The 57,671-nt window shown below is 36.1% G+C and carries 45 protein-coding genes and 1 tRNA gene (1 of these 46 cut by a window edge); 15 read left to right on the forward strand and 31 right to left on the reverse strand.

The features are described 5' to 3' along the window. Nucleotides 1–80: 80 nt before the first annotated feature. The 14 genes from KCG49_RS07690 to KCG49_RS07755 form a co-directional block, all read right to left on the reverse strand. Nucleotides 81–1,214: a type II secretion system F family protein gene (locus tag KCG49_RS07690; protein WP_218545609.1), complete on the reverse strand. Its 1,134-nt coding sequence runs from the start codon at nucleotides 1,212–1,214 to the stop codon at nucleotides 81–83. Beyond that, nucleotides 1,214–1,678: a prepilin-type N-terminal cleavage/methylation domain-containing protein gene (locus KCG49_RS07695; RefSeq protein ID WP_218545611.1), complete on the reverse strand. Its 465-nt coding sequence runs from the start codon at nucleotides 1,676–1,678 to the stop codon at nucleotides 1,214–1,216. The genes KCG49_RS07690 and KCG49_RS07695 overlap by 1 nt, the downstream gene beginning before the upstream one ends. Continuing rightward, on the reverse strand, nucleotides 1,668–2,018 hold the full coding sequence (locus KCG49_RS07700; RefSeq protein ID WP_218545613.1) for a PulJ/GspJ family protein: 351 nt from the start codon (nucleotides 2,016–2,018) through the stop codon (nucleotides 1,668–1,670). The genes KCG49_RS07695 and KCG49_RS07700 overlap by 11 nt, the downstream gene beginning before the upstream one ends. Continuing rightward, entirely contained in the window at nucleotides 2,006–3,289 is a 1,284-nt protein-coding gene (locus KCG49_RS07705; protein ID WP_218545615.1) for a hypothetical protein, read from the reverse strand. The genes KCG49_RS07700 and KCG49_RS07705 overlap by 13 nt, the downstream gene beginning before the upstream one ends. Nucleotides 3,290–3,291: 2 nt before the next feature. Beyond that, nucleotides 3,292–3,756 carry a hypothetical protein gene (locus tag KCG49_RS07710; protein ID WP_218545617.1) on the reverse strand — a complete coding sequence of 155 codons (465 nt, stop codon included), beginning with the start codon at nucleotides 3,754–3,756 and terminating at the stop codon, nucleotides 3,292–3,294. Further along, nucleotides 3,746–4,405 carry a hypothetical protein gene (locus tag KCG49_RS07715; RefSeq protein WP_218545619.1) on the reverse strand — a complete coding sequence of 220 codons (660 nt, stop codon included), beginning with the start codon at nucleotides 4,403–4,405 and terminating at the stop codon, nucleotides 3,746–3,748. Before KCG49_RS07715 ends, KCG49_RS07710 begins: the two co-directional genes overlap by 11 nt. A gap of 2 nt (nucleotides 4,406–4,407) precedes the next feature. Beyond that, nucleotides 4,408–5,139 carry a hypothetical protein gene (locus KCG49_RS07720; RefSeq protein WP_218545620.1) on the reverse strand — a complete coding sequence of 244 codons (732 nt, stop codon included), beginning with the start codon at nucleotides 5,137–5,139 and terminating at the stop codon, nucleotides 4,408–4,410. 270 nt (nucleotides 5,140–5,409) lie between these two features. Further along, a complete protein-coding gene (locus KCG49_RS07725) occupies nucleotides 5,410–5,730 on the reverse strand; it encodes a hypothetical protein (RefSeq protein WP_218545621.1) in 321 nt (106 codons plus the stop codon). Nucleotides 5,731–5,743: 13 nt separating this feature from the next. Then, entirely contained in the window at nucleotides 5,744–11,425 is a 5,682-nt protein-coding gene (locus KCG49_RS07730) for an RHS repeat domain-containing protein (protein WP_218545622.1), read from the reverse strand. A gap of 12 nt (nucleotides 11,426–11,437) precedes the next feature. Then, nucleotides 11,438–15,319 carry a hypothetical protein gene (locus KCG49_RS07735; protein WP_218545623.1) on the reverse strand — a complete coding sequence of 1,294 codons (3,882 nt, stop codon included), beginning with the start codon at nucleotides 15,317–15,319 and terminating at the stop codon, nucleotides 11,438–11,440. Nucleotides 15,320–15,346: 27 nt separating this feature from the next. Continuing rightward, entirely contained in the window at nucleotides 15,347–17,761 is a 2,415-nt protein-coding gene (locus KCG49_RS07740; protein WP_218545624.1) for a hypothetical protein, read from the reverse strand. 238 nt (nucleotides 17,762–17,999) lie between these two features. After that, nucleotides 18,000–18,356, reverse strand: a complete 357-nt coding sequence (locus KCG49_RS07745; protein ID WP_218545625.1) for a hypothetical protein — start codon at nucleotides 18,354–18,356, stop codon at nucleotides 18,000–18,002. Between the two features lie 5 nt (nucleotides 18,357–18,361). Further along, on the reverse strand, nucleotides 18,362–19,063 hold the full coding sequence (locus KCG49_RS07750; protein ID WP_256259914.1) for a hypothetical protein: 702 nt from the start codon (nucleotides 19,061–19,063) through the stop codon (nucleotides 18,362–18,364). After that, on the reverse strand, nucleotides 19,041–19,574 hold the full coding sequence (locus KCG49_RS07755; RefSeq protein ID WP_218545627.1) for an OmpH/Skp family outer membrane protein: 534 nt from the start codon (nucleotides 19,572–19,574) through the stop codon (nucleotides 19,041–19,043). Before KCG49_RS07755 ends, KCG49_RS07750 begins: the two co-directional genes overlap by 23 nt. Nucleotides 19,575–19,796: 222 nt before the next feature. Between KCG49_RS07755 and KCG49_RS07760 the strand changes: the two genes are divergently transcribed. The 6 genes from KCG49_RS07760 (at nucleotide 19,797) to KCG49_RS07785 (ending at nucleotide 26,802) form a co-directional block, all read left to right on the forward strand. Continuing rightward, nucleotides 19,797–20,480 carry a response regulator gene (locus tag KCG49_RS07760; protein ID WP_218545629.1) on the forward strand — a complete coding sequence of 228 codons (684 nt, stop codon included), beginning with the start codon at nucleotides 19,797–19,799 and terminating at the stop codon, nucleotides 20,478–20,480. A gap of 86 nt (nucleotides 20,481–20,566) precedes the next feature. Then, nucleotides 20,567–20,959 carry a prepilin-type N-terminal cleavage/methylation domain-containing protein gene (locus KCG49_RS07765; protein WP_218545630.1) on the forward strand — a complete coding sequence of 131 codons (393 nt, stop codon included), beginning with the start codon at nucleotides 20,567–20,569 and terminating at the stop codon, nucleotides 20,957–20,959. Between the two features lie 480 nt (nucleotides 20,960–21,439). Further along, a complete protein-coding gene (locus tag KCG49_RS07770; protein ID WP_218545632.1) occupies nucleotides 21,440–22,846 on the forward strand; it encodes a GspE/PulE family protein in 1,407 nt (468 codons plus the stop codon). A 50-nt stretch (nucleotides 22,847–22,896) separates the two neighbouring features. Next, nucleotides 22,897–25,095 carry a type II secretion system protein GspD gene (locus tag KCG49_RS07775; protein ID WP_218545634.1) on the forward strand — a complete coding sequence of 733 codons (2,199 nt, stop codon included), beginning with the start codon at nucleotides 22,897–22,899 and terminating at the stop codon, nucleotides 25,093–25,095. Beyond that, complete coding sequence (locus KCG49_RS07780; RefSeq protein WP_218545635.1) at nucleotides 25,095–26,297, forward strand: PilN family protein; 1,203 nt, start codon at nucleotides 25,095–25,097, stop codon at nucleotides 26,295–26,297. The genes KCG49_RS07775 and KCG49_RS07780 overlap by 1 nt, the downstream gene beginning before the upstream one ends. Beyond that, on the forward strand, nucleotides 26,290–26,802 hold the full coding sequence (locus KCG49_RS07785) for a hypothetical protein (RefSeq protein ID WP_218545636.1): 513 nt from the start codon (nucleotides 26,290–26,292) through the stop codon (nucleotides 26,800–26,802). Before KCG49_RS07780 ends, KCG49_RS07785 begins: the two co-directional genes overlap by 8 nt. Nucleotides 26,803–26,866: 64 nt before the next feature. Here the strand turns inward: KCG49_RS07785 and KCG49_RS07790 are convergent. Both KCG49_RS07790 and mce read right to left on the reverse strand, forming a co-directional pair. Next, nucleotides 26,867–26,940, reverse strand: a tRNA-Ile gene (locus KCG49_RS07790). Nucleotides 26,941–27,026: 86 nt separating this feature from the next. Next, nucleotides 27,027–27,431 (reverse strand): methylmalonyl-CoA epimerase, encoded by a 405-nt coding sequence (gene mce, locus KCG49_RS07795; protein WP_218545637.1) that lies wholly within the window; start codon nucleotides 27,429–27,431, stop codon nucleotides 27,027–27,029. A gap of 211 nt (nucleotides 27,432–27,642) precedes the next feature. Here mce and rbfA point away from each other — a divergent pair, with 211 nt between their 5' ends. Both rbfA and KCG49_RS07805 read left to right on the forward strand, forming a co-directional pair. Further along, a complete protein-coding gene (gene rbfA / locus KCG49_RS07800) occupies nucleotides 27,643–28,035 on the forward strand; it encodes a 30S ribosome-binding factor RbfA (protein WP_218545638.1) in 393 nt (130 codons plus the stop codon). A 1-nt stretch (nucleotide 28,036) separates the two neighbouring features. Further along, entirely contained in the window at nucleotides 28,037–29,239 is a 1,203-nt protein-coding gene (locus tag KCG49_RS07805) for an ABC transporter permease (RefSeq protein WP_218545639.1), read from the forward strand. Between the two features lie 41 nt (nucleotides 29,240–29,280). On the opposite strand, the gene dusB is transcribed toward KCG49_RS07805, so the two are convergent. The 4 genes from dusB to KCG49_RS07825 form a co-directional block, all read right to left on the reverse strand. Beyond that, entirely contained in the window at nucleotides 29,281–30,273 is a 993-nt protein-coding gene (gene dusB / locus KCG49_RS07810; RefSeq protein WP_218545640.1) for a tRNA dihydrouridine synthase DusB, read from the reverse strand. 109 nt (nucleotides 30,274–30,382) lie between these two features. Next, nucleotides 30,383–30,778: a DUF4345 domain-containing protein gene (locus tag KCG49_RS07815; protein WP_218545641.1), complete on the reverse strand. Its 396-nt coding sequence runs from the start codon at nucleotides 30,776–30,778 to the stop codon at nucleotides 30,383–30,385. 31 nt (nucleotides 30,779–30,809) lie between these two features. Further along, complete coding sequence (locus KCG49_RS07820; RefSeq protein WP_218545643.1) at nucleotides 30,810–31,931, reverse strand: hypothetical protein; 1,122 nt, start codon at nucleotides 31,929–31,931, stop codon at nucleotides 30,810–30,812. Between the two features lie 72 nt (nucleotides 31,932–32,003). After that, complete coding sequence (locus KCG49_RS07825; RefSeq protein WP_218545645.1) at nucleotides 32,004–33,248, reverse strand: M28 family peptidase; 1,245 nt, start codon at nucleotides 33,246–33,248, stop codon at nucleotides 32,004–32,006. A gap of 60 nt (nucleotides 33,249–33,308) precedes the next feature. Here KCG49_RS07825 and KCG49_RS07830 point away from each other — a divergent pair, with 60 nt between their 5' ends. Continuing rightward, on the forward strand, nucleotides 33,309–34,427 hold the full coding sequence (locus tag KCG49_RS07830; protein WP_218545648.1) for a TolB family protein: 1,119 nt from the start codon (nucleotides 33,309–33,311) through the stop codon (nucleotides 34,425–34,427). Between the two features lie 7 nt (nucleotides 34,428–34,434). Here KCG49_RS07830 and KCG49_RS07835 read toward each other — a convergent pair whose 3' ends face one another. Next, nucleotides 34,435–36,807: a TonB-dependent receptor domain-containing protein gene (locus KCG49_RS07835; protein ID WP_256259915.1), complete on the reverse strand. Its 2,373-nt coding sequence runs from the start codon at nucleotides 36,805–36,807 to the stop codon at nucleotides 34,435–34,437. A gap of 179 nt (nucleotides 36,808–36,986) precedes the next feature. Here KCG49_RS07835 and lepA point away from each other — a divergent pair, with 179 nt between their 5' ends. Next, nucleotides 36,987–38,783, forward strand: coding sequence for a translation elongation factor 4 (lepA, locus tag KCG49_RS07840; protein WP_218545652.1), 1,797 nt, complete (start codon nucleotides 36,987–36,989; stop codon nucleotides 38,781–38,783). Between the two features lie 54 nt (nucleotides 38,784–38,837). Here the strand turns inward: lepA and KCG49_RS07845 are convergent, their stop codons facing one another. Then, nucleotides 38,838–40,670, reverse strand: coding sequence for a cation:proton antiporter (locus KCG49_RS07845; protein WP_218545654.1), 1,833 nt, complete (start codon nucleotides 40,668–40,670; stop codon nucleotides 38,838–38,840). Between the two features lie 124 nt (nucleotides 40,671–40,794). Between KCG49_RS07845 and KCG49_RS07850 the strand changes: the two genes are divergently transcribed. The 5 genes from KCG49_RS07850 (at nucleotide 40,795) to KCG49_RS07870 (ending at nucleotide 48,328) form a co-directional block, all read left to right on the forward strand. Next, nucleotides 40,795–41,643 carry a universal stress protein gene (locus KCG49_RS07850; protein ID WP_218545657.1) on the forward strand — a complete coding sequence of 283 codons (849 nt, stop codon included), beginning with the start codon at nucleotides 40,795–40,797 and terminating at the stop codon, nucleotides 41,641–41,643. Then, on the forward strand, nucleotides 41,640–43,832 hold the full coding sequence (locus tag KCG49_RS07855) for a SulP family inorganic anion transporter (RefSeq protein ID WP_218545659.1): 2,193 nt from the start codon (nucleotides 41,640–41,642) through the stop codon (nucleotides 43,830–43,832). The genes KCG49_RS07850 and KCG49_RS07855 overlap by 4 nt, the downstream gene beginning before the upstream one ends. Before the next feature lie 51 nt (nucleotides 43,833–43,883). Then, nucleotides 43,884–44,744 carry an MBL fold metallo-hydrolase gene (locus tag KCG49_RS07860; protein WP_218545660.1) on the forward strand — a complete coding sequence of 287 codons (861 nt, stop codon included), beginning with the start codon at nucleotides 43,884–43,886 and terminating at the stop codon, nucleotides 44,742–44,744. 17 nt (nucleotides 44,745–44,761) lie between these two features. Then, nucleotides 44,762–46,366, forward strand: a complete 1,605-nt coding sequence (locus KCG49_RS07865) for a S8 family peptidase (protein ID WP_218545661.1) — start codon at nucleotides 44,762–44,764, stop codon at nucleotides 46,364–46,366. A 165-nt stretch (nucleotides 46,367–46,531) separates the two neighbouring features. Then, nucleotides 46,532–48,328 (forward strand): M1 family metallopeptidase, encoded by a 1,797-nt coding sequence (locus tag KCG49_RS07870; RefSeq protein WP_218545662.1) that lies wholly within the window; start codon nucleotides 46,532–46,534, stop codon nucleotides 48,326–48,328. A gap of 53 nt (nucleotides 48,329–48,381) precedes the next feature. Here KCG49_RS07870 and KCG49_RS07875 read toward each other — a convergent pair whose 3' ends face one another. The 9 genes from KCG49_RS07875 to KCG49_RS07915 form a co-directional block, all read right to left on the reverse strand. Beyond that, complete coding sequence (locus KCG49_RS07875) at nucleotides 48,382–48,969, reverse strand: hypothetical protein (protein ID WP_218545663.1); 588 nt, start codon at nucleotides 48,967–48,969, stop codon at nucleotides 48,382–48,384. A gap of 122 nt (nucleotides 48,970–49,091) precedes the next feature. Beyond that, nucleotides 49,092–50,687, reverse strand: a complete 1,596-nt coding sequence (locus KCG49_RS07880; RefSeq protein ID WP_218545664.1) for a hypothetical protein — start codon at nucleotides 50,685–50,687, stop codon at nucleotides 49,092–49,094. A gap of 4 nt (nucleotides 50,688–50,691) precedes the next feature. Beyond that, nucleotides 50,692–51,105, reverse strand: a complete 414-nt coding sequence (locus KCG49_RS07885) for a hypothetical protein (protein ID WP_218545665.1) — start codon at nucleotides 51,103–51,105, stop codon at nucleotides 50,692–50,694. Beyond that, nucleotides 51,092–51,529, reverse strand: coding sequence for a phage holin family protein (locus KCG49_RS07890; RefSeq protein ID WP_256259917.1), 438 nt, complete (start codon nucleotides 51,527–51,529; stop codon nucleotides 51,092–51,094). Before KCG49_RS07890 ends, KCG49_RS07885 begins: the two co-directional genes overlap by 14 nt. Then, nucleotides 51,529–51,963: a TIGR02594 family protein gene (locus tag KCG49_RS07895; protein WP_218545667.1), complete on the reverse strand. Its 435-nt coding sequence runs from the start codon at nucleotides 51,961–51,963 to the stop codon at nucleotides 51,529–51,531. The genes KCG49_RS07890 and KCG49_RS07895 overlap by 1 nt, the downstream gene beginning before the upstream one ends. Nucleotides 51,964–52,505: 542 nt before the next feature. After that, nucleotides 52,506–53,006 (reverse strand): endonuclease V, encoded by a 501-nt coding sequence (locus KCG49_RS07900; RefSeq protein WP_218545668.1) that lies wholly within the window; start codon nucleotides 53,004–53,006, stop codon nucleotides 52,506–52,508. A 132-nt stretch (nucleotides 53,007–53,138) separates the two neighbouring features. Continuing rightward, nucleotides 53,139–53,501, reverse strand: coding sequence for a hypothetical protein (locus KCG49_RS07905; protein WP_218545670.1), 363 nt, complete (start codon nucleotides 53,499–53,501; stop codon nucleotides 53,139–53,141). After that, nucleotides 53,498–55,792, reverse strand: coding sequence for a hypothetical protein (locus KCG49_RS07910; RefSeq protein WP_218545671.1), 2,295 nt, complete (start codon nucleotides 55,790–55,792; stop codon nucleotides 53,498–53,500). The genes KCG49_RS07905 and KCG49_RS07910 overlap by 4 nt, the downstream gene beginning before the upstream one ends. 113 nt (nucleotides 55,793–55,905) lie before the next feature. Further along, nucleotides 55,906–57,671 carry the 3' end of a hypothetical protein gene (locus KCG49_RS07915; RefSeq protein WP_218545672.1) on the reverse strand. The gene runs 1,921 nt beyond the window's last position, so the window shows 1,766 of its 3,687 coding nt (coding positions 1,922–3,687); the start codon falls outside the window, past its right edge; its stop codon occupies nucleotides 55,906–55,908.

The raw sequence follows: 57,671 nt of genomic DNA on the forward strand, positions 1-57,671 counted from the left end.
TGCTGCAATATTTGTTTAAGATAAAAAATAGGTGTCCTCTTAAATGACTACCCAACCGACCCAATAAATATAAGCCCTAATTATCCTAAGACACTGCTCAACTTAAACATAGGCAAATACATAGCGATTAAAATCACACCAACCAATACACCAACAATCATAATAATAACAGGCTCCAACAAGGTTGAAAGTAGTTTGGATTTTTGTTGTACCTGCGTGTTGTATTGCATGTTCAGCCGCTGAAATATAAACTCATTTTGGTTGGTTTCTTCGGCTACTTTAACTAGCGCAACCATCTTGTCATCAAATAGTTGGTGCTGTTTTAAGCTATCACTTAAAGATTTTCCTTTTAAAATATCTTGTTCTACTCCTTCCAATGCTTTTTGTAAAGGATAAAAGCTAATCATCTGCTTTACAAGTTGAATACTGTTGACCACAGGAACTTTAGATGCCGTTAACAAACTAACCGCTTGTGTAAATTGCGATAGATATACGGTTTTTACAAATTCGCCAACAAAAGGCAATCTCATAACAAGTTTATCTTTTGTCTTTTTATACCATAGTTTTTTGTTAAAAAAAGCTCTTGAAAACAATAAAACGAAAAGTCCTATCAACGCTAACGAACCATAGCTCTTTATAAATTCTGAACAATTGATGATAAATTTTGTAATTGCTGGCAATTCTACTTTTTGCTGCTCAAAAATATCTTGAAACATGGGCACCACATACTGGAGCATGAAGATGACAACCAATACGGCAGTAGCTAATATAATCATGGGGTAAGTTAATGCACTAATTAAATTACGTCTTTGCTCATTCTTTCTGGCATAAAATTCACCCAATTGCCTTGTAACCTCCATCAATGTGCCGGTTTCTTCCCCTATTTTTAGCGAATAATATTCATACTCAGAAAATTCTTTGTGGTTTCTTAAGGCTTCGGATAAGCTTGAGCCAGAGACTATAGCCTTTGAAATATTTTGCAGTTTTTCTTTCTGAGGTTTCTTTTTTAAGGCACTTTCAATGAGTTCCAACCCATCTTTTAGTGTAATACCCGCTTTTAACAAGACGCTTAATTCAGTATAAAAATCTTCTTTTATTTTATTGGAAAAACTATTACCAAAGAGTGTGATTTCCTTTTGCAAAAAAGATGTTTTATCAGAACTTTTGTTTTGCTGTTTTTTAACACTTTTTATGTTGTCTAGTTGAAATCCCATTAGTTCATATATGCTGCCGCCGCATTTTTCTTAAAGATAAATAATTCTCGGTTTTGGTCGGTTTTGGTTGTTCTTAATTTTAGAGCATCTACTTTATTGGTTGTTGATATTGTCCCGTTAAAATAAAATGTCTTTATCTCTAAAGGGATCGAAAAAGTATCTTGCTCTTTAATGATAAGCTCTTTTGAAAAAGTGTACGATATCGAATCCATTTCATGTTTTAAAACCAATTGGCTTTTTAAGGTATTAAAACGAATGTCAGAATAACGGCTAAAGTCTAACCACAAACTGGTTTCCAACTTCTGCAATTCTAAATTCCTATTATAATTTACTTGAATTGCTTGCATTTGCTTTTGTACCAAACCCAATACCGAAAATGCCAGCCCCACCACAATACTAGTAAGAATAAGTACTACAATGATTTCGCTTAAGGTAAATGCTTGTATTTTTTTATCAGTTTTCACTTTGGGTTATAGTAATAGTTTTATCAGTTTTTGGATTTAAAGCTTCAAATTCAATGTAAAATTGATTGTTTTCTTTATAACGGTCTATGCTTATTTCCCAGTTCTGAAAGGTTTCCGAATAAGGTAATCGAAGTTGCTCATGCTGATGCAAGTACTGCAACTCGTTAAGATGATTGTCTATGGCTTGTGTACTATTTCTTATGGTATTAGAAAATAAGTTGTTTAATATCATGCTTGCCATTACAAATATTAAAACAATAAGTACGGTCGCTACAAGTGTTTCCATTAACGTAGAACCTTTTAATCTATACTTAAGATTTAATTTTTTCAATACAGCCATTTTAACACACACTTTTTCGGGTTGTTTATCAGTAGTCCTGCATACTGCTTTGGCAATTCATCTACAATTATAGTCCCATTATAAATATGGTTTTGGTATACCGATCCTGCTTGATTTGCAATAAAATTGTCCGTGTAAACTGACCCATAGACCATACCTTGCAACTCGGTATTTTGATTGTTATATAACTCCCCATAAATCACAGTATTTTCCTTGATTTGTAGTTGCGATTTGTAGTTGTTGGATTTTTCCTGGCCTAAGAACACAACCGAGCCTTTGATCACAGAATTTTCATTGATGGTAATTAAATGATGTTCTTCTTTAGAACTGATGGAGCTTTCATCCGTTTGCGTGTTTGGTTTTTCATTTACAACCAAAGCTGAAGGATAATTGATTTGCACATGGTCTCCCACTAAAATTTCCTTTGAGGCAATGGCTTGAAAATTCCCCACAACACGCGGCTTTATTTCTATTTTTGGCGCAACAAGGATAACGTCCTTTAATTTTGACGTTGAATGCACAACAATTTTAGATTTAGATTGCACCAAAATATGACCTGTGAGATGAATTGTTCTTAAGTCTATTGAACTGTTGGAAAATACCACCTCTAGGGGTTTTAAAAATGAATTACTGTAATGGCCTCCTTCTTCTACATTCAGAAACCTATTTTGAGGCAAATCTAAGGCGATATATTCTAGTGCCCTTATATTATCAATAACTTCTGAAGACAGTTTTGGTAAAACCGAAGACACCCTTGTTGGCCCAAATATTAGTTTTGAGCCATAATAAGATTGTCCTGATATATATCCTGGCTTTACTCCTTGTCGAGGCAAGTAGGTTAGGCCTTCGATTTTCGTATCACCAACAAGCACCAATGGTTTGTTGTTGTCTTGTATGTATAAAGCCGTACGGTTATTTATAGGCTGTTTAGAACCTATTAACGCAACTTTTTGAAAACGTTTATTTTTAATCTTCGATGTACTTAAGACTTTTTCAAATAGACCCCAAAAATCACGATGTACTTTTAGGGTTTTGTAATCTTCATCATTAAGATCTATACTCGTGGTATCATTAAGTGGGATCGTATTTTCTAAAGTGTAATCAACACCGTAATTGGATTGCTTGGTCAGCTGTATGATAAAATCTGATTGTATTTGAAACTGATTGTGCGTGTGCACCAAAAGTATGAAAGCGGTAAGCAACAACGCAATGACCACAATAATAAACATTGTGAGCTGCAATGCGCCCGCTTTTAACTTTAACCTTAACATGGTTAAATATTTATAGTTTGGTTTTTACCATTAAAGCGAATGACGATTGATTTTTTATTACCGCTGACAAGTTTTACATCATTAACGGTTTCACCTTGTTTCAATAAAAACTGTTTATTATTGATATTGACCACAAACACTTTGGTTTTAGAGTTTTGTTTTTGAATTAAGCCCCCGTAAGTAATGATTGGCATTACTACATTAGATGTTACGGTTTTAACGTTTTTTGTTTGTTTTGGGGTTTGTGCTTTTGTGGATAACGTACCTAAAAATGGATCTCTTTTAACTGTTGTTATAGAAAATGTATCTATAGCTGTTTGTTCTTTGGGATTAAAGGCCATATCAAAATCTTGCATTGTAGTTTGGGGTTGTTCTGGGTTTAAGCCATTTAAAATTTTGTAGGCTACAGTTCCCCAGATGCTCAATACAGCAAAAAGCAATAGATATGTTTTTGTTTTATTCTTCAACGGTAAAACTTTGTGTTGTGTAATTAGTTCCGGAAATAGCATTAGTAGCTTTTACACGCCATTCGTAAGATTGTGCCTCTAAGTTAGAAACCGGGAAATTAGTTGCCGTTGTGCTTTCGTCTTCAATAATTTCGACAGCATTTTCAAAATCTGGAGTTGCAATTTGTATGGTATAGTTATCGGCATTCAAAAGGGCTTCCCAAGAAAAGTTAATCGTATCGGTATCGCCAAAAACTAATCCATCTGCTGGGGCCAGCAATACTACAACCTCATCCGATATGTCCACTGCATCCGTTTCTGAAATTGTAAAACTTTGTGTTGTATATGCAGTTTCGTAATTAGAATTTTCTGCCCTGACACGCCACTGATAATCCCCAGCATCCAAAACTTTTGAAAAACTCGTTGCGGTCAACGTTGTATCTTCTACAATAGTGGTTGCCGTCTCAAAATTTGGCGTAGCGACTTGTAGCTTATATTGTTCTGCGTCCTCAACAGCATTCCATGAAAAATTAATGTTTGTCAACGTCAATGTAGAAGCGTCTGTTGGGGCCAAAACCGTTACCGTTCTGTTGGATATATCCTCAACCTCTATAATCTCTTCACAACCTGTAAGTAGTATAACAATAAGTATGAATTTTAAAAACCGCATAACTAAAATTTAAAATAATCAACGTTCTTTTTAGCACGTTTAGTGTTTCTATAGGTATTATTTGGGCATTTATCTGAGCTTTCTACAATATCTACAATGGTCAATTGGTATTTATCGTTTTCCTGCCAGCAAAAATTTGAAGCTTGATAGGCAAAAACAACACCATCACTAAAAACAAAGCTCGAAAGCACTTGGTTGTTTTTGTAAGCTTTAACAACATGCCGTTTGTTACCATCCTGTTCTAAAAATACGGCATCTGCCTCTAGTAAGGATTTCATTTCTGAATCACTTAACGCCATTGAAACGGCTGAAATGATGTGGGCGTCTTTTTTGTTGCCCAAGTAATTTGTCACACTTGCATTGTCCTTGCTATTCAAAGCCTCTAAAATGGCTACTCGATCTGCAATCTCCAGTTTTAGAAACTTAGGTTTGCTTTCTAGAGAATCTATATAGCTTATGCTTAAAGGTTGTGCTTTTTTATTATTGACCTCAGAAAATGCTTTAAAACTAGATGTGTTAAAGTCTTGTACACTTATACTGATCTTTACCGGCTGTGCAAAAACAGGAATCGCTGTATTGTTATAGTCTTCCTCAAGGACAAATATTTTATTCTCTCCAATAATGCCAAGTTCTACGGACTGAACTGTTTTTGTATGCGCCTCTCTGGCTACGGATATGGATTTGCAACTTTGAAAGCCAAGCAGTATAATTAAAAATAAAAAATAGAATCTCATCAATCTAAATAATTGTAAGTAAATATACTGATTTTTAACAATCCAATAGAGTAGATTTTTAAACTGTTTTAAAAAAGGGAGTCTTTTAAAAATAGCAAAGCCTTCATATGCGTTTTTGACTAAACATAAAGGAAAAACTGGCGCATGAAAAAACTACCTCCTAATGAACCCTTGCTTTTTGCCAAGCTTTGACGGCACTAGTTGCACTTCGACAGGCTCAGTGCAGGAAAACTAGCGGTAGCTGGGGCTTCCACATAAAAAAGCCACCCTTTACAGTAGCTTTAATTCACTTTCATCTAAATAAGTTATTGGTTTTAATTCTTCAAAATAATTTTGTTTTTCAAGTTCTTTGACGGTCTTTTTAATATTCTCTTTCGTAACTTCTTCAACGATAATTAAATTAGATTCTATTTGAAAATAACCATATTCGCTTATTTCTGCTTCAAAATCTTGCTTTAGGCGAACCATATCGTAAACATTCAATTTATAAAATAGATTACCAACTTTTACAATTATATCATTTCTATAACCTTTATGTAAAGATTCTAAATCCATTAATTCATCATCATACAAAGAATATATATTAACCATTTAAAAATCTTTTTTAGTGTGGTACTACTTTTATTTGATTCAATAAATTTTGAAAATCTTTTAGAGGCATTGGCTTTTCAGGAACTATCTCATAATGATTCATTCTCTGACCACGCTGTATAACCTTTAATCCTTTAGGCAGAGAATGTACCCTGTAAGCTCCTCCAAATTTGGATACAGTATTTGGGTCTAAATCCAAAGATACTCCGTGCGTTGTTTTAACATCTCCTGTAGCTTTATCTATTTTTACTTCGTTAGGCTTTACATTAAAACCATTTCCACCTCGATAAACAGGTTTACCACCTACTGTAAATGCTCCACTTGGCGCCAACCCACCACGATATGAATAACTTCTATTTACAACTTGATTAGTGCCCATTCCCGTAGCCCCACTTGCTGTTGTGGTTGCAGTAACCATCCAGTTTATAGTAGCCCAATTCAAATCATGTAGCCTTTGCCTTGCTTCTTGCTTTCTATCATGATAATCACCCATTGTATCCCCTGGGCTCATCCAAAAATGGGTTCGCCCAAAATACCCCTCCATAGTTACAATATGTTGGGTGCCAATACTAACATCATCCAATTGAACAGCACTTGGGTCAAACGCAGCCTGCAAAACATCCATATCGTCTGGACCATTCCATATGGCCTGTCCGTCAGGTATTTTATCAATCCTTAAGCCCTTACATCTATCGGGACAAGCTGAACAACTAGTGCAAGCCCCATCAGGGTCAACAGTTGATATTGGATTATTACCCATTCCAAGATACGGACTAAAGAACTCTCCTGCTGGGTCAACAGTGAGCCACCTACCGATACGTGCGTCCCATAATCTCGCTTCAAAACTATTCCGTCCATTGCCTAGCTCATGCTCTTTTTCGGCAAACTCTCCCTGGTAGCCGTAGCGATAATTCCCTTCCAAATTCCGATTCGGCATTGGCATACCAAAGGGATAATAATCCGTTTTACTGGTTAAAGATAGGGCATTGCTACCACTTTTCATAACCACCGCCCTAACATTGCCCAAATGGTCCGTTAATTGGTAGGCGTATACCCCTTTTTCCCTGTACTTTGGCTCATTGTACATTATGCCCAAACGGCTGGTGCCGTAGACCGGGTATTCCTTGGCATCTAACGGATCGGTCCCGTCTTTTTGGTAAATGGCCATGGGACTGCCCGAGGCGTCCCTTACATAAAATGTTGTACGGACATTCCCATCTGCCGTGTAGGCCTCCTTACGTATACGGTGGCCCCTGTCGTCGTAAAAGAACGCCAGCTTGTCCTCATTGGCTACCTGTAGGTGGATGTTGTCAACTTCTATCGTCTGGAAAATCTTACTGTAGCCCGTTGAAGGCGATAAGTTAGAGCCCCCACCATCATTCGCCACCGTAATCCGTAACTTAACCTTTTGCTTGGTGGGCACAAAGTCCATGTTCACTTCACCTCCGATACGGTTGCAGAACAGGGCGTTGCCCGCTATACTGGCAGTGGCCAATACGGTCTCTGCGCCAGAACTGGAGTATTCTATAACCTCAACAAAGGCATTTGTTATGTTTATGGCTTCGGTTTGGGTCTCCTGCAAAGCATCTGGCCCCGTAGTATTGACCATGCGCAGGGTCTGCTCCTGCAACAACAGTATGTCCAAGCTTAGCTTGTGGTAAGCCTGTGGCACTACGCCAAACCGTGTTGCCGTGCTATAGGTGTCGTTTGCTGAATGGCTATAAAAATTGATCTGGTGCCTGGTATTGTACTGTGAGTCGTTACCCGTATCAAAACCGGTACAGTATTCTGGCAGAGCCACAAGAGGCTGTGGAGCCTCTTCGTTAGACAGAATCCTAAACCTGGTGCACTCTTCATCATTATGGTCTTCTTTCGCATCGGCCTGGTCCGCAAACGAGAGGCGTGCGCTAAGGCCCGTACCACCATCTAAATGCCTAAACCATATCTTGGCAGAACTATAGCCGTTACTACAGGTCACCGTTTCGTAGTCTTCTTCTGCAAGGGTTAAATAACTGTTCGTATCCGTGCCCGAGAATGCCTTAATTTTAGTTACCAGACCCGAAGCATTATACTCGTAGCCTACACCTTCTTGGGCATTGAGCACCATCTGCCCAATGGTGTTATAGGTATAGTTCTCGTTGGTCACTTGGTATTGCACAGTGCCAAAAGGCCCTTCGACAGCCTCGAGCTCTGCTTGGCTCTTAAGGTCGCCATAACGGTTGGGGTCTTGGTTGTCATTTCTGTCCTCCACGGTGGTCAACTGGTTGCTCTGCTCTTTATAGTGATAGTTAAAGGCATCCATAGCGTTATTGCCACTGGCATCGGTATACCCATTTCTGTTCAAGGTTTTTATATTTCCGTTGGCATCGTAAGTGAGGTTGTCTACGTTATAATCTCCTGTTGAAGTCGATGGGCTATTAAACTTAGCCTCTTGTAGCCAATTGTTTTTATTATAGGCATAACTATAGGTACTTGCCCCACTATTTTGGTTTTGCCATTGAATGGCCTGTATGTTACCATTGAACTGATTGGGTGTGGTGGCGCCAATGTTTGTTATTGGGGTTGGTGTGGAAAGGCGCGCATAGTCCCCTTGGTAGTACTGTATACTCATACCAAAAACATCTGCCATAAAGCCATTGTTGCCATCATTGCCCGGATCATTGGACACCGAAAGTGAGGGATGGTTAATGGCCTTTAACTGCCCGTTTAAGTTATAGACATAATCTATGCCTTGGAGGTTTTCGGCCAGCTCGGTTCTTATGAGTAGGCCCGTTTCGTTGTAAATATATGTGGCTTGGTGGTCAAAGTTGTTTCCGTCCACAGAGGTCTCCACCGTGGTTAACTGACCGGCATCGTTGTAGGTGTAACGGTGTATAAACCGCTCCCATATATTGTGCCTTTGGTAATCAACCTCTATCACCTGGCCCGTTATTGGGTGGTATACATAGTCTATGGTCTTTAAACAGTCCATTCCGTGAGGCATTTGAACGAGCCATTTTACCCGGCCATATACATCGTAGCTGTACCATGTGGTATTGGTCTGTGGTTTTAAGGTATAGGTCTTGGAGACATTTCCAGATAAGAATGTCTGTTTGTAGGCCTTTTGCGGTAGGCCGCACTTGGCAAGCCTGTCTCTAAGTTCTAGATCCGGTATATCGTATTCCGTAAAATGCTGCTCATAACAATGGGTATCGTTAAGCCTATCGTTTTCATCGACGAGCCCTTCATTTGGGTTGGCCGGTGGCGGTGCAACGATTTCATCCAATAAAATATAGGGTGCGCCATTTCCCGAATGCTTAAAGAGTGCCTTTGCTACTAGGGTAGGAGAACTTGCTATTGAAGTGGTATAAAACGTGCTTCCGTTGAGTTTATATTGAATTTCGGTGTCTGTACGGTGTATGCTATATTCGCCGTGCGTGGAGAATGATCCAAAATCGCGAATTATTTCTGTGCTATTGCCCAAAAAGTCCGTAGAGCTGGTTGTCAGCAATTCACCGTCTTCCATAATATAGGTATGGTACGTTACCTCGCCAGATGTGGTATTAAACTTTGCAACAAGATTGATCCCATAGGCCATAGGAAAAACATCCTCCGCTACAAAATCGGGGCTTTTATGGCCCTCTACCAGACCCACAATAACATTATAAAAATCCTTGTGACCCAACGCATGAATAACGGATCCCCTGCCGTTGGTGACAGATCCATTTTCCTCCGAACTTAAGTTGGTACTGGTCTCCCCCTCATTGGTTACGGTATCTTCGGCACCGGCCAGTATTGTACCGCCGGTAATACTAGAACCGGGGTCATTGGGGTTATCCGTTATTTCGGGGACCATATTGTTATTATAGTTAGATTTAAATCTTAGGTAGCCTTTGTCCACCAAGGCTTCGTTGGAGGCCAAACTGCTTTGCCATAACGATAGTTCATCTGCATTGCTAACGTAACCTAGACCAGTAATATTTTGCTTATATACAGGTGTAATACTGCCCGATACCCCTTGTGCTATATCGTACGGTGTGGTACCATCAGCAGCCAAGATAATGCCCGATATATATATATCCCCACCACGGTATACACCACTCTCAGTAGGTCTCCCCAAGCGATCATAGTTTGTGTACGAAAATGCTTCGTTGCTCTGTTGCTTAGAATTTTGCGAAAAGCGTATTTGGCCATCTTTTCGGTAAGCAAAGCGTGCATCTCCCTCGTCTATATTTGTTGTGGTCAGCAATTGTCCCAAAGAGTTGTATTTAAACTCGCTTTTAAATTCTTTGCCATTGGGCTGAGTGGATTTTATAAGCCTCCCTGCTTTGTCATAGTAATTTAAACTGTAATCATAGTAATTTTGGCAGTGGTCTACTTTATAGTATTTGCTGTCTAGGTTAAAATAGCCCGGACGTTCGTTGACATCGAAAGAATAGTGTACAGATAATGCTCCAAGACTAACGTAGACCCCATATCGCAGTTCTATTCTATAAAACCCTTCTACGGGTAAGGTATGTGTGCCTGGCGGAACCTCCATAACAACGTCCTCTTCGATAAGGTCATAAATACGGTAATAGATGCCCTCTGGTAAATTGGGATTTGTAGATATATCCTTTGCATAAAGCAATGTTCCGACCTCTTTAGATTTTTGCTCATGGCTCTTTGACACGTTCGAAGGATTGGATTGGTAGTTTGCCACACGCTTTTGGTTAAAACAATCTTGAATGGCCGTATCTGCAAAATCAACGATTTGATCATTTAAAACAAGATCGTTACAATTAGGGTCTGCACCCCCTGAACCTGAGCCCCCAATAGTGCCGTCACCTGAACCTGCACCTCCTGTTGTTGAACTGAACAAACGGATGGATGTGGTACACCCTTTAGAAATATGGATATCTACCCAGCCCTGTTCACCAATGAGCACTTCATTATTTTTTACATCTGTAATCACTCCGGTATGTTCATTTCCGCTTCTCGCTGCCGCCAGAGTATTACCATCACTATCGGAAAATACAACCGTTTCAACACCATGTGCATCTCGGCCTACGGTTTTGGAAACACGCCAATTTCTATACGCAGCACTACCGAATGCAGAAGCAAGACTCAGCTCTTCGCCTGCTTTCATTATAAAACTATAACTTTGTAACCACTCTCCATTGACTTTATTGCCCCCTAATACTTTTTTGACCTTACCAGGGTTAAGTTTACTATAAACGGTACGCGAAAAGGGGTATTCGGTTACATCTTGATAAGGATTGTTGCTATTATTGTTACTGTAATAATACCCCAAGGTATTGCTACTTGTTGCCGATATAGTCCTTGGATTGTCTTCATCCGTTTCAAAATGTGATGAGTTGTAAGGTACATTCTGTCCAAAAAAATCAGTGGTCATTACAAAATTTGGGTTATACTCAAAATCATAGCCATGGGGTGCGCTCAGTGTTTGAAACACGGCCCTCCCTTGTGCGTCATAAAGTACTTGGGAGTTCCATACCTTATCGGTCAACAAATCCCATGATTGGCTTTGTGTGGCTTTGCCCAAAGTATTAAAAAACCCAACACTCTTACCAATGGTTTTGCCCGTAAAGTCATAGTTAATTGAACTGATCCAGTTTGTGTCACCATCAGGTATAGGTGGCTGCTCTTGGGCTTTTAAGATTTGAAAAAACAGCGCCCATAAAGTGATTAATACATGTATGCTTTTATTTTTCATAGTCCCTTATTTTTAGCGTTTGTTGATATTGTAGGTGTTTATTATTCTGCCACTGGCATCTTTCTCAACGACATTCCCCTGTTGTGCATATTTGTAATGCTCGCTTGTTGTTGTTATAATTTTAGAGGCATCACTAGCCGAAGCACAGTCTAAATAAATATCCAATGGGTTAGATTGGTAAAAATCTCCTTTCTCGTTATCCAAAACCCTATATTGAATGGTTTGATAAATACTGTAGCCCGACTTACAATAGTTATTGTTTATATAGAATACCTCTCCACAAAATGTGTTCTTACTTCCTGTAACGGGCATGTAAGATGACCATTGGTTGGTAACATGGTTGTATGTTCTATAGTAATAGCTGTAATTATTGTGAAGTGGCTTAATAACATAAGGCCTAATGCTATATTTGTTGTCCTCGCCACAACTACTGTAGTTGGCAGATATTTCAACATCTGCCCATTTGTCCGTGGAAACAATGAGCTTACAACCGGCATCAACAATTTTTTCTTTGATGCTTATAGGCTTACCATCAGCATTGGGCACAAGCACTTCAACAACCCAAACCTTGTCGTATAATCCGTTTTTAGACTCGCACGGCATTATTGTAAACGGCACCTGTTGCTCTACGCCTCCGTCTATAAAATCTGAGAACGTATTGGACTTGTAATCTGTTAACCAACGCCACTTAATAGGCTGTAACCCCATGGCCTGTAAGCTTTGAACCTCTTCCAAGCAAGGATGTTTCACTCTAAAGGTCTGCATAACCTCACTTTCGCCCACCTGTAACAGTTTAGCCGAAAGCATGGTTTTATAATCCAATGGACAAGGCTCTGTAACGGTTGTACCAGGGTTGCTGCCATTTGGTGGAAGATCCCTACCGTTGTCATTACAACATCTACAATCCTCCTGTTCTGGCCAGTTGGCTACAGCATCAGAACCATTTTTGTAATTGTAACGGTATTTATTAAGCAGCTTAAACCCTCCGTTGACTAAATCATTTTCCTTAGAATTTGGGTTCTCAATTTCTTGATACGTCTTGTATAGGCGACCAGCTTTGTCATAAACAAACTTTTTGGCCATATTGTTCCCGTCCAGAATATAATTGAGCTCGTCTGTTTTATGGTCGTAAACATAACTGTTCATAGAACTGTAAACAGGGTGAATCCTAAAATCATCTACATAGACCCAATTATTTGTAGATACATAGTTTGTGTTGATAACGCCATACTGTTGGGCCGTTGTATTGTCTGGTATATCAAAATAATGGTTTAACTGTACCCAATCGCATGCAAAAACGGTTTCGCCGTTAAAGGTCTCTAGTTTGTTGCCTTTTTTAAACTTAAGGTGATTGTAGTTAGCGATATTTGCCCATACAGAAAGCTTATACTTTCCGCTGCGCATTTGTCCGTGGTTTAGCATTACCTTAACGGCACCACTGTTGCCCAGTTTTGCAGAGTATGTCCCCGTGTGTGCCATATCACTGCTTTGGTGGGATGCTCCTTGAATTTCGGGATCTAGGTAATTACCGCCTTCGGTATACTCCATACCCGAATAGTACATTTCGCTTAAGGAAGCATTGCCACTGGCAATGACCTTGGAGTAGTTGTCACTCATTTTTGAGGATGCAAAATTTCCGTTGATGTCTTTGGTCTCCACAGGGCTAGACCAATGGGTGTATGCCGTGATCTCCGATACGTTTTGCCATTTTTCCAAGCCTACACCGGTAGGTTGGTTGGTGTTCCAATTGAAATGGTCATTGTTGGCGGTAACCGATGTTTTGTATGTGCCCGAATTGGGATTGACATCGTCTTTCCAAACATAACTTTTGTGCTTGCGCCAAATACCACTTTGAGTGGTCTTGCTTCCATCGATATTTGTATAATCCCAGGTGTCGTTCCATGTAGTAATACTGGCATTTAGAGTTTGACCGCCAATGGACGTCACGGTCATGGCCTCTTGGGTCAGCATATTTTTGTTATTTGGATGTAAGGCTTTAGGACCCATTTCTGGATACTTGCCATAGGCAGGTATTTTATGTTCGTAAACAATACTTCCGTCCTTAAGTGTCCGCTTAGATGACGTGTAAGTCCCTAACCATGGATCTGGGTTTGAGTATTCAACTACAGATTTTCCTATCTGTGTGATATTTTCCACTTTCTTTAATACGGATACTTTTTCGGATTTTGTTGATAAGGCTAAATAGTGGTTTTTTATTTGGTGCCCACTTTCGTCGCCATCATTATCCTCATTAAAATCTATGGTTGTTTTCATAGATGAAAAAGTTTCAGAGAGCTCACCTTGTCTTTGAGTGTATGAATTTATGGATTTTGACATTAATTGATCTAATCCGTTAAACTCTTCTATAGAAATTAACTGCCCTATTTTTGTTAGATTTTTTTCTATTTTAATGTCCTTTGCAGTTGCATTGGAGTAATTCATGGGAACCTCTTCAACTGAAGCTTTAAATATGACATCCCCATCTATATCTGACATCTCAATATTTGGATTAAAAATAGCAAAATAGGGGTTTAATGTATAGTAATGATAGCGTGTTTTACCGACTACTTTTTCTTGATTACCAATTTTTTCAATAGCTTGCATAGTTACCCATTCATACATGACACCAGGCCCTGGTAATTCATTTTGATAAGGAACAAAGACCTCACCTCTTACGGGATTAAAAGATGTTATACCAGAGGTTCTGTTTTTAAAAGGATCGTTATAGTTATACCTAGTAATATATTCTGAGCCCAAACCATCTTTTACTACAATATCCTTTACTCGTAAACCACCTCCACTTTTACCAGGGGCTACTCTATTTGATAAAAGCTTATATTTCATTGAGTGTCTGTCGGCCGGATTATTAATACCTCCTCTTGGTGTGTTAGCACAAATACCTCTGGCTTTTTCTTCATAGACATGAGACCCCTCACCCAATTTATCAAAATATCTATTTAAGACCCTATTGCGATCATCACCTGTTAAAGTTACGCCATTGACCTTTGGAACTAATACGGTTAAGCGATTTGAAGAAACATTTGATACAATACAATTATCCTCTGGTCGTACGTTAAGCTTTCCTGTATCCGACCAATCATAACCTCTTCTTTTACGACAAATCCACAAATCGATAAAAACTCTTTCATCTTTATAGAAATAATCTTGAAAATTTACAGGACTCGAGAAACCATTTTGATTTTCAATTTCCAATTTAATATGGCTCTCTGAATTTGTTGCTTTAATTCTTAGGTTATTTTCCCAATATCGTCGACTGAAGGCTTCAACATAGAAGTCGTCCTCTTCATAATCTACTTCAATCTCTGAGCCTTGTGGGGTAGTTATTGACTTTAAACTCCAAGCCACAACAGAATTTACAGATTCATTATTTTCTCCAAGTATTTCATTTCCATATTTATCTTTTGGATTACCTTCTCTAAAACCCCAATTGTCTTTATTTGCTCTAACATATTTATACTGTTTTGGAACATAGGGACTATTAGGGTATAAATTTTGAAAGACTTGGTTATAAAACTGACTTTGTGTGTTAACTGGTAATTCTTCAAGTGTATTTTCTTCATGTACTGCTTCTCTGTAATGGTAATCAAATACATATGGAGGCATGTAGTCGTATAGTTGAGATTCATTCGCACCAGGTATGCTACCTCTACCATATGTTTTTACACTTTCTAGAGTTAGTCTTCCGTATTCTGGGTTTGGACTGGAAGAATTTGGAAAGGATGGGTAATTACCATTCGTATCATTAATGTACCCCGAACTAGGGGTTTTTTTAGCTAAGCTATAAGAATGATTAAATTTAATAACTTTAGTAGCATTGTGATAATCAAAATTAACAACGTCATTGACGTCGATAACATTGTTGCTAAGGTGCATCTTGTGGCTTTTTGAATTATCTGGTAATTACTCATCAAAAAAACCATTAGGTTCGTATCTATTTGGATAGACCTCTGAATTAATACCTGATAATGTTCCATTTCCAGAGGTTTTATCTACAGATACTATGCTTTCAGGCTTATTTACAATGATAATTTTATCTAATTTGAGTTGATACTCTTTCTCATAACTTGCTTTTTCGGTATAGTCAGTTGTCGGACCACCGTCAATTTTATTTTTAAAAAGGTGGTTGGGTTCGTAATTATAATCTGCTGATGTACCAAAAGCATCATGACGAATATCTTTAACGAAGATAGCTGATTGATTTTTTGATACGATCTTGTCTAGATAGAACAAATCTTTTCGTCCTTGCAAGAAATGTCCTGGGTCTGATTTCTCTACCTCATTATCAATATAAGTTGAATAATTTTTCTTTGATTTATTTGTTAAACTTAATATTCCCCCATCTAAGTCATACTGTTTGTTGTCATATGGACTCCGCCATGCAAAAGCATTAGACCACTGTCCGTGATCTAATCTTAACCAATACCCAAAATCTCCTTCATCTGGGAAGTGGTTGCCATCATCGACGTAGTCAGGACCTGTTATTGCAGTTAATAACCAATGTGTTGCATAAGGTGTACCGTCGCGTTTTGAATTAGAATTATAAATACTGGTATTATTTGCGTCAAAATTTAAAAAACTATGTTGTATTTGCTCATACTGATATACTGGTTGCATAAAATGGTATGTCTTACCATCAGGGGTAGTGATTTTATAACCCCCAATACCTTCAGCCATATAACCTTGTGACAATCTTGATAATGAGGAATTATTGGTCTTTAAGCTTGATGGTAGCAAAACCCCTTTTTGCTGAACATTTGCATAAGTATTTATTTCTGCATTTGTATAAACTTCAATGTAGGATCCTGAACGTGGTCGATTGTTTATGGATGAACCTGTATTTATGAAATTATTTATATTTAAAGTGGTACCAGTATAATTATTAAATGAATTTCCAGAAACAATGGCGTCTTCATTAATTTGCCCATCAAAACTAAAGCTAAGTCTATTGGAATTTGTTTGAGCTGTACTTAATGATTTGCTTGGAATTAAATTACCTGTACCTTTAGCGTTATGATAAAACACTTTAGTCTTATCATAATTACCATCTACAGCCGAACCATCATAACCTTCTCCAATGAGAACAGTGTTTTGCCCAATTATAGGCACCAAGGCCCCACCAATTCCTGTAGCATTGATGTTGTACGAGTCGTAACCTGCGTAAGTAAAGTTTAGTTTCTCAGGACTTTTTCTATAGTCTGATATAAAATCCGATTCTTGTCTTGGTAGTTCTTGTTCGTATACATCACCAAATACATTTCTTCTTTGATAATCGTCAAAAGAGGTGTTTATACTGCCTGGTAGATAATCAGATCCAATTGACGTTTCGTATAGTGTATTTACATTGTGATATAAAGCTCCATAAGCATATTTTCTATAGGCATTTTTTAATGAAATTTTAGTTTTAGTATGACCAAAACCAAAACTAAATATCCCTATAGTGAGCGGTATGTAAAATCCTTTGGTATTATAGCTGTAGTCACCAGCAGAAAAACTATTCATGCTAATCCCTGCACCTCCACCTCTTGCATCACCACCTTTACTACCATTACTTCCACCTACTGAAAAAGAACTACCTATTCCTTGGCCAGAGATAGACACGCCCATTCCTGCGGAAACATGATCAGATGACCCGCCCACGCTGATGTTTGCTGCCAATCCACCTCTTTTTACATTTCCGCTGATACCTATGCTGCCACCAAATGGGCTTTTATCCTTATCTTCAGCTACATCACTTATTTTTCCAAATGCCCCTTTAAATGTCTTTAATGGGTTTATACCGACCCCATAATTACCATTGGTATCAATACTCGCACTTACCGGTCCCACCGAGGCAGAAACAGAACCTGATATGGATTTATTGGAGCCCCATGACAAACCAACTCCTACCTCAGCGGCCTTAGCAACACCAACACCGACATTGATACTATATGAATCAATTTCACCTTGAAGATATGTTAAGTTTAGTCGTCTTCCCAACCCCCAATCATCTGGGTTTGCTGAAACCCCTCTTGCTATTGTTCCTGTATTGATGTTCCAACCCAATCCAACCCAGGAAGCTTCCATGTCCATAGGTATCCCCGCATGGTACGATAGTGTTACTGGAAAACCATCTATTTCAAGTAGTGGTAAAACATAAGACATATCACCACTTGATAAGTTGACCATATCCGTAGCATTGACAGGTTCAAAAGCCGATGCCTCTGGAGCATTCGGGCCATTATTACTGGCCCATAATATGTTTACAGGTACAATTGATGTTAAAAAGTTTAGCGTTAAAAAAATAGCTATATACTTATGTCTAGGTCTTGTTTTCATTATTCTTATTTGGTGTTTAATATTTTATGTAAATCAAAATTTAAGGATATAATAGCTCCTAACCACTTACTATTTTTACTGCTGTCATTAGCTGTCTTGAAAAAAGGAGTTACACCATAATCGAATTTGGCTTGTACGTCGATGTAATTTAAAATTCGTCGACCTATACCTAATTGTAAACCAAGGTTAAATTCTTCGAACAAATCTTTAACATCAGCGTTATCATTTTTGGCTTTAGTTAAGAAAGAAAACCTTTATTGTATTCTACTCCAAAATTATATTTAAAACTTGGGCTAATTTCTACAAAGCCTAGTTTGGTAGTTGGTGGGTTATCAATTACGTCTTGTTTGATTTTTGGGGAACTGTAACTTAACTCTGCTTTTAACCCCATCTTTTTATAGAAATTATACTCTAAATAACCCCCGAAACTAACAGCGGGATTAGCATCAGAGCTAAATCTTGCTACCCCAGTACCATGATTATTATTGACCTCATAAAAAAGACCCCCAATAGTTGGCCCATAAGATATGTTTTGAGCTAAACTAAAATTTACAAAAACCGTAAGTGCAATAAATGCTAAAGGCAAGTTTTTCATAATCATTAAAATTTTAATTTTGGTTCATCAATTAATCTATCAACACCCACTTTAAACCTCACCTCTCCAGTGTACAGTCCCAAATCCTCTATGGTAAAGTTTAAAATGTCTTTGCTGTTTAGTTGTTCTTTTGTTCTAGGATATACAAACATTATCGTTGTGGCCCTTCCCATACCATATAATCTTGGGTATACAAAATCTGCCAACTCTAACGTGTCCTTACTTTGTGTAAACAGGTGAACTTTTTCTCCCATACCAAAAGCCAACTGGTTTACCATGGCACCAAATTCATTTCTATCCCTAGGCGCCGTACTCAATAATTCTTGATTGTTTTTGCTCATGCTTAGATTAAAGTAGATATTGTTCTTATACTTGTCCCTTAGTTTCCTTACCTCCTCTTTTGTTACCTCCTTATCACCAAGCTCTTGCTTTACCAAAAGATCGGTTGGCCTGTACATTAAACTAAAGTCTACACCGTTTACGGTTTTGCTATGCTTATAGCCATTGGTTTCTTCTAGTAAAAAGGTCATCAGTTCTTCTTCTGAATCAAATGTGTTGCCACCACATGAACAAACCATTAAACCAATGAGTAATATGGGTATTAATCTTGGCAGTCTGCCCCAATTTGTTCTCGATACAATTTTGATTGCATCAAAATCACTCGAACTGACAACACTAAATTTTTTATTGTCCTTTAAATTCTGCATTGAGCCCTTCTAATATTTTATCCGTTAAATCTGTGACGTCATCTGCGTACATGATATTTCCTCCACCACTGGCACCAAAAATGATTTTATAGCCTTGTTTCTTGCCATATGACTTTACATAGTCGTTAATATCATTAATGATGGTTTGTGTTGCTTTTTGATCCTCTTCTTGTATCTGCTTCTGTATGGCTTGTTGGTAGTTGTTAATCTGTTGCTGTTTGTTGCCCAAGAGCTCCTGTTTTAGCTCCAGCTCCTTTTTGGTCATCTTTGAACGCTCTTTCTCATAAAGTTTTAGTTCGTTCTGCCAATCCACCATTAAACTGTCCACGTTGGCATTTAAGGTTTTTGCTTTTGTGTCGAAATCTGCCCTAACAACTTTGGTACGCTCATAACCTTCCATAAGCTTATTGACATCGACATACACAAGCTCTGATGAAGATTGGAAATAGAAAAAGGTAAAAACGGATAGTAATAGCGCAAGCAACCCCAAAGGGAGAGATAGTTTGTTCATAAATGATAGATTTTGGGTAGGTTGGCTGGTTAAATCTAAACAATAAAAAATTAAATTTCCAAAAACCAACCTTACTTTTGGTAAGGTTGGACACTTTATCTGTATTATTTGCCTTACGTCGACACCGTGGAGCTTTTTTTAACAAATTTTTACAATAAAAAAGTTGGGTACAGTTTTTGATTATTGGTTAATAACGTTAACCCCATTGACAACCGCGAACCTATGAAGAGAGCCCTCAACATAATTTTGGTAGACAACGACCCATATACAACAAAAGCTTATCCCAATATTTTAAATCAATATGGAGTCATTAATTCAGAATACAACATAAACATCTTAACAGCTAAATGTTATGATTCCGCCATAAAAACCATTAATCAAAAGCGAGAAGAGACTTACAAAAGTACAGATGTAGCTTTTATTGAGATGAGACTGCCTAGCTCCGTAAACGGAAAATACTGTTCTGGGGAAGATTTATGTGTTTATCTAAAGCAGAACTTTCCAAAAGTAAAGATCATTGTTATTACCAGCCGTTATGAAACATTAATCTTAAGTGGTGTTATACAAAACGTAAATCCAGATGCCATGCTTCTCAAAGGTGATGTAAACCGAGCTGTTATATTTGATACTTTAACAAAAACACTTAATAACCAACCCTATTATAGTATTGGTGTGCTGACTATGCTACGTAAAAAATTATCGAGTAGGTTGATTTTGGAGCCCATTGACCGCCAAATACTCTATGAATTGTGGAAAGGCACCCAAACAAAGGATTTAGTGAATTATGTACCGCTATCTATGGGTGCGATAGAAAAAAGAAAGCGTAAACTAAGATTAGAAGTAGGTGCAAAGTGTAAGAACGATGCCTTACTTGTTGATTTGGTATTGCAGAAAGGTTTTCAGTAATTACCTTTAACCTTGTCAAAAGTAAGGTTGAATTTATATATTTATAATTTTCTATTGATATATTTACAAAAGATAAACCCAAAAACATGAAAGTAGGAGGTTACAATTTGCAAGAAGTTTTAGTTGTATTGGTTATTATAGGCATTTTATTATTATTGGCCTTGCCCAATCTAATGCCTTTAATCAGTAGAGCAAAAAGCACAGAGGCACAGTTGCAACTGAGCTATATCTATAACTCCCAAACCACATATCGCTATATGTACTCTAAATATTCTGCTGACTTGAGCGAAATAGATTTTGAAGCTCCAAAAACAGTTAATGATAACGGTAGAGCTAACTACGTATACGAAATTTTAAGCGCATCCAATAATAGCTTTAAGGCTAGGGCTACAGCCATAACCGATTTTGACGGTGACGGTATATTTAATGTTTGGGAAATTAACGAGAATGGTGCTCCAAAGCAAATTGTGAAAGATTAGTGGTTGTTGTAAAAATTATCTTGATTATGAGTTTGTTGTTGGTGTTTTATCAAGATATTAAAGAACGTTTGGTGCAATGGTTCTTATTTCCTTTAATAGGGTTTTGTTCTGGTTTTCTACTTTATAATAGCTTGTTTCCCCTTGTTTTTAAAACTACTGTGCTTATCAATTTTATTTTTGTAATATTTTTATTACTATTGGTAATTGGATATTCGAGATTTAAATTAAAGACCTCAATTAAACAAACTTTTGGCTTAGGTGATGCATTACTGTTTTTTGCTTTAGCTTTCACATTTTCCAGTGTCTCTTTTTTAGTGCTTTTTGTTTTTGGATTGATATTTTCTTTGGTTTTACATCTCTTTTTAAAAAACAAGTCTAAGCATACAACTGTTCCTTTAGCAGGATATTTAAGCCTATTTTTTGCTTTTGTTTATGTGGCACACTGGTTAGGAATTCTTAAAGCAGTTTATATAATTTAAGTTGAAAGACAACTATAACATATCGACCGATTTACTACAGCTGATATCAAGTGAACAAGCTTATCATTATAGGGTTATTCCTTTTGAATCACAAAACGGTACTTTGCATTTTAAAACAGATCAAGTTTCGGAAGCTTTACAACAAGAACTGCAAATCGTACTCAATAAGGATATTCAACTCATTGAAGATAGTACCGAGAATATTCAACAGTATCTAACGGTCAATTTTAGAAAACGTAACAAAAGCCAATCCGAAGATTTACAATATAGCACTGATTTTTTGGAAAAGCTCCTGCTAACGGCAAAAGACATAGGTAGTAGCGATATTCACTTTGAACCCTACGAACACAAATGCAGAGTGCGTTTTCGCATAGATGGTAAGCTTAAGGAACAATTCATCGTTTCTCTACAGGAGTATCCTATTATAGTGAATAAGTTAAAAATAAAGGCTGGATTGGATATTTCAGAAAAGCGACTGCCCCAAGACGGCCGAATTACCGTAAAAACAAATACTGACGAATTTGATATCCGTGTATCATCCTTGCCAACTTTACATGGCGAAAAAATAGTATTGCGTATTCTTAGTAAAGATGCCAACCACATCAATTTAGAAGATCTAGGTTTTACAGAAAATGAACTCAAAATCTATAAAGAAACAGTAAAAAAACCCAATGGCATTATTCTTATCTCTGGCCCAACGGGTTCTGGAAAAACAACCACACTATATGCCACACTAAAATTATTGAATGACGATAGTACCAATATCTTAACCATTGAAGATCCTATTGAGTATACATTAGAAGGTGTAAATCAAGTACAGCTCAAAGAAAACATAGGTTTAGATTTTGCAAGCACCTTACGCACATTCTTACGCCAAGACCCAGATATTATTATGGTTGGGGAAATACGCGATGCCAAAACTGCAAATATGGCCATTAGAGCAGCATTAACAGGTCATTTGGTTTTATCTACTATACACACAAACTCTGCTTGGGCAACAATTTCTAGACTGATAGACATGGGGATCCCCTCATTTTTAATAGCCAGTACTTTAAATGTTAGTGTTGCACAACGTCTAGTTAGAAAGCTTTGCAACAATTGTAAGGAAGAGATCCAGATTACTAAAGATATATTTCCTTCTAATTTTGAAATCCCAATAGACTTAAACACACATTACAAAGCAGTGGGCTGTAATAATTGTTACCACACAGGTTACCAGGGCAGAAAAGCGATATACGAAATTATACCTATCACCAAAACATTAATTGATTATATACGAAAAAATGATTTGGAAATAGATGATTATATTGACGAACATAAAATAGGCACTCTAAAAAGTAATGCTATAGAACTTATAAAGCAGGGAATTACCTCTGTTGATGAGGTTTTTGCACTATTGAGTGATTAGCTACTTAACACAAAATTAAAAGATATTTCGTTTTTTACGGAACATTAAAGATGAAAAAAATACTATACCTACTATTATTCAGCATTAGCATTTCCTTTGCGCAAAATGATGAAAAACAACGTATCAATCAACTTAAAAATCAGCTTGAAATATTGGCTACTGAAGTATCGGGTTTAAACGATGTATTTACTACCGAAATTAATGCAACCAACCTAACCTTATCTAATTTATTGTTAGCTGTTGCTGATGTCCACAAACTTAATATCAATCCTGCTCAAGAATTAAATTCGCAAAGTATCTCACCGAGCTTTCCTAATGTTATTGTCTCTGACCTTTTAATCTTTTTATGTAAAGAATATGATTTAACCATAGATTTTACAGGCACTATTATGTCCGTGAAACACTATACTAAAGAAATTGAAGAACCCGCAGAACGAATTATTCCTATTGTATATAACCCAAACAATAATACAATTTCCATAGATGCCAAAGGCGATCAGCTTTACGAAGTGTTTAAGCATATTATGGATGAATCTGGGAAAAACTTGGTGTTTTCACCAGGTCTGGAAAACAAGCCCATTACCGCCTACATACAACAAACACCATTCGATGCCGCGATGGATAATTTGGCCTTTGCCAATGATCTGTATGTAGAACAATCAAAAGATGGCTTTTACGTCTTTGAGGATGCAGGGACAACATCTATTGTAAATTCTAACAATCCTAATGCATCCCAACCCAGACAAAGACCAGCAAGAAGGCGTAATTCTAATTTTTTCTTCAAGGTTAAAAATGCCGAGAAACAATTATTAGAAGTCGATTTTGTTAATACCCCAATTGCAGATATTATAAATGATATAGGCAATGATCTTAATATTGATGTATTTACGGCTACACCTCTCGATGAAGCCGGAACAGCAACGTTTAAAGCAAAATCTATCAGCTTCGATGACTTATTAATTAAGTTGTTTGAGTCTCAATCTGCTTTAGACAATGTTCAAAACACCAACCTAAACCAAATTCAAAATCAACCAAACTCTTCAGCACCTAAGCGTTTTAGTTTTAAAAAAGAAGGTAATATTTATTTCTTTGGTACAGAAAATCAGTTGAGTGTTAGGGAGGTGGCTATAATTCATCTACAGCACCGCTCAGTAGAACTGTTAGCTGATCCACAAGGAGGTTATAGCAGTAGAAGTGCTGGCAGAAGTGTTGGTGGTGGCTTAGGCAATAATAGATTTGGAAATAACAGTACATTCAACAACAGAGGTTTAAATTCGACAGGTGACAATTTTAATTCCAACAGAAATAGAGATCAATTAAACACCAATCAAACAGGGAATTTCAATTCTTATTCGAGCCAGGTTGAAGCTTTGGTCAATATCCTTCCAGATGAAGTAAAACAAGGTTTAGATATAAAGGTGGATTACGAGCTCAATAGTTTTTACGTCAACGGCCCGAGTGCCAACATAGAACGTTTTAGAACCTTTATCAATAAAATAGATAAGCCCGTACCCGTTGTTCTTATAGAAGTTATGATTTTAGAGGTAAGCAGAACTTCTTCCTTAGAAACCGGGGTAAGTTGGGGCATAGGCGAAGAACCTACCACAACGCAAGGCGGTATATTCCCAGAAGCAGATATAACACTCGGCGCTAAAACCGTTAACAGAATTATAGGCGGTTTTGACGGTTTTGGATCACTAAACATAGGTCGTGTGGTTCCTAATTTCTTTGCCACAATAAAAGCGATGGAGACCAATGGGGATCTAAAAATTCGATCCACACCAAAATTATCAACTCTTAATGGCCATCGCGCAACGTTTTCTAATGGGCAGACATCATACTATACCATTACAGACCAAGCTGTAATTGGTTCGGACAATCCAGTTACACAAACAGCCATAAATTATGTGCCCATAGATGCCGAGCTGGGTTTAACCATAAAGCCTTTAGTCTCTGGCGATGGACAGGTGACCTTGGACATCTTTGTGGTTCAATCTAATTTTGGTAATCGTATTGCTGAAGATGCACCACCAGATATCAATTCAAGAGAGTTTAGTTCCATCATAAGAGTACGAGATCAAGATATTGTTGTACTGGGAGGGCTAGAAGAACAATCTCGTAATAACTCAGGTTCTGGCGTACCATTTTTAGCTAGAATTCCGCTTATTAAATGGCTATTTAGCAAACGTGTTAGAGAGGGCAGAAAAGCAAAACTTACCGTACTTATAAAGCCAACAGTAATTAATTAATGAGAGAACGGTTATTGACATATCTTAAATATGGTAATCGTTTTTGTGGTATAGAACATACCACAAAGAATAAAAGCGATATCATTTTTTCCACAAGCTTAAAACAATCCAAAAAAGAATTAGCTGTACATGGGTCTTGGGAAAGCAACTCCATTGAAGGTATTGCAAAAAAGCTTCCTAAGAATCAGCCTATTCTCTTGATTTTAAATAACGGCAACGTCCTTACAAAGACCATTGAAAGTGAACAGCAAGATAGTTTAAAACTGGTCTACAAAGCCTTTCCAAACATAAACTTAGAGGCATTTTATTATGAAGTGCTATCTCAAGGGAAAATGCATTTCATTGCCCTATGCCGTAAAGATTATGTTGATGGGATTATCCATAAATATTTAGCATTAAAGGTTTCTATTATAGATATTTCTCTTGGAAACTTATTGGTAAACAATATTTCGAGTTTTGTAAATCGAGAGCATATTTTCAGCTCAAATGCTGAGATTGATATAGAAAACAATCAAGTGGTACAAATCAGAAAAAAAGATGTATTACCTCAATCTTACGATATTAATGGATTAAATGTCAACAACCAACAACTGTTACCATTTTCAGGCGCTTTGCAAATAGTTTTAAAGACTGGTCAAACACAGACCAACATATCTGATAAAAAATCATTTCTAGAAAGTGATTTTAAGCAAAGCCGTTTTTTTAATTTGTTTTTAAAAGTCGGTGGTCTGTTTATTTTGAGTGTATTGTTGATTAATTTCTTCTTTTTTAACCATTATTTTAATAAGTCCTCTACATTGAGCCAGCTATCGGAAATAAATCAGTCTACAAAGAACCAGATTTTAAAAATGGATAAAATCGTTTCTAAAAAACAGAAAATGGTAAATGACCTTTTAGAAAGTAATGGCTCTAAAAGCTCGTTTTACAGTAATAGTATTATTCATAGTTTGCCTAATTCTATTTTACTTTCAGAACTCAACTTTCAACCGCTGTTAAAACGCATTAAAGCCGATAAAGACATTGAACTAAAAGAAAAATACATCACTATTTCTGGTAAATCTGGTGATAGCGAAGCTTTTTCAGACTGGATAAGCGTATTGGAAAGTAAAGATTGGATTGCGCATATAGATATTGTAGATTATGGATCTGTATCTTCCAAAACGTCCGATTTTATAATTGAAATTGGTTTGAGCAATGACTAAAAAGCAGAAAAATATAATACTCGTCATTGGATTTGTTTTTGCACTTTTGATTTGTTATCAATTTGCCATTAGTAATACACTAGAACAAAAACAACAATATGATACCTTGTCTAAAGAAGTATTATTATCTAAAAACGCACCAAAAAAACTATCCTTGCTCAAACAAAAAGAAGTATATTATGATTCACTTTTAACTAAGTACCAACTAGATGGCTCATCCATTCAGAATAACCTTTTAAGAGTCATTAATGCCTTTGCTGAATCCAATAACCTTAAGGTTGTTAGTTTTTTAGAACCACATATTACGGTTAAGAATGATCTTACTGTAAAAACATATAATTTTACGCTCGAAGGTCAATTCAACGACATTAACCAACTTGTCTATCAACTAGAACAGCAAACCAAGTTTGGCGAAATTGTTAATCTCCATTTTGAGAAAAAGAAAAACTTTAGAACTGGTAGATATTTTTTACAGGCTAAGATTTTGCTGAAGAGTTTTGGTTAAAGTTTAAGATCTATTTTAGCTCAATAAAAAAGCCCTACATCTCTGTAAGGCTTAATTTTAAAAGTGGTCCCACATGGACTCGAACCATGGACCACCTGATTATGAGTCAGGTGCTCTAACCAACTGAGCTATAGGACCTACTGACCAATGTCAATTTGCTTTATTTCTAAAGCGAGTGCAATATTACTATATATTTTAAAACTCTACAAGAAAAACAAATCGTTTTAATCCTTTATGTCTTGGCATAACTCTATTAAAACGCCATTTGTAGATTTAGGGTGCAAAAATGCAATGCGTTTATTATCTGCTCCTTTTTTTGGTTTTTCGTGTATCATTTTAAAGCCGTCTTCCGTAAGACGCTTTATTTCCTCTTCAATATTATCTACAGCAAATGCTATATGATGAATGCCTTCCCCCTTTTTTTCTATGAACTTCGCTATCGGACTATCGTCCTTCGTAGCCTGAAGCAATTCAATTTTATTAGGGCCACACTGAAAAAAAGAGGTTTTCACACCTTCACTTTCCACATCTTCTATTTTATAATGTGCCTTTCCGAATAAAGACTCAAAAAGACCGTTAGACGCTTCTATATCCTTAACGGCAATGCCTATATGCTCTATTTTTTTCATCTATTTAATTTTTGTAATAATCTCTTCTAATCATTTCAATTATGTCGGTCATTATTATCCATTACCTGCCAAACACCCATTATGGGTTTTCATGTCTGTTTTCCGACAAAATGGGAACCTTTGTTTTAGTTTCCGTAAAAAAAAGGAATCCGCTCAATAATTTCTACTGCCAAAAATAAGATAATCTTCAAATATCCTATACTTTTGCATCATGGAAAGTAATAGACAGAAAAAAATAGCAGGTATTCTACAACAAGACTTGGTAGATGTTTTGCAACGTGCTGCTTCTGAAGGCGGACTTAAAGGCGTAATAATTTCAGTCTCTAAGGTTAGTGTCACTGTGGATTTATCTATAGCTAAAGTTTACCTAAGTATTTTTCCGAATAAAGAAGCACAACATTTACTAGAGGGTATAAAGTCTAATAAACCGTTAATTAGACATGAGTTAGCGCAACGTACGCGCCATCAATTAAGGCGAATGCCTCAACTCGAATTTTTTATCGACGATTCTTTAGAATATATTGATGGCATTGAACGTTCTCTTAAAGAAGGTGATAATCCCTTAGAAAATCCTGATTTACTGGACGACAGAAAAAAATCTTAGATTGAACTTTCCTATCTATATAGCAAAACGTTACCTGTTTTCTAAAAGCAGTAATAATGCTATAAATATAATGACGGGTATTGCTTCTGGCGGGGTTATTATTGCATCAGCAGCTTTATTCATTGTGCTTTCTGTTTTTGCAGGATTAAAAGATTACAGCCTTCAGTTTTCTTCTTTTGTAGATCCTGATTTAAAATTGATTTCAATAGAAGGCAAATCATTTTTGTTTTCTGAAACCGATAAATCCAAATTGACTTCAATTAGTGGTATAGCTTATTATTCTGAAATTATTGAAGAGCGTATCATTATAAAATCTGAAAATAAAAATCTGCTCGCCACTTTAAAAGGTGTGGACTCCAATTACTTAAATGTTACCAATATCGACTCTATGGTAACTAAAGGTAACTGGTTATCGACCAATAGTAATGATGTGGTTTCTGGTTGGGGAATTTCTAACAACCTCTCATTTGGTATTCTTAATTACCGAAAACCACTAGCGCTCTATGTTCCAAAACCTGGAAAAGGGCAGTCGAGCTCACTAAAAAGTATTTATAATTCTGTCTATGTAAGTAACGTTGGACTTTTTGATATTAATGAAGAGCTTAATGAAGAGTATGTATTCTCGGATATAAGCTTGGCAAAAAAATTACTCAACTACGAAGACAATCGCATAAGTTCCCTAGAGCTAAAGCTAACATCTAATGCCAATGAAAATGACGTTAGAGAACAGCTTAAAAACACATTTAAAGATAGGTTTGTGATTAAGAACAGAGAACAGCTTAACGATGCTTTGTTTAAAATGCTAAATACCGAAAACCTAGCAATTTATCTCATTTTTACTTTGGTGATTATCATTGCACTCTTCAATGTTATCGGTGCTATTATAATGATGATATTAGACAAAAAGAAATCCTTAAACACGTTATTTAATTTAGGAACCCAACCCAAAGAGATAAAGTCCATTTTCTTTTGGCAAGGTAGTTTAATGACTATGGTAAGTGGCATTGTCGGTGTTACTATTGGATTATTGATTGTATTTTTACAACAGGCTTTTAATTTAGTAATGCTAACTCCCGATTTACCTTATCCTGTACGGTTAAACTTCTTAAATATACTTATTGTGTTGGCAACAATTTTTGCTTTAGGGATTATAGCTTCGCAAATAGCCTCACAACGCATTACAAAAAAGTTGATTCGATCTTAAATTGCGCAATAGTATTTATGCATTTATAGCTCTACGAAAACCTAAACAAATTGGTAATCGCTAAACTTTTCGAGTACCTCATCAAAAGTAGCAAAGACATCTTTTGAATCATCACTTGTTACCATTTTCATTCGGTATTCTTTAAAGTTTGGTATGCCTTTAAAATAATTCGTGTAATGTCGTCTGGTTTCAAAAACACCAAGTTTTTCACCTTTCCAATCAATGGACATTTGCAAATGGCGTTTTGCTGCTTCTACACGTTCTGGCATTGAGATAGGAGCTAAATGCTCTCCTGTTTTAAAATAATATTTTACTTGTTTAAAAAACCAAGGATTACCAATAGATGCCCTACCAATCATTGCGCCATCGAGACCATAACTGTCTCGCATTTCTACAGCTTTTTCGGGGGTATTAACATCCCCATTTCCAAATACAGGAATATGCATTCTCGGGTTATTTTTCACCTCGGCAATAGGTTTCCAATCTGCATTGCCTTTGTACATTTGGGCGCGAGTACGTCCGTGGATGGCTATTGATTTTATACCAACATCTTGTAAACGCTCGGCAACTTCAACAATTTTAATAGAGTTGTGATCCCAGCCTAAACGTGTTTTAACGGTTACAGGTAAATGAGTACGTTTTACCATTTCGGCAGTGAGCTTTTCCATCAGGCAAACATCCTTTAAGATTCCTGCTCCTGCTCCTTTCGATACTACTTTTTTAACGGGACATCCAAAATTAATGTCAATAATATCTGGCTTTGACTTTTCTACAATATCAATGGTCTGCAACATACTTTCCATATTGGCGCCAAAAATCTGAATGCCAACTGGTCGTTCTTTTTCATAAATATCTAGCTTCATAACGCTTTTGGCAGCATTACGAATTAAACCCTCACTAGATACAAACTCAGTATATACCACATCAGCTCCCTGTTCTTTGCATAAAGCACGAAATGGAGGATCGCTAACATCTTCCATTGGTGCTAAAAGCAATGGAAACTCACCTAATTCTATATTTCCTATTTTGACCAAGTTTAAAATTTTGAAGCAAAATTAGGGCTTTTTGCTAAAAACCTAAAAAGAGTAATTTGTTTTTGTTGGTTATAAAACTAAACCGTTGTCTAGTTATGTTATTATAAGTCTAGGTGTTTGTGGAGCCTTGGTGTTGGGTTATTAGTACCCAAAGCCCATAAAAACCTAAAATAAATTCTCCTAAAGTACCAATAATATAGGCTTGTGTTGGTGCACCATCTATTGCCCAACTTAAGGACCTTCCTAATGCTAAACCAAGCATAAAAACAACATTACTTACCAAGGCAAGTTTTAGATAATTAATTTTAAAAATCCCAAAAAGCCATACGACAGAAAAGCCTAGATACAATCCCATTATCGCTTTGAAGAAGTTCTGTTCGTCTAGCGTTTGTGAGTGGATATCGAATTGAGAGTCTGGATTAAACCCGTAAACAAATGCTACTGGAACTACAATTATTATAGAAATAATTAAGTGGATTTTAGATATAACATTTTTGTTAGTCATCTAATAATATCTAAAATCCACTCAACCATACTTAATAAGTTAAATCAACCATTCCTTGAGTTAAGCTTAAATCTGCACCAGCATTACTTTCTACTAAACCAAAAAATGTGGCTTGTAAAATATTACCGCTACTTACAGAAGTATCTGATGTAAAGTCATCAAACCCTTGGGTAGAAGGAAAATAATCCGTTCCGTTTAGTGTCAATACAAAATTTTGAATCACATCTGTACCTGTAGCTCCTTCTGCAACTTGAAAGTTTATAACATAATTTCCTCCTTGACTAACTCCGTTTACAGAAATAGTACCATTCTCAAACGTCACGGTTTGATCTACAAATTCAATATTTAACGTCCCTGTCGTAACAGATAAAGTTCCATTAGAGGATACTGATGCACAGTCTCCTAAATCATCTATAAGAGCTTGTAAGCTTCCGTCGGTATCCCCACATTCTGTAATTTGAGTTTCTAAGGCTTCTCGGTAAGCTACACACAAGTCTTCATTTTCAGTATCTACATTATATGCCGCAGCGGCAGCATTAGTTGCTGCTTCTGCTTCACAATCGTTAGACACTGCTCCTCTAGTCCAAACAGAAGTAGATACCTGAGTGCTTGTCACTATAGCTCCAGTTGTTGCATCAGTTTCAGTTGTGGTTTCGTTTTGGCTAAATGTTAATGTCTGTCCGTTATCAGAGATTTCAAAGGTTACTGTTTGTTCCCCATCAAGTTCTGAAAAGTCCATACCTTCAAAAGTAAATTCAAAAAATGAACCGTCTACAGTTATTTCATTTCCATTAACGGAATAACTTCCACTACCACTTACGTTATCTAATGTGTAAGGTTCAGCAGGAATTACAATTCCGTTCGCAGTAATTTCTGCTACATAGCTATAACTACCGTTGGTAGTGTAACTGTTTGCAGCAAAGTTTAAAGTATAATCTTCTGTTGTACTATAAACTTCAAGATCAGACGTTATTTCCACACCCTGGAAATCTGTTGATGTATTTAATGATACTTCAAAACCAGAGAGATTCCATTCACCTAGCAAGGCTGCATCGGTTCCACCAGTTTCAGGGTCAAAATCTAAAGGTTCATTTTCGCATGTAAATGCAAAAAATAACGTAAATAGGCACAAAAGGGCTAATAATTTTTTCATTTCTATATTATATGTTTGAGTCGCTTAAAATACAATTAAAAATAGATTTGCGAAAAAATGCTAGATAAAGTATTAAAAATTCACTTTAGTTTCTATGGTTTCTTCACCTCGTTTCACAGTGATATTAGCTTCGTCACCTTTATCAAAAACAGAAAGTGCTCTCATGTAACTCATCATATCGGTAACCGTACTATCGCCTAATTTCACAACAACATCACCCTTTTTTAAACCTGCATTAAACGCTGGTGTTTCCTGTCTTGTCCCATCAATACGCATTCCTTTTCCATCAAACAAATAATCCGGAACTACACCTAGACCAACCTTGAATCGCGGTGTTTCCTCACTTTCGTTTTTTGTTTTTCTAAAAGCCAATTTACCATTGTCATCTAAATCTGAAATAATACTGAAAATGTAATCTGAAATTAAATCCATCCCTTCATAATTCAGCTTTTCTGCATCGTCTCCAGGTTTGTGGTAATCTTCGTGCTGCCCTGTAAAAAAATGTAGTACAGGTATGTCGATTAAATAAAATGACGTATGGTCACTCGGCCCTACTCCGCTTTCATTTTCAATCAATTTAAACTTTTCGTTGTTAGATTTTATCGTTTGCTTGAATATTGGTGAAGTTCCTGTACCGTACACCGCCAAAGTACTATCTGCCTTCATACGGCCAACCATATCCATATTAATCATATAGTTAATGGATGCAGCATCAACGGTTGGGTTTTTGGAAAAGTAATTAGAGCCCAATAAGCCCATTTCCTCACCAGAAAATGCCATAAACAAATAGTTGTTTTTGTCTTTTATCTCAGCAGTATCATTTTTAATTTTTAAACGGCCTGCAAGGTTAAGCATCACAGCAACCCCACTGGCGTTATCATCTGCTCCATTGTGTACTGCTTTATTTTTTTCTCTGTACAAAGACCCTTCACCCCCAAAACCTAAATGGTCGTAATGCGCTCCGATTACCACAGTTGTTTTTGCATTATTATCTATAAAACCAATTACATTATTTCCTGTAATCGTACTATCTGCGTTAGTCGTAAACTCTACTTCTTTATGCGGATCTGTTTTGGGCTTAAACGAGAACGATTGCAGATAACCTTCGGTTCCCTTTGACTGCAACCCTATGTCTTTAAAACGTTTTATAATATATTCGGAAGCTTTCACTTCTCCTTCGGTACCTGTTTGTCGACCTTCTAATTTATCATCTGATAAAAAAGCAACATCCTCTTTTATTTTATTTTCGGTAACTGTTGGTTCGGTTTTACAAGATAAGAAACTAACCAAAAGCGTTAAAAGCATCAATTTTTTCATCTGTAAGTCTTATTTTTGCGCAAAATTAGGCATTAAAACCCACTTATATAAATCTTTAACATGAAGAAAACAGCCGTACTTCTTATTCTATTTATATCATTTTTATCTTGTAAAACCGAAAATTCCAAATCTACAAACACATCATCTGCTGAAACCGAAGTAGATTCAACAGAAGCGAAAAATCCATTAATCTTTCCTGAAGAAAAAAACTTTAAATCCTTAAGGCAAGTCACTTTTGGAGGCGACAATGCTGAAGCATATTGGAGTTTTGACGACAAACAATTGGTGTTTCAGTCTAACAATACAAAATGGAATGTGGGCTGCGACCAAATGTTTTTAATGAATGCTGATGAAACTTTTACGGATAGCATCGCTCCACCAATGATAAGTACCGGGAAAGGACGTACAACTTGTGCTTACTTTTTGCCAGATAATAAGCATATAATCTATGCTTCAACACACTTAAAGCAAGATGATTGCCCAGAAACTCCGTTACGTAAAAACGGGAAATACATTTGGCCAATCTATGATAGCTACGATATTTTTGTTGCGGATTTAGAAGGTAACATCGTAAAACAGCTTACAGATGAAGTTGGTTACGACGCTGAGCCAACCGTATCTCCGAAAGGTGATAAAATTGTATTTACCTCAACGCGTAGTGGTGATTTAGAACTCTACACCATGAATATTGACGGCACAGATGTGAAACAAATTACAAACGAATTGGGTTATGATGGCGGAGCATTCTTTTCGCCAGACGGAACAAAATTAATCTTCCGCTCGTCGCGTCCAAAAACAGAACAGGAAATTAAGGATTATAAAGATTTATTGGCTGAAGGTTTGGTTGAGCCAACTGAGATGGAGCTATACATTTGTAATGCTGATGGTACTGATTTAAGACAATTAACAGATTTGGGCAATGCTAATTGGAGTCCATTTTTTCATCCTTCTGGAGAAAAAATACTGTTCTCTTCTAATTTTGAAGCTGAGCGTGGTTTCCCCTTTAATCTGTACTTAATTGACATTGATGGGAAGAATTTAACACGAGTTACGCATGGGGAGACTTTTGATGCGTTTCCTGTATTTTCAAATGACGGTAAGTATTTGGCTTTTTCGTCTAACCGCAACAATGGTGGTGGCAGAGACACCAATTTGTTTATTGCTGAGTGGCAAGATTAGATTATTGCTATTGCAGATCTTTTAATCGATCACGTTCTTCTACATCGCTAGCACGCTCGTTTGTATTAAGTTTTGTGTTCCCAAACTTATAGCGGAACCCTAGCTTTACAAACCTGTTATCTAAATCTACAAAATTAGAGCTCGATTGGTTTAAGTAACTTACTGATTGATCAAAATCTTGCTTATTGAACAGATCTTCTACGCTCAATGAAATGACTCCCTTTTCATTGAATATGGATTTAGAAATGCTAATATTGGAGAACACTAAGTTTTGAACGGTTTGCAGACTCTGCAAATTTTTTGTCATCCACCAAAACGATGCATTTATATTTAAGCTGTTGTCTTTTAAAAATGACACGTTAGGGGACAGAATAAAAAGTTGGGACCATTGGTCCAACTTCACAGTTTCGTTGTCAAAATTAGCCTCTTCTGTAATATTAAAAACAGAAACTGCTGCATATAGACCAAAGTTACTGGAAGGGTAATAATTGAATAGAAGGTCGAAACCAAAATCCGTCTTATTGTCTAAATTAGTAGGAGTCCAAGCTAAAACATTTGTGGTGTTGTTCTGTCTGGGCAACTCTACGATATCACCGTCATAATTCATGTAATAGGCTTCGACAGAAAAATACTTTAAAAAGTCAATTCCTACTTTGTAATAATCAATATAAGTTGGCACAAGATTTGGGTTGCCCAAAAACACCGTGTTTTCATTAAAAAAAAAGGTAAAAGGATTGAGGTTGGTGTAGCTTGGCCTGTTGATACTGCGTTTATAATTTCCATTTATACTAATATCGTCAGTGACTTGGTGGGATACACTCAATGTCGGAAACCAGTTTAGATAGTCTTGTCTGTTAGTTTCGAGCAATGTTAAAGACCTACCCTCAATATTGGTTTGCTCAACTCTTAAACCAACATTTAAGTTCCATTTCTCCCAAGATTTACTATAATTTGTATAAGCGGCAAATACGTTTTCGTTGTATTGAAATGCATCTGTATTTTCGACATTGGGAACTTCTTGCCCATTAATGATATCCAATCTTGCAATATCACTATCTGTGTTTACGTTAGAATATTTTACACCTGCATCAAAAGCCGAACTTTCATCTATGGGTAAATTATAGTCTATCTTGCTTGTAAAAATTTTTGTGTATTGATTGGCTAGTGTGTTGAACTCCGAATCATTTTCATCCCCAGGTTCATCTTGAAACACATCCTGATCGCGCTCATAATCGTAAACAGTAAAATGTCCACTATACGTTAGGTTGGCGTCATTAGCAAAATCATGTCTAAAGATTAGATCTGTACCTATATTATATTTGTTGTCTCTAGATAAGTTGTTTGCCGTAAAATTAGATATGAAGTTTTGGTCAGCATTAAAAATATCGGTGCTGTTTTTTATTTCATATTTAAAATATGGAGTGTACAACCCTGTACTAGTTAGGCTTAATGTATTTCTGTCATTGATGTAATAATCAAAATTAAGGTTAAGGTTATGGGTTTCGGAATGCGTATTTCTATTGATATCAGATTCCCATATTTGATCTGTCTCATTTTCTCCGTTTAAAAAATCAACTCTGTCATCTTGGTCTCTATTGATTTTTTGACCTGTATAATTGTAGTTTATATTGATGTTGATCTTATTGTTTTTAAAATAATGACTTGTCCCAGTATTATATCTAGGAAATACACCTTGGGTGTAATTTGTATGAACACTTCCTCTGTAACCAGTTATCAAATTCTTATCCATTACAATATTGATAACCGAACCACTATCCGCATCGTAGCTTGCTGGCGGATTTGTAATAACCTCGATTGATTTTATACTATTGGCTGGTGCACTTTCTAAAAGCTGTATTAACTCATCTGATGTTAACTGTACTTTTCTATTATTAATATAAACCATAGCTGGCGCGTTTCTAACATTTATGCCTCCCTCGGTTATAATAATACCTGGTGTGCTTCTTAAAACTCCCAGTATAGATTTTTCAATAAGTGCCGTATTTTCAACATTAAATATTAAGCGATCTGGTTTTCGGATAATTGTTGGTTTTTGAGCTATAATAGTGACTTCTTCTAAGCTTTCTGGCAATTCTTTAAGTTGAACTGTTTTTAGGTTCAAGTTACCGTTTAATACAATTATTTGATTGAATTCATTATGGCCAATAAAACTAATTCTAACATAATACGCTGCTTCAGTCAAGTTTTCAATTTTAAAATAGCCCTTATCGTCCGTAGATGTTCCTTTAAAAAATTCTTCCTGGTTTTCTATAGAAATGATAACATTGGCAAATTCAATGGGATTTCCATTCATATCGACTACTTTGCCAGAAATAGAAAAATCTTGTGCAAAAGCACTAAAAGATAGCACAAAGATCATTGTGCTTATGCAAAATCGTAGGTGGGCAATCATTAGTCAGGTTTGTACTGCAATATAAAGATTGTTTTTTAATTTATATTGTGGTTTTTCCGTAGTTCATCGAGTTTTAAATGTGTTTTTAGGTGCCATAAAGCATAAGAAATCAATTATATTTGCAGTCTTAATATTGCTATAGATAGATGAAGAATATTCGCAATTTTTGCATTATTGCACATATAGACCACGGAAAAAGTACACTGGCAGATCGCTTGTTAGATTATACCGGCTCGGTTACTGCTCGCGAAAAACAAGACCAATTATTAGATAACATGGACTTGGAACGCGAACGCGGTATTACCATAAAATCTCATGCCATTCAGATGGAATATATTCTTGATGGACAAGAATATGTTCTCAATTTAATTGATACTCCGGGCCATGTTGACTTCTCGTATGAGGTGTCACGTTCTATCGCTGCATGTGAGGGAGCTTTGCTAATTGTAGACGCAGCCCAAAGTATTCAGGCACAAACTATTTCTAATCTTTATCTAGCTTTAGAAAATGATTTGGAGATTATTCCCGTTCTTAATAAAGTGGATTTGCCAAGTGCAAATCCTGAAGAGGTTACAGATGATATAGTTGATTTATTAGGTTGCGACCCTGAAGAAGTGATACATGCAAGTGGAAAAACAGGCTATGGTGTGGATAATGTTTTAAAAGCAATAATAGAGCGAGTTCCTGCACCAAAAGGTAATCCTGATGAGCCTTTACAAGCACTGATTTTTGATTCTGTTTATAACACATTTAGAGGAATTGAAACTTATTTTAGGGTTTTTAACGGTGAAATTAAAAAAGGTCAGAAAATTAAATTCGTTGCTACCGATAAGGAATATTTTGCCGATGAGGTAGGAACATTGAAGCTCAACCAAGTGCCTAAACAGAGCGTTAAAGCAGGTGATGTGGGCTATTTGATTACTGGTATTAAAACGGCCAAGGAAGTAAAGGTTGGAGATACTATTACCGATTTTGCTAACCCAACTACTAATATCGTTGAAGGTTTTGAGGATGTAAAACCTATGGTTTTTGCGGGTATATATCCTGTAGACACAGAAGATTACGAAGAATTACGTGCTTCTATGGAGAAGCTTCAGCTCAATGACGCATCTTTGGTGTTTCAGCCAGAAAGTTCTGCTGCCTTAGGGTTCGGTTTTCGTTGCGGGTTTTTAGGAATGTTACATCTAGAAATCATTCAAGAGCGTTTGGAGCGTGAGTTTAATATGACTGTCATTACAACGGTTCCTAACGTAAGTTATCATGCTTTTACCAACAAAAACCCTGATGATGTTGTTATCGTTAACAACCCTTCTGACTTGCCAGAGCCCTCAACATTAAACCGTGTTGAAGAGCCCTATATAAAAGCTACAATTATTACAAAATCTGATTTTATTGGACCTGTAATGAGCCTCTGTATTGAAAAAAGAGGGCAAATAACAAATCAGACTTATTTAACTACCGAGCGTGTTGAGCTCAGTTTCGACATGCCATTGGCTGAAATTGTTTTTGATTTTTACGATCGTTTAAAAACAGTTTCAAAAGGATATGCGTCTTTTGATTATTCACCAATAGGAATGAGATCTTCTAAACTGGTACGTGTAGATATTTTATTAAATGCACAAACGGTCGATGCACTATCTGCACTTGTGCACGCTGATAATGCTTACACCATAGGTAAGAAAATGACTGAAAAGTTAAAGGAGCTTATCCCAAGACAACAGTTTGATATTCCTGTACAGGCTGCTATTGGTGCCAAAATAATTGCTAGAGAAACCATAAAAGCACTCCGTAAGGATGTGACAGCTAAATGTTATGGTGGTGATATTTCCCGTAAGCGTAAACTCTTAGAAAAGCAGAAAAAAGGTAAAAAACGTATGCGCCAAGTGGGTAATGTGGAAATTCCTCAGCAGGCGTTTATGGCTGTTTTAAAGCTTAATGATTAGGAATTTTTGCTGCACGTTTCATTTTTCATTCGAATTTGCAAGTTTTGGGTTTTATTAAACTAAAGCCTTTCCCATATAAACTAATTTGCTTTTGGTATCTATTTCCTTTTCTACATTGTCATCTAAGGACGGAATAATATGAATTTCGCCTTTACTGGTTTTAAGGAAAAGTGGTATTTGGTCTTTATTAGACTTTATGTCTTCGAGCTTGTCATTGTATGACTCCAAGTCCTTTACCGTAACCTCTTGGATACTTGGGTAACTTTCAGAAACTTCAATAAGGTTATTAAAATCATCTGATAATGTGAAGACTCCATCCTCGGGTAAAATCGAACCATTTTCCAACTCTAACTTAGATGCTAATCTAAAAGAGCCATGCTCACCAAACTGGGCTCCAAATTTTTCAACGGCATAGCGGTTAATATCCGCATTACCAGTTAAAGCCAATAAATAGCCTATATCATTAAGCTCTACATTATCCTTCAAGGTGTCCGAATATATATTTTCTGTGTAGGCTTCGACTCCCATTTTCTCAGCTTCGTTTACATTGTTTTGGTTGCTGTCTACCAAAACCACGTGCCTTCCATTATCAATCAAATATTGGGCTATTAAACGAGACACTTTAGACGCTCCGATAATTAATATGCCCTCAGATTTCATTAGAAATACTCCTGAAATCCTTGCAAACAATCGTGCTGTTGTAGCGTTTAAAAGCACAGTGCCCAGAACAATCATAAACACTAAAGGGGTGATATATTCAGCACCCACAACATCCTCTGCTCTAAGTTTACTTCCAAAAAGTGAAGCGATCCCAGCTGCTACGATACCTCGAGGGCCAACCCAACTGATAAACATTTTCTCATTCATTTTTAGTTTAGAGCCTTGCGCGCTAATAAATACGGCCAAAGGTCTTATTACAAAGACTATGACTAAAAATAAAGCCAATGTCTCCCATCGATATAATAACATAAGGTCATTATAATTAATATTGGCCGATAGTAATATAAAAAGTATAGATATTAATAATACACTTAATGATTCTTTAAAATAGAGCAGTTCCTTTATGTTATCGAGTTTGCTGTTGCCTATTACCATTCCCATAACCACTACCGCAAGCAGACCAGATTCATGAGCAAAAACTTCGGATTCAATAAAAACTAAAAGCACAACAGATAATGACACTACATTCAGTAAATAATGCGGAATAAACTTTTTATTAATAGCAAATACCAGAGCGTGTGCAAAGGTAAAACCAAATGTGGTTCCGAAAAGAACTATTTTTCCAAACTCAATCAAAGCTGTTTTTGTAAATCCTACTTCACCACCAACAAAAATGAATTCAAAAACCAAAACAGCTACTAAAGCTCCTATAGGATCGATGAGGATCCCTTCCCATTTTAAAACTGTCGATACATCTCGTTTTAGAGGAATATTCCTTAGTATCGGTGTAATTACGGTTGGTCCCGTAACGATAATTAATCCTGAAAATAAAAAGCACAAGTCCCAACTTAAACCAAATAGATAGTGTGCCAACACCGCTCCACCGAAAAAAGTAACTGCTGCCCCAACAGTAATTAGTTTGGTAATAACCGGACCAACGTTTCTAATTTCACTTCGCTTTAGCGTAAGCCCTCCTTCAAAAAGAATAATACTAATTGCGAGTGACACAAAGTAGAATAAACCTTCCCCAGGAAAAAGCCCCTTTTTCTGTTCCTCGTTCCAGATAGGCTCTATCCATTTTGTACCATCTTCATTAATAAACTCAGCGGCGATAGGGCCCACCAATAAACCGATTAATATTAAGGGTAAAATTGCAGGAATCTTAAACTTCCAAGCAACCCACTGCGCTAATATTCCAAGAATTATAATACCCGCTAATTCAACCATGATTTAAGTTTTTTGTGAAAATACTAAATATTAAGGATTCTGAAGATGCTTTAATTTTATCATATCGCATTTTTTTAAAAAATACTATCTTTCCAAATTAACTAATAAATCAATACTACATAAGTTGTCAACTAAGCCTTTTAACGCTATTGGGATTGGCGTTACTTTTTCTCCCAATCTTAAAGCAAATATTTACGAAGCTGCTAGATTATCACTTATGTTTAATAGTCGATTAATCTTAATTCATGTTGGAGAAAAATCTTCAGATAAAGAAGCTAAATTTCAATCTATTTTAGAGTCTTTTACCTCTGATGATTTAGATGTTGAGCTTGTATTTAAATTAGGAAAAACCGTTGATGTTATACTATCCGCTTCTAAGGAAAAAAGTATAGACCTGCTGATTCTCGGGGCGCTTCAGCGCGAAAATTTCTTAAAATACTACGTTGGCTCTATTGCACGAAAAATTACTCGCAGAGCAGAATGTTCTGTGTTGCTTCTAGTTAAACCTTCTGAAGAACGTGTGCAATGCGAGCATGTTGTTGTCAACGGTTTAAAAGACCCTAAAACTGAGCAAACCATATCTTTGGCATTTTATGTGGCACATACTCTAGGCGCTGATAAAGTTACTGTTGTTGAGGAAATTACAGAAGAAGAATTAGCCATTAAGGTCGAAGATGATAAGTCTTTACGAATGGCAAACATTGCTAAGGAGCGCATTAGGTTAAGAGAAAACTCTAGAGTAAAACGTATTATCGAAAACATTCCTAGAACTTATACAAATGACATAGCCATTAAATCCCAGCCTATTTTTGGCCAAAAAGGCTATTCCATTGGGCATTATGCACAAATAGCTCGAGCCGATTTGTTGGTAATGAATGCGCCTAGTAAAATGACTTTTTGGGATCGACTCTTTCCGCACGACATAGAACATATACTTACCGAACTACCAACTGATGTTTTAATTATTCAATGAGCCAAAACAAATCTAGTATAAGCACATTCGTTAAAACATTACCAAAGAATATCTTTGCAGGTTTTGTAGTCAGTCTTATTGCTTTGCCTTTGGGTTTAGGGTTAGCTATGGCCAGTGAAGCTCCACCTATTGCTGGTATTATTGCTGCTGTAGTTGGGGGTGTTGTCGTTTCTATTTTTGGAGGAAGCCATGTTACAATTGCTGGGCCTGGAAATGGGCTTGTTGGAGTGCTTTTAGTTGCCATAACAACTTTGGGCCTAGAAAGTACTTACGCCGCTGTAATTTGCTCAGGTATTTTACTTGCTGTTTTAGGTTTTCTTCGAATGGGTAAATTAGCAGATTTTTTTCCATCTTCTGCTATACAAGGTATGCTAGCGGCAATTGGGCTTATTATTTTGGGCAAGCAATTTCATATTATGCTTGCTCATAAAATAAAGCGAGAAGACACCATTGATTACCTGCTTGAAATTCCCTATACAATAAATGACGCTGTTCATTATAATAATGAAGGGTTAATATTTGCCGCAATTGCTGGTGTATTAAGCTTGGCAATCATGATGTTTTACCCAAAGATTAGAAATAAGTATTTACAGCTTATTCCCGCTCCAATGTGGATTGTTATTCTATCAGTAGCCTTTAGTTATTATTTTGAACTTGTGGAGCATGAAGCAAACCCAATAGATCAACTATATATGATATCTGGCATTCCCGAGTTTAATGATATTATAGCACAATTACCTTCAGTAGATTTTAGCAAGATTGGTTCGTTTTCGTTTTGGTCTAGTGTTTTAGCGCTTACTTTAATTGCCAGTATAGAATCGTTGCTAAGTATAAAGGCTGTGGATAAATTAGATCCTGAAAAAAGACGTTCTAACGTTAATTTGGATTTAAAAGCTTTGGGATTGGCTACAATCGGAAGTGGGTTTTTGGGTGGACTTAATGTCGTCACGGTAATTGCGAGAAGTTCGGTAAATGTCAATAATAGCGCCACCAATAGATCTTCAAATTTCTTCCATGCTACTTTTTTGGTGATTTTTATTGTGCTGTTCAGTACACAACTTACGAGAATTCCGCTTCCCGCTTTAATGGCAATATTAGTGTTTACAGGTTATAAATTGGCTTCGCCGAAAACCATTAGAAATATTTTTTCTATAGGTAAAGAACAGCTCATTATTTTCTTTGTTACACTTTTTGTTACCTTAAAAGTTGGCCTTATTACGGGTATATTATCTGGCGTTATCACCACCTTTATCATTCATGTTCTTATCAATAGAAGTTCTTCACTTTTTTTAAGAAACGTACTAAAGCCTAACGTGTTGATGTATCAAGAGGAACAAGGTCGAAATTATTATATTAGTGTAAAGCATTTTTGCAGTTTTTTAAACTTCTACAGACTAAAGCAGAAGCTCGAAGTGATTCCAGAAAACCAAGATGTTATTATTGATTTTTCACTCTGCGAATTTGTTGATAATACCGTTATGGAAAACCTCAATAACTATAGAAACCTATTTATAAAACGAGGAGGTCATTTTGATGTTGTGGGCTTAGACCTTCATGATGCAGATTCTAAACACCCTTTTGCCCTAAGAAGATTATTGCCAGTGCCAAACATTGTTAAAAGCAGTTTAACCAAGCGTCAAAATAATATGCAAGAAATTGCAACAGATTACGCCTTGATTTATCAATCTAAAAAGGAAAAAACTACGCATTTTTTAGATGCGTTTCATTTTTTTAGAACAAAATCCACTCATCATATTTACAATCAATTATTGACTAAAAATGAAGTGCTCAAAATATTTGATATCGAATTTTCTGAAGGAGAGTTCATTGCCAAAGAAACCGTAAGAACTACAATGTTGTATGTTGCGCTTGGTAAAAGAATCCCAGAATTCACTTTAGATCGTGAGGGTTTTCTAGAAAAAGTCTATGCGTTTGCTGGCTTTAAGGATATTCCCATTCAAGAACATTCGGACTTTAACAGGCGGTTTTATCTGTTAGGTGAAGATGAGGACGCTATTAAAACATTTTTTAATGATGACATCATTCATTTTTTTGAAAGCAACCCATACTATCATATAGAATCCAATGGTAATGCTCTTTTAGTCTTTAGTAAAGAGCGCTTAGCTAGCACTAAAGAAATTAAAACTCTTTTTGATTTTGGTAAACGTTTAAAAAATGTTATTTCTTAATAATCTGCTAAAAGGTTTAACATTGGTTTCCAGATTCTTAAATTTGCAAACATGAAACTTTATCCTATAAATGCCGGCAACTTTAAGCTCGATGGAGGAGCTATGTTTGGCGTAGTGCCTAAATCCCTTTGGACCAGAACAAACCCTGCTGATAACAATAATATGATTGATATCGCGGCACGCTGTTTGTTAATTGAAAATGGTGATCGCTTAATTTTAATAGACACAGGCATGGGCAATAAGCAAAGTGAAAAGTTTTATGGCTATTACTTTCTTTGGGGTGATGATTCCTTGGATAAATCATTGGCTAAGTATGGCTTTCATAGAGACGATGTTACTGATGTTTTTATGACACACCTTCACTTTGATCACTGTGGGGGAAGCATTCAATGGAACAAAGAAAAAACAGGTTATCAACCTGCCTTTAAAAAGGCTCATTTTTGGAGCAATGAAGATCATTGGCATTGGGCAACCCAACCCAACAGACGCGAACAAGCTTCTTTTTTAAAGGAAAACATTTTACCAATGGAAGAAAGCGGACAGTTAAAGTTTACTGGGCTTCCAGAGCAGAAGGTTCTTAAAAACTCTCTATTGGGCTTTGACATTTTCTTTGCAGATGGCCATACGGATAAGCAAATGATTCCAATGATAAACTATAACGGAAAGACAATTTGTTTTATGGCAGATTTACTGCCCACAGCAGGACATTTACCATTACCTTTTGTGATGGGTTACGACACAAGGCCTTTGTTAACCTTAGATGAAAAAGAACTGTTTCTTAACAAAGCAGCAGACCACAATTATTATCTGTTTTTAGAGCACGATGCATACAATGAAATCATTACTGTGAAACACACAGAAAAAGGAGTAAGGCTTGACGAAGTTTTTACTTGCAATACTATATTTAATTAAAATAAATTACATTTACTATGAAATTGAATTACAAACTATTAGGTTATATAGGAATTTCTGCAGCTTTATTTTTTGGTTGCGGTTCTACTGCTAATATTCTTACCACTCCTGTTGAAAATATCGATACCTCTCCTTTAAAGGTTACCGAACTTACAGAAGCCGAAAAGAAAAATTGGGGACATTTAGATTTAGAAAAAGACACCATTCCCGGCATGGCTGTAGATAGAGCTTATAATGAGCTTATAAAAAAGAAAAAAGGTAAAAAAGTTATCGTGGCTGTTATCGATTCTGGTATTGACATAGACCATGAAGATTTAGACGATGTCATTTGGACCAACAAAGACGAGATACCAAATAACGGAAAAGACGATGACAATAATGGATATGTTGATGATATTCATGGTTGGAATTTTCTTGGGGACGCTTATGATGAGCAATTAGAATATGTAAGAATATTAGCTACTGGTGACAAGTCGCACCCAGATTACGCTGCTGCAGAGGCTAAATATGAAGAGGATTACCAAACATGGACAGGCCGTAAAACACAGTACGATCAAATCGCTCAAGCTGTAAAGAATGCTGACGATACCCTAAAAAAACATTTTGGAAAAGACGATTACACCATGGAAGAGGTTAACGCCATAACAACTGAAGACCAAGCACTGTTGCAAGCCAAACAAATTGCGCAAAATGTAAGTGCTAACGGTTTAACTATGGCTAAAGCCAATGAAGAAATTAAAGGTATCCAAGAGTCAATAAATGAACGTTTAAACTATAACTTAAATAAAAACTTTTCGGGTCGTAAAACTGGTGATGATGTAAACGATCTTTCAGATACTGGTTACGGTAATGGAAATGTAAAACCCGTAAAAAAATCTGAATCACATGGTACACATGTTGCAGGTATCATTGCTGCAGAACGTAACAATGGTAAAGGCGCAAATGGTGTGGCCAATAATGTTGAGATTATGGCCTTAAGAACCGTGCCCAACGGGGATGAATACGATAAAGATGTTGCTTTAGCCATCCGTTATGCGGTAGATAATGGAGCAAAGGTTATTAATGGTAGTTTTGGAAAATCGTTTTCGCCTCATGCCGAATGGGTAAGAGATGCTATTAAATATGCCTCAGATAATGATGTAGTTTTTGTTCATGCTGCTGGGAATTCTAGTGAAAATGTAGATATTGAACCTAATTTCCCTGATGATAATGTTGATTTTGTTGAAGTTTCAAATACTTATATAAGAGTAGGTTCTCTAACCCAAAAGTATGGTTCTAAAATGGTTTCGGGATTCTCTAATTATGGAAAAAAGAACGTGGACATCTTTGCTCCCGGTTCTGATATCTACTCAACAATGCCAGAAAACGAATACGATTTTAACGGTGGAACTTCTATGGCAGCACCTGGTGTAGCTGGTATTGCGGCATTAATCCGTTCGCAGTATCCTAGTTTAAGTGCTGCTCAGGTAAAACAAGTTATTTTAGATTCTGGATTGCCTTTAACGACCAAAGTAGTTGTTGGTGGTGATGCTTCAAATGTTAAACCGTTTATGGAGTTATCCTCTTCTGGGAAAATAGCCAATGCTTATAATGCTTTAATCATGGCTTCAAAAATTAAATAAAATCTGTCTAAGAGTGTCTTTCGGAGCGAAGCGAAGAATTCTCGCTTCGCTCTGAACGATAAAATCCAACACCATTATGACTGTACAATTTAGCCAAGCATGGTGTCATTTAAAACAACAAGTTGGCTTTGTTTTCAAATTACAGATTACTAAAACTATAATATTATGAAGAAATTCATTTTTAGCTTTTTTTGTTCAGTGCTAATGTGCTCATGCGGGTCTACGGAAGTTATGGCTCAAAGTCCTTCTGCGAAAAAAATGGACTGCCATTGGCAACAGCATGTAGACTACGACATGGAAATTGATATGGATGTTAACACTTTTCAATACAAAGGAAAACAAAAATTGGTTTATACCAATAACTCACCCGATGTATTGAACCGCATCTACTACCACTTGTATTTTAATGCTTTTCAACCAGGAAGCGAAATGGATGTACGTTCGCGTACCATTGCGGATCCTAGTCCTAAGATTGCGGATCGTATTAGTAAACTTCAGCCAAGCGAGATAGGTTACATAAAGGTAAATTCTTTAAAACAAAACGGAAAATCCATTTCGCACGAAACTGTTGGGACAGTGTTAGAGGTAAAACTTAATAAGCCTATTCAACCTGGTGAAAAGGTTACCTTTGATATGGATTTTGATGCGCAAGTACCTGTGCAAATTCGTCGCTCTGGTAGAAATAATAAAGAAGGTGTAGCTCTGTCGATGACACAGTGGTATCCAAAATTAGCAGAATATGATGACGAAGGCTGGCATGCAGATCCTTACATAGGGCGGGAATTTCATGGTGTTTGGGGCGATTTTGATGTAAAATTAACCATTGACAAAGATTATGTAGTTGGCGGAACAGGATATTTAAAAGACGAATCTAAAGCAGGTGGAGGTAAAAAAACATTACATTTTGAAGCTCCAAAAGTCCATGACTTTACTTGGGCTGCCGATCCTGATTTTATTCATGATACTTTAAAAATGCCTAATGGACCAACACTACATTTCTATTACAAAAAAGACTTAGCGCCTGAGTATCTTGAAAATTGGAAAAAGTTACAGCCAGACACAGCCAAGTTAATGACATACTTTAGTGATAATATAGGACAATATCCTTACGATCAATATTCGGTTATTCAAGGTGGCGATGGTGGCATGGAGTATGCAATGTGCACACTGATAACAGGTAAACGTAGTTATGGAAGCTTATTGGGTGTTACTGCCCACGAGATGGCACATACTTGGTTTCAATTTTTATTGGCAACTAATGAAGCCAAGCATGAGTGGATGGACGAAGGCTTTACAAGTTACATTTCGACACTCGCCGAAAATGAATTTCGTAACACCAAAAGTGATAATCCTCTGTCTGGTTCCTACAGAGGCTATATTGCTTTAGCAAACTCTGGTTACGAGCAACCTTTAACAACACATGCAGACCGCTATGCTTATAATCAGGTATATGGGGTTTCTGCCTATAGCAAAGGTGCTGTCTTCATGGCACAATTGGGTTATATTGTAGGAGAAGACAACCTAAAGAAAACCATAAAGAAATACTTTAATGATTTTGCATTTAAACATCCCAAACCAATAGATTTTGTTCGTACGGCAGAACGTGTAACAGACTTAGAGTTAGATTGGTATTTAATAGATTTTGGACAGACCACAAACACTATCGATTATGGAATAAAGTCGGTTGAAGGTAAGTCAATTACTTTAGAACGTATTGGTTTAATGCCAATGCCTATTGATTTGTCCGTTACTTATACCGATGGTTCAAAAGAAGCGTTTTACATTCCGCTACAAATGATGCGTGGTGAAAAACCAACCTCAGCAACTATCATTGATGATTGGGCTTGGGCAATGCCAACGTATACTTTCAATGCAAATAAGGCTGTAAAATCAGTTGAAATTGATGCCTCACAGATGATGGCAGATGTAAAACGAGAGAATAATATGTTTAATTTGGATTAGACGCTTGCAGAGAAATAGCATGGTAAAACCTCATCGAAAAAGATGAGGTTTTTTTATTTAAATAGCCTTAAGCCTACTCCAACATTATGTGTGGTCTGCTGTAAATCGTTGAAATTAGTTCTATAGCTCACAAACCATTTTCCTTTGCGATTGTACTGTAGCCCCAGACTCAAGTTATTAAAAGCACTTGTGTTACCACCAACTTCTGAGAAAAGGTATAAACCGCTCTTGTATGTTTTGGGATGCTCAATAGTTTTGGTTACCGTGATCTCTCGTGGCACTTTTAGTTTATAGCCCAATTGGCTGTCGAGTAAATTACCATCAACAAGGTTATAACTAAAAATGTCTATATCATCGTTGCTTAATGTGTCTCTGTAAGCTTTGGCTTTAAGCACTTTTGAATCTTCTGTATCTTTTGGTTTGGTGTCACTTATCTCGTTTACATTATCTTTATTTACATATACCGTTTTATAATTTGTGGTCTGCACTTTAAAAGTGTCCGTTTTGGTTTGCCAAATCGTATCTCTTACAATAGATATCTTTGGTATTTCTGTAGATTTAGGCGTACTACACTGCATTTTTAATAAATTAAAAATCAGTAGTCCTAAAATGATATATAGTATGATTTTTTCAGTTTTCATTTTTATTGATATTAATTTCATTTTGAATAAAAGAAAGCCTCCCTCTCTAACTTATTTTGCTTCCTAAAATTCAGTTAGAGAGGTCGAAGGCTTTTAAAAAAACAGCTTTTGTCAATTCTTGATTAAACTTCTTTCAACATTACGTTAGAAATACTTCCCTTAAATCCAGATTTACTCCGTAACCAGAATTTCCCTTCATTATTACTGTTTACCGTAAAAGTTTCTGAATAAGTCCCATTGGCATCCCTGTCGGTCATATAACCCGTAGAGGATGTATATGGGCTAAACACCCCTGAGCTATAGTCTGAAATCTCAAAAGTAAGATTGTAGGTCTTTCCTTGGATAAGTACATTTTGGTATATTCCAGAATTATCATCAGTATCAAAACTAACTTTACCATCACTAATTATAATGCTTGGGGAAACCAACCCAATCCAATTATGTTGATGCGCAAAATCTCCGTTTAATAATACATTTTCGCCCTTTGGTATAACGTTTACGAGCCTACATGATACATTATCAATTGAACAATCATTGTCAATACCAGCATAAAATAGCAAGTCCTTAATATTAGCCTTAAGTAAATGCCTTTTACTCCCTGTATCTAAATTTCTCAAAAACTTATGATATGCATAATATAAATCTATAAATACTGAATTGCTTAGAATGTCAAATGATATACTATAAAAGCTATCAATACTCATTACCCTTTGAAACAAATTCCTGTTGGCAACTGTAGCAGCAGTCGAACATACCGCTGTTTCATTCATTTCTGACCAACCTTTCGACCCACCGGGATGACCAGTAGACCAATCTGACAAACCATTGGAAAAGTCTCCGTTAACAACTAAGTTTTCAGACACAAAAGGAATATGTATAACTTCCTTTATTGAAATATTTGTAAAGGTGGATCCCAATACTTCTGATGTAGGTTTGATATGCATATAACCATTAAGAAGCGTTGTGAAAATAATATTATGTCCATCGGCAAGAAACACATTATTACTATAAGTATCTAAAATTCTGTATCCTCCTCCATTTAGCTCTGCATCCAATTCTATTTTATATAAGGTTTTATTATCACCTACCAATTGAAATAATGAAGCATCGCTTAGACCTTGATTTTCAGCTTTACCATTATTTATCAGCCAATTATCAAAACTTCCGCTTTGGATTTCCCAACCATTTAGTCCATTAGAAAAATCCCCATTTTCAACTAGCTCTCTGCCGTAAAGTGCTGTACCCTCAATAATAGGCTTAACACTGATGTTGCTTATGGTAAACCCTCCTCCTCCATCATGTACACTGGGGGAAATCCCAAAGATTGTATAATCATCTTCAGGATAGGAAGTCCCATCTACAAAGAGTACATGATGCCCTTCTTCATAAGTGTCGTAAGGATTAAACATAGGACTTGAGTTCCAATTACCTAATATTGAAAAATAAGCTGATTTTCCTACTTCAATATCCGAAATATCAAACTCAATTTTAAATTGAGTGCCAAAGGTTTGAGTTGGAATATTTTGCCCTAATTTTATACTATTACTACCATTATTTACACCACTAAACGTAGCACTGTTGTTAGCAATGCTCCATTCGCTTCCTATCGAGGTCCAATCGGTAGTTCCATTAAAACTACCATTGCTTACAAGATCCAGCCCAAAAACAAAGTCTTTATATGGATCTTTTTTTTGCATTAATTGTGTTCTTCTAAACATCTTTTTAAACTGTATTTAGGTTCTTAACAAATCCTCTAATTATGTCGCTTTCTAAGCTAATAGTGTAGCGATTCCATTTGGTGCCATTATAGCTATCGCTATCTTCATCAAACCATACAGTATCGTTAAACAGTAACGGGTTATCACCACTGATTTCTAGCTCTATGATTTTTATGGAGTCACCTATTGGCTTATTAATAAAAGTAATATCGGTCGCTGAAGCGAGTGTTAAACGCCACTTGCTTGCCAATGATAAGTCAACTTCATAAGTGCCTGATGTCGCTATGTTGACTACGCGGTTCTCAAATTGTGATTCATCCTTATGCCAAAAGGAATCCCATGTATCATGGTATTGCTCTTGTGTTGGCCTATCGCCAGTTTCAAAATAGCTTTTTATGGTTTCTTTATTTTGTTTCATTTTTGTTTGTGTTTAAATTTTTATTCTCTTTTTGGTCACTTTCGGTAAGTGTTTCAACGGTATTCTTTAAAGGGGTCAGTTTTATAAAGTTTACTAAAGCCTTAAAAGGGTTAACACCGTAGATTTGATTGTAATTTTCTAAAATTGACTTAATCTCCGCAATGGCTATAAAGCCCACTATAATCTTTAAAAAAGGGACTTCGTTAACGATGTGCTTTTCTAAAAAATAAGCTGCCAAAATCACTAAATTGTAGATAAAGAATTTAGAAACTGTATGTGCTATACGCGATCCTCTTATAGGAATACGTTTCTTAAATGAAGCATATGATCCTGTAATAAAATCTACAATGATTAAAAAGATCATTGTTACCATCACACCATTTAAAGGCGATAATAATGTTAATAGCCAAAACGCAAATTTCATCAGTTTTTCCATAGTTTTTCTAATCTTTTATAGTCTAATACTCTGTTTTTGGGGTAAGCTTTTATGCATACCTTGTTACCTTGATTGCCTCCAAGTACGTAGACATAACCTTTGGTTTGCTTGATAAAAAATGCCACATGGCCTTTCCAGCTTTCTGGAGACTCGCGCCAAAAGACGACAACATCACCTACCTCTGGATTTACCACAGACCCACCAACACTAAGCCAGCTTCTGGCATTGAGCTTGCCTGAGAATTCGTAACCCGAAGTCTTGGCCACCCAATTCGCAAAAGCACTGCACCAGGCGGTTTCGTCCTTTAATTTTTTACCATCAAAACCGATATCATTAAAATATTTTAAGATTCTACGATTATCTTTGGAGCCAACAATTTCCTTAACGCCATACTCCGACAGCGCTTTATTAATTAAATGCATTGGTTTTAAATTTTATTGATTACTCGCAACTACAAATAGTGCGTTGCTTTTAAGAACATTGTACTATTTGTAAAAAAGGAAACCACTTTAAAAATTAACGCGAATGGTTAGCCTCGATTACAGCATATATCACATATGTTTGATTTTATATTTTAAGCAGACCAAACTCTAACCAAAGATTACTTTAGTATTGTTTTCTTAACCAGAATAAGTATTAATCTAGGTTTTCAGTTTCTACTTAACACGAATTTTTATGTATCTAACGGTAAACGTTGTTAGAAAAGCGAATACAAATATAAACATATTACATATACAAAACAAACATTTTGCAAATAAAATATGTTAAATTTTGTAATTTGTTTAAGCGTCAGTTCGAGTGGTTTTTGGTTATCGAAATCAAACATGGTTTTGATTGAAGATGCCAAAAATTGTATCGAGAACTGGCTTTGTTTATAAGTTCTTATTCTCGATATAAATTTTACTCATTATCATTCATAAAATTCACTCGAATTGACGAATTCTGTTGAATTCGAAGATTTTGCTTAATTCATTTTGGTGTGCTGATCCAAAACCTTTAAAATGGTGGGTATACGATAGTCGCCATGCAGTAATTGCACCTTAGTTAAAGCTTCTTGCTCATCCATGCCAATACAAGACACATAGAGCGGATTTTGGCTTTTGCCTCTATAAATAGGTATGGAGACTTGTTCTGTATTGTGAAAGGGCTTTTTAGCGATACCAATTACTGGAATCTTTTGATCTAAAGCTTTCCATAAATGCCCACCTAAACCATAAGTTTTGTTATTATTCGCATAAACATGGCCATCTACAATAATCGCCTTAATGCTTTTAAGATTGACCTGTTCTAGCAATTCTAAAATACAAGGTAACTCCCGTTTGTAAAACTGTCCTGGTTCATAGTCAGCAACATCGTTAATAATATCAGTAATTATGCGCAGAGGGTTTTCGTTTTCCCAATGAAATAACACACCAACAGTTTTGGCATATGTTGCTTTATAATGGACATCTATTGCTAGTAGCATTGCAATTTATTTGATTAAAATACAAAAGCTGCAATTTAATTGTTGCAGCTTTTGTTTGTGCTTGTCTTTTACAACACTTATCTTGGGCAGTACCTTAATTAGGAACTAAGCCTTTGTCTTATTTTTAATTACTTATGAAGATGTGTGTGTATCTAAATAGTATTTTCCATCTTCATTTATTAAAACATTCATAGTTGCTTGTTTATGACTAATCCTATAAGGTTCACCGCTATCATCATCTATTTCCAAGAACATGCTATTATATTCTATTTCAGATTCAGGTTCAAAATCGAACCCTATCGTCCAAAAATTTCTCAAATTCTCAATGTATTTCTCTAAAATCTTTTCATCATTAATGTATTTTCGGGCTTCCTCTATTTCTTTTTCTTTCGGCTCATAAATAGCTGTAATTTCCTTTTCTCTATTATAGTTCCAACCTATTTGATCCATAGTTGTTTTTGCTTTTTCGATAATTTCTTCTTTTGAATATCTCATTTTATACCTAAATTTGTTTTTATTTTTATTTCAAAGATTTCTGCCTGATACTTATTTATAAATTTATCTAAATCAATATCTAACTTATTTTTATTTAACTCTCTTACAACATAATTGTATGAATCTAAAATTTCCTTATTCGCCCATCTATTTTTTGTTTTCCAAATTTCGTTAAAAACAATCACTTCTTCTTGTGCAAAATGTATATTAGGTCTTTTATCATTCCAATATTTTAAATGCACCATTTCATGAAATACTGTTAACTCAGATGCGTTATTTGATCTTAAAAATAATTCAGGGGGAGGGCCTTTCCTAAAACTTCCAACAACATTTCGATTGTCCCAATCTTTCAATTTGTTTTTTAATTTATGGTCGACATCAATTAACCTAACTCTCACTTTGTATTTTTGCCACAAGAAGTCTTTTAATAAATTTAATTCCTTTTTTGTTAAAAGTTTTCCACCTGATGAATCAAAAATGTCTTCTATTTTTCTAAATAGCTCATCTTCATTTTCTGCAATATTAACCAAATGAGTTTCTAACTCATCTAGTTGCTTTTGTCTTTTTGTGCTCTTTGCTTTTTTTCTAAAAGCCTTAAGCGCATCATTTGCCTGTCTAGCTTGTTTTCTTAGTATCCTTGTAGTAAGCGCATCTGCACTTAGTGTACAAATTTCGAACCAAAATAGATATTGTCGTAATTTATTGCAAAACTCTTTGTCTTCACACTTGTCAACAAAGTTTAGAGCAATAGCTATAATCCCAGATGTTACTTCCATAACACCATAAGCCAGTTTTAGATATGTATAGGCCGTTTTTAGATTCAACAGGTGTCTTAACTTTAAAAGATTTCCTACTCCAGTTGCTACAGTAATGATATCTACAGCTAACCAAATACTTTTTTCAAAATTTTCCCAAACCCCTTTATCATCAAAAGCTTTTAGGTAAAAAGCAGGTAATGGGATCTCTGTTTCAAGTTTTATATCCTCGTTTTCTGTCTCATCTAATTCTGTTAGTGTAATTGGAAAAAAAGGATGATAAATTTCTTGTTTCTCTAAGATTTCATTTATAAATATGGAACCTATAAAGTTGTTTGGTATTTTTATGCCTGGTTCTATTTCTACTTCTATATGGCCTTTTTTGTTAAAGTCAAAATTGTAATCATCAAAACGAAACCCTAGTATCTTTTTTTGTTTATATGCTAAATTTACTGGCCTATCAAAGTTTTTAAATGCTTGACTATTTGTATTGGTAAAACTACTGTCCATCCATATTAATGTTAACCTAACAATTAACCCGCTAAAATTATTTGGTCCGCCCCAATCGTTCATTTTATTATATAATCTCAGAAAAAGAGTTTCCCCATCTACCTTAGAGGTTAATAGATATGTTAAAAAAGCATCTGCATTAAAATTTGGTTTATTAGATATTCCCATTAGAAGATTTAGTAATATCTTTTCATAAAAATTAGTAAGGTTCTCAATCTTTATAAATTCAAGCCATAAGTTTAGTAGTGTCTCTTTACTTATGTACTGTAATATCTTTTCATTTAAAGATGCCAACATTGGTAAATAGTCTGATGGTCGCGTATTACTTTTTGAAAATTTCTCTATTAGTTTTGCCACAAGTTTATAAGCTCCATTTAAGTAATCTTCATTTACTCTACCCTCCATACCTTGTAGAAGAATTAAAAAGCCTCCAAAACCCAAACCCTGTATTTGTATTGCAGCATTCTTCTTTAGGTATGAAACATTTGGTCTATTTATACTTCCAGTATTTGAATCGCCATCGTATGGTTTATATATTGAAAATGTAGAGCCATAAAAAGGCTTTCCTTTTAATCCTTCGTAACTAAAAAATACTTTATCATCATCTAGATAGTCTTCTTTTTTGTTAACAATAGCTCGACCGGAGTAAGCAGTTTCATTAAATTCCCAATGACTTTGAAAACCTTTATTTGAATCTACTAAATTTTTATAATTAAATTTTCTCTTCTTTATTCGTCCTTTAACAATAACTTCTTCCAATAGTATACCTTCCCCTGTATCTAAAACCTTAAGAGAACCTACTCCAAAACTTTCAATGGCTTTAAAAAAATCTACATAGCCATACCATAACTCACTTTTTGGTGGTTTAGCAAAAAAGCTCTGATTCCCTAATGGTGATTCCAATGCTACCTCATTTGAAATTTCTTCAATATCATTATTGAAACTTATATCTTCAAAAGTTGGTTCGTCAATTTCTTGATTAATGAAATTGAATATATTATTACTCATATCTTCTTTTTTAATCATTAAACATTCATTTAAAACACCACAATACACCTTACTCCTTGCTGCTTTATATAAAACAGCAAGGCTATAAGTTTTAATTAAAATAAGGTGTAAAATGCGTGGTGTATAATAACCTACTCTACGGTTATCGGTTCGCTAACATAATCTGAGCCCACTCCGTCTTCACCACCAATTAAGGTGTCGGTTTGTTCAATGGGGCTTTTGTCACTTTCAAAGAGCTCTTGAGCACATTCATCGTTGCATGGTAAACCTTCTACTTTTAAGCCAATAGAACCTGCCTGTAAAACAGTGAGCGCTGTTGGCAAACGGGTTTCCCAAGTGCCTTCTACAACTCCATCTACGGTTTGCATTTCTTCTGCTACAGAAACGTATAAATCGTCGTCTTGGTCAACGACCAAACCTTGACCATTCCAGATTTCCCCAGTGGTCATATACCAGTTGACGGTATCTTCAAATCCAGGTCTTACCGGTACAACGGTGCGTGCCATACCACTTTGTAAAAACGCTTGGAACAATGGGTCTGCGGCATCTTGTAACTGAAAGAGCTTTTTCCAATCTTTCTCATCTGCATAGAAATACGGATAGAACACATAGGCCATAATATCCCAATCAAAGGCTTGCTCAAAAAACTTAACAGTAGACGCATGGGTTTGGAAAGCTTCTGTTCTTTTAACTGTGGAAACTCCCGTATCCTGATTTGTAGTGTTGTAATTGTTTTTAGAGACTCTTGCTTGGTCTATTATCAACTCAATAGCCACACGCTTCAACTCCCTAAGCATAATACTTTTGTTTTGCAGTGGGTTAAACGTTAGCTTTTCTGCATCTGGCGTTAAACCATTATTAGCTTCAAACTCTCGCATAGCATCGTTGTACTCTTGTAAACGGTCGTAATACGCCTCCATGATGGCGTTATAGGTTTCGTTTTGCCATTGCTCTAAAAATTCTTGTGTTCTTGCGCAGGTAGCTGAAACGTTAAAACTACAAGCCGCCATATCGTAACTAGATGCTGAAACCGCTAGCTCTCCTCTAATATTATCCAGAGAATAGTCTTCTGATGTATCAAAGAACTCTCTAGTGCCACTTGTATTTATGTCTCCGATCTGTTTATCCCCTACAGAAATAGAAATTCTGCCTACTCTCCTGTCATTGTCCGAATCAGAAAAAATTCTGCCCTTTACCGCACAGTTTATAGCTTCGTAACCACTCTCGATTTCTAAATAATCACTCAATGAACTTGTTTGGTCATCTTGAGAATTAAACTGCAAATCAAAAGCTTTACTCAACATTATCGTTTCAGCTGGCTGGGTATTAACCTCGGCATTGTATCTAGCCGCTAACTTCTGATAACCTTTTTCGTTATCTCCGTCTTCCAAGGCTAGAACACTTGGACTCGTTAAACCCAAAGTGTTTGGGTGTACAGGTAACTCAGGTAAAATAACGCCACTTTCTGTTTGTCCAGTTTCGTCAATATCTTTCCAAACGGCTTCTTGGAAAAACTTAGAGGGTTCTGGTATAGCAAATTCGTACATTAAACGTTTACCGTAATTAATCAGTGTATTCTTATAGATTTTATCGACCCAACGGTATACTCCCGTAACATGCTCTATGCCTTTTCTATTATCAAATCCATGCGAGGTATTCTCTTCAAACTCTTTTAAGATACGAGAGGTGCGCTTGGTTTGTGTTTTTTGTACAATACGCTCCATAGCACGCTCAGTAACTTCTTGGGCATAGGTTTGGGCTTGTGAATTAGAGTTAGATGAAGAGCTTGCAGATGCAGAATCAAAATGCGATCCAACTTGGAATCTATATGGTTCTTTTCCTCCTGAAACATTGGCATTTCCACCATAACTCTGAGACTGATCCTCATTAAGAACCG

The sequence above is a fragment of the Winogradskyella luteola genome, from assembly GCF_019203985.1.
Taxonomy (GTDB): domain Bacteria; phylum Bacteroidota; class Bacteroidia; order Flavobacteriales; family Flavobacteriaceae; genus Winogradskyella; species Winogradskyella luteola.

Coding starts and splice junctions, on each gene's coding strand:
- KCG49_RS07870 (WP_218545662.1), top strand. CDS start 46,532: ATGAAGAAATTCATTTTTAGCTTTTTTTGTTCAGTGCTAATGTGCTCA.
- KCG49_RS07735 (WP_218545623.1), bottom strand. CDS start 15,319: ATGCACCTTAGCAACAATGTTATCGACGTCAATGACGTTGTTAATTTT.
- KCG49_RS07760 (WP_218545629.1), top strand. CDS start 19,797: ATGAAGAGAGCCCTCAACATAATTTTGGTAGACAACGACCCATATACA.
- KCG49_RS07700 (WP_218545613.1), bottom strand. CDS start 2,018: ATGGCTGTATTGAAAAAATTAAATCTTAAGTATAGATTAAAAGGTTCT.
- KCG49_RS07895 (WP_218545667.1), bottom strand. CDS start 51,963: ATGCATTTAATTAATAAAGCGCTGTCGGAGTATGGCGTTAAGGAAATT.
- KCG49_RS07880 (WP_218545664.1), bottom strand. CDS start 50,687: ATGTTTAGAAGAACACAATTAATGCAAAAAAAAGATCCATATAAAGAC.
- KCG49_RS07890 (WP_256259917.1), bottom strand. CDS start 51,529: ATGAAATTTGCGTTTTGGCTATTAACATTATTATCGCCTTTAAATGGT.
- KCG49_RS07705 (WP_218545615.1), bottom strand. CDS start 3,289: ATGTTAAGGTTAAAGTTAAAAGCGGGCGCATTGCAGCTCACAATGTTT.
- KCG49_RS07815 (WP_218545641.1), bottom strand. CDS start 30,778: ATGACTAACAAAAATGTTATATCTAAAATCCACTTAATTATTTCTATA.
- rbfA (WP_218545638.1), top strand. CDS start 27,643: ATGGAAAGTAATAGACAGAAAAAAATAGCAGGTATTCTACAACAAGAC.
- KCG49_RS07725 (WP_218545621.1), bottom strand. CDS start 5,730: ATGGTTAATATATATTCTTTGTATGATGATGAATTAATGGATTTAGAA.
- KCG49_RS07875 (WP_218545663.1), bottom strand. CDS start 48,969: ATGAAAACTGAAAAAATCATACTATATATCATTTTAGGACTACTGATT.
- KCG49_RS07825 (WP_218545645.1), bottom strand. CDS start 33,248: ATGAAAAAATTGATGCTTTTAACGCTTTTGGTTAGTTTCTTATCTTGT.
- lepA (WP_218545652.1), top strand. CDS start 36,987: ATGAAGAATATTCGCAATTTTTGCATTATTGCACATATAGACCACGGA.
- KCG49_RS07775 (WP_218545634.1), top strand. CDS start 22,897: ATGAAAAAAATACTATACCTACTATTATTCAGCATTAGCATTTCCTTT.
- KCG49_RS07715 (WP_218545619.1), bottom strand. CDS start 4,405: ATGCGGTTTTTAAAATTCATACTTATTGTTATACTACTTACAGGTTGT.
- KCG49_RS07855 (WP_218545659.1), top strand. CDS start 41,640: ATGAGCCAAAACAAATCTAGTATAAGCACATTCGTTAAAACATTACCA.
- KCG49_RS07835 (WP_256259915.1), bottom strand. CDS start 36,807: ATGATCTTTGTGCTATCTTTTAGTGCTTTTGCACAAGATTTTTCTATT.
- KCG49_RS07750 (WP_256259914.1), bottom strand. CDS start 19,063: ATGCAGAATTTAAAGGACAATAAAAAATTTAGTGTTGTCAGTTCGAGT.
- KCG49_RS07755 (WP_218545627.1), bottom strand. CDS start 19,574: ATGAACAAACTATCTCTCCCTTTGGGGTTGCTTGCGCTATTACTATCC.
- KCG49_RS07780 (WP_218545635.1), top strand. CDS start 25,095: ATGAGAGAACGGTTATTGACATATCTTAAATATGGTAATCGTTTTTGT.
- KCG49_RS07765 (WP_218545630.1), top strand. CDS start 20,567: ATGAAAGTAGGAGGTTACAATTTGCAAGAAGTTTTAGTTGTATTGGTT.
- KCG49_RS07820 (WP_218545643.1), bottom strand. CDS start 31,931: ATGAAAAAATTATTAGCCCTTTTGTGCCTATTTACGTTATTTTTTGCA.
- mce (WP_218545637.1), bottom strand. CDS start 27,431: ATGAAAAAAATAGAGCATATAGGCATTGCCGTTAAGGATATAGAAGCG.
- KCG49_RS07690 (WP_218545609.1), bottom strand. CDS start 1,214: ATGGGATTTCAACTAGACAACATAAAAAGTGTTAAAAAACAGCAAAAC.
- KCG49_RS07730 (WP_218545622.1), bottom strand. CDS start 11,425: ATGAAAAATAAAAGCATACATGTATTAATCACTTTATGGGCGCTGTTT.
- KCG49_RS07845 (WP_218545654.1), bottom strand. CDS start 40,670: ATGGTTGAATTAGCGGGTATTATAATTCTTGGAATATTAGCGCAGTGG.
- KCG49_RS07865 (WP_218545661.1), top strand. CDS start 44,762: ATGAAATTGAATTACAAACTATTAGGTTATATAGGAATTTCTGCAGCT.
- KCG49_RS07740 (WP_218545624.1), bottom strand. CDS start 17,761: ATGAAAACAAGACCTAGACATAAGTATATAGCTATTTTTTTAACGCTA.
- KCG49_RS07745 (WP_218545625.1), bottom strand. CDS start 18,356: ATGAAAAACTTGCCTTTAGCATTTATTGCACTTACGGTTTTTGTAAAT.
- KCG49_RS07785 (WP_218545636.1), top strand. CDS start 26,290: ATGACTAAAAAGCAGAAAAATATAATACTCGTCATTGGATTTGTTTTT.
- KCG49_RS07720 (WP_218545620.1), bottom strand. CDS start 5,139: ATGAGATTCTATTTTTTATTTTTAATTATACTGCTTGGCTTTCAAAGT.
- KCG49_RS07910 (WP_218545671.1), bottom strand. CDS start 55,792: ATGATTAAAAAAGAAGATATGAGTAATAATATATTCAATTTCATTAAT.
- KCG49_RS07905 (WP_218545670.1), bottom strand. CDS start 53,501: ATGAGATATTCAAAAGAAGAAATTATCGAAAAAGCAAAAACAACTATG.
- KCG49_RS07830 (WP_218545648.1), top strand. CDS start 33,309: ATGAAGAAAACAGCCGTACTTCTTATTCTATTTATATCATTTTTATCT.
- KCG49_RS07885 (WP_218545665.1), bottom strand. CDS start 51,105: ATGAAACAAAATAAAGAAACCATAAAAAGCTATTTTGAAACTGGCGAT.
- KCG49_RS07900 (WP_218545668.1), bottom strand. CDS start 53,006: ATGCTACTAGCAATAGATGTCCATTATAAAGCAACATATGCCAAAACT.
- KCG49_RS07860 (WP_218545660.1), top strand. CDS start 43,884: ATGAAACTTTATCCTATAAATGCCGGCAACTTTAAGCTCGATGGAGGA.